A 55,306-nucleotide genomic window follows, 5' to 3' on the forward strand; every position below is an offset into this window, starting at 1 on the left:
ACAGAGCACCGTAACGGGCCGCCAGTTGCGTGCCGCCGAGATGAGACAATTGTTCGGCGTGCAGTTTGACCGGCAGGCCAAGCTCTGCCGCCACGCGGAACACCTGCTCGATCTGTCCCGTGTCAAAGGCGATGTTTTCACAGAACCCGTCCACGGCATCCACCAGCCCTTCGTCAAATGCGGCGCGCAGCGTCGGGATGCAAACCTCGTCAATATAGGTGTCGTCACGGGATTTATATTCGGGCGGCGTCGCATGGGCGCCCAGAAAGCTGGTCTTGACCGTTATCCTACGGTGCTGCTCCAGCGTGCGGGCGGCGCGCAGCATGTTCAACTCGGTCTCACGGTCCAGTCCGTAGCCGGATTTGACCTCGACCGTGGTCACGCCTTCGGCGATCAGCGCATCGAGCCGGGGCAGGGCCTGCGCGATCAGTGTCTCCAGAGTTGCTGCCCTCGTGTCGCTCACGGTTGAGATGATTCCGCCACCGGCGCGCGCGACCTCTTCATAGCTGGCCCCGTTCAGGCGCATCTCAAATTCGCGGGCGCGATTGCCGCCGAAAACGAGATGGGTATGGCAATCGATAAATCCCGGCGTGACCAGCCGCCCGCCCAGATCGTCGCGGGGCCAGTCGCCATAGTCGCCGGTCAACGCGCTTGCTGGTCCGACCCACGCGATCCGGTCGCCCTCAATGGCGATCGCCGCCTGTTCGATCAAGCCATAGGGGACATCGCCCGCACTCATCGTTGCGGCATGTAGGCCAGTCAGGATGCGCTTGTTGGTCACGGGATCTCTCGAGGATGCTTGCACGAGATAAGGTATGCGGTTAAACTTATTATGTCTAGTCATAATTGGAGGCCAAATGCAGGCGATTTTTGCGAAACGCGCCATAGTAGGGTCTGACTGGTGCCGGGATGTGCGGGTCTGTGTCAAGGATATGCGCATCGCGACGATCGATGTTGATGCCACAGCCCAGCCCGCAGATGTGCAGGTAAATACGCTGTTGCCCGCGCTGGCAAACCTGCACTCGCACAGCTTCCAACGCGCTATGGCCGGTATGACCGAGACGCGCGCAGCGGGCCGTGACAGTTTCTGGACCTGGCGCGAGATGATGTACCGTTTCGTCACCCATCTCACGCCCGAGCAGTATGAAGCCATCGCTGCGCTGGTCTTTCTGGAGATGCAGGAGGCAGGCTATGCCTCGGTCGGGGAGTTTCACTATGTCCACCACCAGCCCGACGGCACGCCCTATGACGCGGTCAGCGAACTCAGCCAACGTGTTATTGCCGCCGCTGCGCAAACCGGGATCGGGCTGACCCACCTGCCGGTGCTCTACAGCTATGGCGGTGCAGGGCGGGCCGAATTGGGGCCGGGGCAGAGACGGTTCGGCAATGATGTCGGCGCCTATCTCGATCTGGTGTCCGAGGTGCGGACAGCCTCTCGGGCGCTGCCAGCGGATACCTGTGTGGGCATCGCACCGCATTCACTGCGCGCGACCTGCCCCGAGGATCTGGCCGATCTGCTGGCCTCTCACGATGCCCAGCCGATCCATATCCATATCGCGGAACAACTCAAAGAGGTCGAAGATATCCGGCAATGGCTGGGTGCAAGACCGGTCGACTGGCTGCTGCAAAACGCATCGGTCGGTGACCAGTGGTGCCTGATCCATGCCACCCACATGACCGAAGCAGAAACCGTCGCGATGGCGCGGTCCGGCGCGGTTGCGGGCCTGTGTCCCGTGACCGAGGCCAATCTGGGCGACGGACCGTTCAATGGTCCGACATTCATCCAGGCAGGCGGGCGCTTCGGACTCGGGTCGGATTCGAATGTCTGCATTTCGTTGACCGAAGAGTTGCGGACGCTGGAATATTCCCAGCGCCTGCGGGACCAGAGCCGCAACGTGATGGTGTCTGGCGCAGGGTCGGTCGGGGCAGACCTCTACCTGTCGGCGGCGGAGGGAGGCGCGCAGGCGCTGGGCCGCGACAGCGGTGAACTCGCGACCGGCAAGCTTGCCGATCTGGTGGCCATCGACAGTACCGACCCAACCCTGATGGCGCTGAGTGACGAACAGCTTCTGGATGGCTTGTGTTTTGCAGCCAAGGACCACGTTGTCACCGATCTCTGGTCCGCCGGGCGGCATCAGGTGCAGGGTGGGCGGCATGTCGCGCGCGATGCGGTTCTCAGCAATTACAGGGACGCCATGTTAACTCTGATGGACAGGATCTGAACCATCGATGCTGTTCGGCTCTTTCTAATAAAATATAGTCATAATATCATTATGACCGGATTTATGCGAAGGGGGCGGAATGGCTGATCGCAAAACCATCAGTTACCAGGATGTACGCGACGAGGTCGTTGCGCGCATCCAAAGCAGGCGCTGGCCGCAGGGAACGGTTCTGCCGACCGAGCTTGAACTGGCCGCCGAATTTGGCTGCGCGCGCGCAACCGTCAACCGCGCCCTGCGCGAACTGGCCGAGCGCGGCATCGTCGATCGGAAACGCAAAAGCGGTACGCGGGTCGCCCTCAGCCCGACCAAGCAGGCGAGGCTGGAAATAGCCGTTGTCCGCCAGACCGTCGAAGAGATGAACGCCGCCTATCGTTATTCACTGGTCAGCCGGGACCTGATGGCCTGCCCGCCCTGGCTGCAGGCCAAGATAGGGCTGACCGACCCCGGACAGGTCCTGCACCTGTGCTGTATGCATTTCGCTGACGACCGGCCTTTCCAGTTCGAAGAACGCTGGATCAATGTCCATGCTGTGCCTCATGTGATCGGGGCCGATTTCCTTGCGGTTGGGCCCAATGAATGGCTGTTGGCCGAAGTTCCGTTCTCAGATGCGGAGGTGGCATTTTCGGCGGTGCCTGCAAGCGTCAGCCTGAGTGAATTTCTTGCCGTCCCCTCTGGCACGCCGCTGTTTCAGATGGAACGGACAACCTGGTTCCGGTCCGAGCCGGTGACCTTTGTACGCATGACCTTTCATCAGGGCTATCAGATGCGCACCCGGTACTGACCGTGCTGTCCGACAATGGATCGGTGATCGAAATGGGTGGTATGCCACTTGGTTTTGGTCAACGCAGAAAAACTGCAGGTTCGAACCGCCAAGCGAATCGCCTGATACGGGTATTACTTGATCGGGCGGGATTGCGACGGCTTTTTGGGGCCATTCACGCGCGTTGCACCGAGGATGGCCTTATATCTTCCCGCCCGCCAGCGTGCTCAGGGAAATCGGCGCAAACCGCATTGTGCAAGGGCGTTTCCCGCGCCGCAGGGGCGGCGGATCCCACCAAAACCGCCTTTCGCGCCGAATTTTGCCAGCAACCTACAATTGCGTAGGCGCATTTCCGCTCACCGTGTGATATGATGGGGAAATCAATTCATTTGGACTTGCGACGCAAGTGATTCAGCGTCCAAAGGGGACTTCAAGCTAGCGCTTAACGCGCAAAATGGGGCAGACATGTTCGAGGCAACGGAAAACACGCCGTCAAAGCGGTTCTCTTCGCACCCGCGTTGCGAAGGCGGCTGGCGCGTGACATCCGGTCGGTCGGCCCTAAATACATTGACGAAGGTTCGGGCATCTGCCGTTTGCGGTGGATCTACCTGCGCAACGCGACGCAACAGGCATGAAGCAGTCGCGACAGTCGTTCAATTTGGCAGCGGCGCAAGCTTTGCTGGCGCAGCGCAAAAAAGCTCTGCAATTTTTGCAGGCAATGACATCAGAACGCTTCAAGGCGTCGGGGCATCGGATCTATCCCCCAGATCCCGCCCCATCAGTTTCCGGGATAATATTTCTGTTCCGGGTCACGCCTTGATGCTGCGGCAGGATATGCCGGGCTTCTAGTCCTGCAAATTCCGCTGCGGGCCAGGCACAGCAGCTACACCCGGTCTGGCCTACCCCGTCGGAGAGAACCCCCCTCCTCTCCGGCGGGGACCCCCTACACGATCAGAAACGTCGATTGTATGGCTTAGCCGTTCTCGCGCAGGATTTGTCCGGCAAGATAGAGCGAGCCGCAGATCAGGATACGGGCTTGCGGATCGGTCCTTGTGATCGCCTGCAATGCGGCGGAGACACTGTCTGCAGTGGTCGTGGCCAAGCCCACTGATTGCGCGGCGGCGGCGGTATCAGAGGCGGGCAGTGTATTGGCTTCGCCCGGGATCGACACGGCGGCTAGGCCGTCGGCCTGGCGCGCCAGCGGGCGCAGGTAGCCGGTGACATCCTTGGTGTTGAGCATACCGCAGATCATGTGCGTTGGCCGTTTCGGCAGGCGCGCCAGCAGATCGGCCAGGGCGCTGCCAGCGGCGGCATTGTGGCCGCCATCAAGCCAAAGTTCGGCCTCGGGAGCGCTGTCGACCAGCGGGCCGGTCCTGAGGCGCTGCATGCGCGCCGGCCATTCGGCGCGGGTCACGGCGGCCTCATAGGCGACATCGCCCAGGTTCAGGTGACGCAGAACCGCCAGCGCCGCGCCGGCATTCTGGACCTGGTGCGCGCCCAGCAGGTTCGGCATCGGCAGGTCGCGCAACCCGGTTTCGTCCTGATAAATCAACCGTTCGCGTTCTTCATGTGCATGCCAGTTCTGACCATAGGCAAGCAGCGGCGCGCCCAATCGGGTTGCGGTGGACTCGATGACATCCATCGCCTCATCAGGCTGCGGGCCGACGATAACCGGCACGCCGCGCTTTATGATCCCGGCTTTTTCAGCTGCGATCTTGGCGATCGTGTCGCCCAGGAACTGCTCATGATCGACCGAGACCGGCGTAATCACACAAAGCGCTGGGCGGTCGATCACATTGGTGGCGTCAAGCCGCCCGCCCAGGCCCACTTCGAGCAGGGTGTAATCTGCCGGAACCCGAGAGAAAGCGAGTAGCCCGGCGATGGTAGTGATCTCGAAATAGGTGATCGAGGCGCCATCATTAGCAGCGTAACATTCGTCGAGAACCGCCGTCAGATCGGGTTCGGCGATCAGTTTTCCGGCCAGGCGGATGCGTTCGTGAAACCGCGCCAAATGCGGCGACGTATAGGCATGGGCGCGCAGCCCGGCCCCTTCCAGTCCTGCGCGGATCATCGCAAGGGTTGACCCCTTGCCATTAGTGCCCGCGATATGGATGACCGGCGGCAGCCTGTCCTGCGGGTTGTCAAGTGCCGCAAGCAGGCGCCAGACCCGGTCCAGCGTCAGGTCGATGATCTTAGGGTGCAGCGCCATCATCCGGTCAAGGATGATGTCTGATTGTGCCGCGTTCATTTCTCGGTCGGCGCCTCTTTGTCGGGCTCTTTGGCAGGCTCTGCCTCCGGCTCCGGTGCAGGCAGGTCGCCGCGCACCGCGGGCGGCTGGTTCATCAGCATCCGGGTGATGGAGATCAGTTCATCCCGCATCTCAGTCCGTTTCGTCACCCGGTCCAGCATGCCGTGATCCAGCAGGTATTCGGCGCGCTGAAAGCCCTCAGGCAGTTTCTCGCGGATGGTTTGTTCGATCACGCGCGGTCCGGCAAAGCAGATGAGTGCGTTGGGTTCCGAAATATGTACATCGCCCAGCATCGCATAAGACGCGGTAACGCCGCCGGTGGTCGGATGGGTCAGAACCACGATATAAGGCAGACCCGCTTCTTTCAGCATTTCGACGGCGACGGTGGTGCGGGGCATCTGCATCAGCGACAGGATGCCTTCCTGCATGCGCGCGCCGCCAGCGGCGGAAAACAGAATCAATGGGCGTTTCAGCTTCACCGCTTCCTGCGCGGCGGCGATGATGGCGTTGCCCACATACATGCCCATCGACCCGCCCATGAACGAGAAGTCCTGCGCGGCGGCGATGATCGGCGTGCGGCCGATCTCACCACTGGCGACCAGCATCGCCTCTTTCTCGCCGGTCGCTTTCTGCGCAGCCTTCATGCGGTCGGGGTATTTCTTCTGGTCGCGGAACTGCAGCGGATCGGCTTTGGGCTCGGGCACCGCCACGTCGGTAAAGACGCCGCCGTCGAACAGCGCTGTGAACCGCTCACGCGGGGTAATCGCCATGTGGTGGTCGCAATTGGTGCAGACGTTCAGATTGTCGCTCAGCTCGCGATGGAACAGCATGGTTCCGCATTCTTTGCATTTATGCCAGAGGTTCTCGGGCATCTCCCGGCGCGAAAAGATCGAGTTGATCCGGGGCCGGACATAGTTGGTGATCCAGTTCATTCAGGAACCTCAGGTCGAACATGCACGCGCCCAGATAAGACGCCGTGCCCGAAATTGCAATCAGCGACGCAACCCAATGCGCGCCACGAGCCAGGCGCAGACCATCATGACCAGATCCACAAGCAGCCACAAACGTAGCGCGCCGGTATCCGACATGTCGAACGGTGTGAGATAAAGCGCTAGCCCGCTGAGCATGTCGGGGAAGCCCACGATCAGCAACGCCAAGACATTGTTGGTGAAATGCAGCGCGATGGCGGGGCCCAGCGTACCCGCTCGCGCCGTGATATCGGCCATCAGCAACCCGAAGAGACCGGTCAGCGCGACGACAAGCAAAGTATTCTCGCCCGCCTGTTCAGGCGAGTAATGTCCAAAGGCGAACAGGATCGAGGGCACGAGCATCCAGATCAGCGGGCTGCGGAACCGTGCGGCAAGCGATTGTTGCAGGTACCCGCGGAACAGGATTTCCTCGGCACTGACCTGAATCAGCACCGCAAGCAGTGACAGGGGAAGCAGAAACAGCCAGGCACTAAACGTTAGGTTCGGCGTCAGCGGCGCGCCGAAGCCGTAAGGCGGCAACACAAAGATCGCGAGCATCATCAGAACCAACAGCCTGAACACCTGCCAGAACTGTCTGATCATTAGTCGCCGGTCTCCGGTCACACTCTGCAGGCTGCGGCGCTGCAACTGGCGCACTGCGAGCGTGACCCCAAGGATCATGAAGCCGAAACTGGCGAGCAGCATCAGCAGACCAGGTGCCGAATCGCCGGTGATGAAGGACATGGCAAGCTCGTGCGAACCTGCCGCCAGCGCCCGCCAGACGACGGTGTAACCAGCAAACAGCGTCACCGACACGATCACCAGCCCCAGCAACATCCGCCATAGCGCCTGCCGCGGGCGGCAGGGGGCCACGAGGGCCTCATGCGCGGCGTAGGGCGTGTCAATCATCGCTTGGGTCACCTGCATCTTTGCGCGTCACCTCGGACATGTTCCTCAGATCGGGATCATAACCGCTGTTTATGATGTCCTGAATACGATCTCCGGCCCCCATCAGATAGCCCGAGACGGTTTCCAGCAATTGCAGGGCCACCTCGGCATCGCTTTCGATCACGGCGCGAAACTCTTCGCCGCCGATCCTGAGGAATTTGCTGTCCTCCTGCGCCACCAGATTCATGCTGCGGGTCCGGCGCATGATGATCGACAGGTCGCCGATCAGGCGGCCGGGTTCGATCGTGCTGATTATGCGGGCGTCGTCCTCTTCTCCGGGCCAGCGCAGCAGGGCGCTGCCTTCGACACAGAGATAGGCGGCATCGGCCTGCTGACCGGCGGCAAAGATCGTCTGCCCCGCCCCGACCTCGTACCATTGCGCCGAATAGGCCAGAAGCTTCTGGTTGCGGGCGTTGAGATTGCCGAACAGGTCGGTGCCCGCGATGATGTTGAGCTTGCGGCTCAGGTCTGCCGCGCCGCTTTCGTCCAGCCCGTCCATCTTAACCCCTGCCACACCGTCAATGCGGCCGTTTTCGATCTCGATGAACAGGTCATAGGCCTCGGGATGGGCAAAGCTGTCTTCCATGAAGATCATGATGGATTTCGGCAGCAGCTCGCGCAGGCGCTGCCTTGTGCGCAACCGGCTTTTCGAATCGTGGCTGGCCAGCGCCTTGTCGAGGATCAGTACATCGGGACGCTTAATGCCCGCCCGGGAAAACGCGGTACGTTCCTGGAACACCGTGGGCAGGCTGTTTCCTCCCAGCCCCGAGGGCAGATCGTAGATGATCGCGGCCAGACGGCGGCGCAGCCCGGCCTCGGTCAACACCTCGGCGACTACGTCCTCGATCTCTTCGGCGTGCGCGCCTGCCATTTGCGACACGCGCCCGAACAGGGCGTTTTCGGCAACGCTAAGGCGGGGCAGGTAGCGATCTTCGCTGACAGTTTCGAACATGCCATGTGCCGCCTCGGTCAGCCGGTCGGCATGGGCATGACGCATGGCAAGGATCTTGTCCTTCAACTCCTCGGTGAAACTGGGGCCGATCTGCTCGGCGGTCAGCAGGAATGGAACCGCCACAAGCAGACCTTTTTCATCGTCGCTCAGCGCCTGCGCACCTTCCAGCTCGCGGCGCTCGGCGATGTCGAGCAATTCGCGGTACATGTCTTCGTCCAGTCCGAGGCGCTGGAACAGCGGGTGGTCGGTGCCGTCCCGGCCAAATGTCTGCCTGAGATCGTGGATAACGGCTGTGGCGATCATCCTGGCGTCCTCATCAAGGCCAAGCTCAACCATCGTACCGATGAATTCGTCATTTTTGACCAGCGCGTGGGGCGGCAGATCGCGCGTCGGTGCCGCAAAGAGCAGGTTGCCACCGATGGGTACTGCCGGATTGAATTTCTCGCGGTCGAACCTGTAAACCAGCTCGTCCAGCTTGCGCGCCTTCAGCGCCTCCCAGATGCGGCCCCGCAGGCCCACGATTTCGCCCGCAAGCGCGCGGTGCATCTCTGGGTCGAGCTTGGACCGCAGAGTGCGGCGCAGCATGAACTCGTCGATCCCCATCGCCTCGACCAGCTTGAACCACCAGTCGCGGATGCCCTCGCCATCGGGCAGATCGGCCAGACTGGGATCGAGCCAGTCCTCGTCCAGGGAATCGCCGCTATTGCCTGCGCGCACCGCTTCGAGCTGCTGCCGGTCGGGCTGGCGCGGATGTTCGTGGTCGCGCTGTGGTTTCGTCCGCAGCGGCATCAGAAGGTTGTCGCCCAGCGTGCCGTCAAACAGATAGGGGCGCGAATGGGCATAGCCGACCCGCGCGGCGATCACGCCCTGATGCAGCTCTTTCACATTCCGCCCCGACAGAAACACCTCGCCATGAGTCGGAAGCATTTCGCGCGTCAAAAGTTGCGCGATGGCAGAGCGTTCGGCCTGCCTGCTGGACCGGATCGCCACCCGCGCGCCGGGCGGGATGGTCATGTTTATGTCTTCGAGGATCGTATTGCCGTCCCGATCCCGTACAGTCACATTGCGCAGTTCGATCGCCCCGTTCAGATGCGGGATTTCACTCGGCTCGCCATCGAACAACTCGGACGGAATCATGTCGCGCGGTGCAAACCGCTCCGTTACAATCTCCCAGCGCAGCGACATGTCCTGCACTTGATTGTAATATGTCAGCAGTTCCTTCCACGGGCTGGACAGGTCCTTGTAGGCGGCGAGCGCCGCCACCAACGCGCCCACTGTGATCTCGCCCTTGATCGCCAGATAACCGCCTGCTGAATAAAAGAAGAACGGCGTCATCTGGGTGATCAGGTTGTTCAGGAACTTCATGAAGAATTTCTTCTGATAAATCCTGAACCGGATATCGAACAGCTTGCCCAGCCTGCTGGTGAAAATTGCCAGCCGATAGCGCCAGCCGCCATTGGCACGCAGGTCCGAGATACCGGCCGCGCTTTCGCCAATCTCAGACGACAGGCGACGGACCTGCTGGATGCGGTCCTTGTTCAGCAGGTTTATCTGCCGTTGCAGCATCGGGATCAGCCAGGCTTGCAGCGGGATCAGCGCGATCGAGGCAAGCCCGAACCAGACGCTTTGCATGAACAGGAAAGTCACGATGGTCAGCATCTGGCCCAGCTGGAACACCGGCTGCGCCAGCGCATCGCCCATCAACCCGCCCATCGGCTCGGCCTCGGACGTGATCATCGAGACGAGCTCGCCCTGGCTGGTGGTTGCAAAATACGGCCGGGGAAAGCGCATCATGCGGCTGATCAGCTGATAACGCAGCCGCCGCAGCATCCGCTCCGACAACACGCCCTTCTTCGTGTTGATTCGCATTTTCATGAACCCGCTGGCGATCACAGTGGCCAGAAACGCGAAACACAGCACCAGCAGATACTGCACTTGCGTCAGGTCGAAGCCCCACAGGTTAATCACATTGGTTGTCGCGCCGATGGCGTCATTGATGATGCGCTTGGGCAGTTCCAGCGAGGCATAGAGGAGCGGGAACGAGATCACCGTCAGCATCAGCAAATAGAGCTGCTGCCGTTTCGAATGCTTCCAGATGAATGAAAACAGTGTGGGTTCCATCACCCATTCCTCGTTTCAGGTAAAATCGTCCACGGCATGGCGCGGAAATCCCACTGTCACCGAATGACGGACGGTAAGCACTGGCTCGATGGATTACAAGACGCGGGGATCAGTGCATTTCCATGCCACTTGTGTCGCTCGCGGCAGGGGGCTATTGCCATCTGAACCATTTTTCCGGGAGTCCAGCCATGCTCAAGCGCAAGTTCGACAAGACCAAATTGCCCAGCCGTCACGTAACCGAGGGGCCAGAGCGCGCGCCGCACCGGTCCTACCTTTATGCGATGGGGATCAGCGAAGACGAGATTCATCAGCCGCTGATTGGCGTAGCGACCTGTTGGAACGAGGCTGCGCCCTGCAATATCGCGCTCAGCCGTCAGGCGCAGGCGGTCAAACTGGGCGTCAAAGCCGCCAGCGGCACCCCACGCGAATTCACCACCATCACCGTGACCGACGGGATCGCCATGGGCCACGAAGGCATGCGATCGTCACTGGCCTCGCGCGAGGCGATTGCCGACACGGTCGAGCTGACCATGCGCGGTCATTGCTATGACGCCATCGTTGGTCTGGCGGGTTGCGACAAGTCGCTGCCGGGGATGATGATGGCAATGATCCGACTGAATGTTCCTTCCGTCTTCATCTATGGCGGCTCGATCCTGCCGGGGCGGCTGGAAGGCAAAGACGTCACCGTTCAAGACGTGTTCGAAGCGGTGGGTCAGCATCAGGCGGGCAACATGACCACCTGCGAGCTGGAAAAGCTGGAACAGGTGGCCTGCCCTAGCGCCGGGGCCTGTGGCGGTCAGTTTACCGCCAACACCATGGCCTGCGTGTCCGAGGCGATCGGGCTGGCGCTGTTCAATTCGTCGGGTGCACCCGCGCCCTATGAAAGCCGCGATCAATATGCCGAAGCCTCGGGGGAGGCGGTGATGAACCTGATCGAGAAAAACATCCGCGCCCGCGATATCGTGACGCAGAAATCGCTGGAAAACGCCGCGCGTATCGTGGCCTGTACCGGCGGGTCGACCAATGCCGGGTTGCACCTGCCCGCAATGGCGCATGAGGCCGGGATAGATTTCTACCTGGAAGATGTCTGCGAAATCTTCCGCGACACGCCCTATTTCGTTGATCTGAAACCGGGTGGACAGTTCGTGGCCAAGGACCTCTATGAGGCGGGCGGCGTGCCAGCGGTGATGAAGGAACTCAGCAAGGCGGGACTGCTACACGAGGATTGCATGACCGCCTCGGGCTATTCCATGGGCGAGGAACTGGAAAAGATCGACCGCGCAGCTGATGGCCGGGTCATTCATCCGGTCGAAACCCCGCTCTCGACCACCGGTGGGGTTGTCGGCCTCAAGGGCAATCTGGCCCCCGAAGGCGCCATCGTGAAGATCGCTGGCATGAGCGAGGAGCAACTCAGCTTTACCGGCCCGGCGCGGGTTTTCGAATGCGAGCAGGATGCCTTCGACGCGGTGCAGAAACGCGAATACGCCGAAGGCGACGTGTTTGTCATCCGCAACGAAGGTCCTTCGGGCGGTCCCGGCATGCGCGAGATGCTGGCGACCACGGCAGCGCTCTCCGGTCAGGGAATGGGCAAGAAGGTGGCGCTGATTACCGATGGCCGGTTCTCGGGTGCGACTCGCGGGTTCTGCGTCGGCCATGTCGGCCCCGAAGCGGCCCATTGCGGCCCCATCGCGCTATTGCAGAACGGCGACATGATTACGCTCAACGCTATCGAGGGCGCGATCTCGGTCGATCTCAGCGAGGACGAGCTTGCCGCACGCAAGGCGGCGTGGTCCGGCCCGCGTGAGACGATCTATGCCTCGGGCGCGTTGTGGAAATACGCGCAGTTGGTCGGCGAGACCTACAAGGGCGCGGTGACCCATCCCGGCGGCAAGGCGGAAAAGCATGAATATATGGACCTGTAAGGTCCGTATCGCCGTCCTGACCTTGGTGCTGCTCGCTGGGTGCGACGAGCTTGTCGCGCCGCAGCAGGATCACGTGCTGCCCCGATCTGTCGTGTTGGCGGGTGGCGATGTCGTGATCCGCGCACCGAACGGCTATTGCGTCGAACAGCGCTCAGTCCGGAACGGCAGTAGCAACAGCTTTGCCTTGCTCGCCCGCTGCGACGCGCTGGGTGCAGGAGCGGGCAAGAATGCGCAGGGACTGGCCCTGATCACGGTAACCACCGAAGCGCGCGCCGATGCGGTTCAGCCTGATGCACGGGCCCTCACACGGTCTGCCGCTCCGGCGCAACCCTCCGCCACACGCAGCTATGGCGGCATGCCTGTTATCCGTTTCGACGAGACGAGCCACCGGGTGCGCGGCGCCAGCCCGCAGGTCTGGCGCTCGGGGTTCGTCGCGAACGGCCATGTCGTTGCATTGGCGCTTTACGCCGAGGAGGGCAGCCTGATGCTGGGCGACCGGGGCGCGCGCCTGTTGTCGGAACTGGCCCGGCGCACCCGTGTGGCCAGCGCAAACGCCAAGGCCGATCCGGGCTGATTAGTGCTCAGCCTGGCAAAAAAAACACTGCGCGGGCGTTAATGGGTTTATCTGGCGTGCCTCCTTTCGCTAAACAGATAGGCAACACACGTCACAACGGCGGACGGAAGATGAGCAGGGTTCTGGATCGGTTGTTCCAAAAGCGCGCGCTGCGGCACTGGCGCATGGTGGCGCAGCAATCTGACGACACCGAATTGCCCACCCTGCGCCAGCAGCGCGCTCAGGCACGTGAATTGCGCAGCCAGCTAGACCGGTTGATCCACGCCGCCGACGGGCGGCTTGCGCTGCCCGCGATCGGGTCCTCGTTCTTTCCCAAACCCCATGGCACCGACTGGTCATGGCGGCCAGGGCTGTGGCGCGGGCCGTTGCCGGTGCCCGGAGTGTCCTGGGCCCCGAACCGGACCTCGCTGGGCGATGAGGTGACGCTGTTTCACGACTGCATCCAGTCCGAACTGACGCTCCGGCAATGCCGCAACCTCCGCGAGGCGGATCTTGCTCCTTACGGGTTGCGCATGGATGTCCTGCAGTTCGAAGGCTCGTTCCTGTCACTAGTGGTGGATTTTCCCCCCGAGGGGGCCGAAGGCCTGTCGCGCGGGCATCTGATACGGGTCGATACCGAGATCACCTCGGAAAAGCCGATTGAGATCTTTGCCCGTCTGAACATCCGCCACGGCCCCAATACCGAACAGATCGTGCGCGAACTGCCGCTGGGTGATGAGGATGTGATGGTGGAGTTCGACCTCGCCTATTCCCGTCTGAACGAAAAGCGCATCGAGAAGATCTGGCTCGACCTGATCTTCGAGGCGCCCGATTTCAATCAAGTTGTAATACGCGACCTGACCCTGTGCCGGGTCCGCCGCGCCGTATTGTAAGGGGGCCGCATGAGCGATCTGACACTCACCAAAATTCGGCTGCGCAACGGCGTCTGGGAAGGCCGCCTAACCGGTGCAGCAGCTGAACAGCGCCCAGAGATCGGCGTGACCCACCAAGACGAGCCCGTCGAAGCGGTTGAATTGACCGAGGCAAATGGCGAAGGCTGGGACCTGCGGATCACCATACCGCCGCACGCGATTGCCGACGGAGTTCAGACATTTGTGATCTTCGACCGCGCAACTGCTGGCAAACTTGGTGATTTCGTGCTGATCGCGGGCGAGGCTGCGTCGGATACTCTGCACGCTGAAGTCGAGCTTTTGCGCGCCGAACTGGACATGCTGAAGCGAGCGTTCCGGCGCCATTGCATCGAGACCATGTGACGCTGCCCGGGTCAGGCAGGGACCGCGCCGCCGATCCTGTCCGAAACCGCACGTGCAACCTCCCGCAGGCGCGGGGCATGGGCGACGAAACTGTCAGGGTCGAAACTGGCCGTGAGTGTCCAAAGCGACAGGCAGGCGGCCACCTTGTTCTGATCGTTCCAGATCGGGACCGACATGCCCATGACCTGCAGAAATTCCTCACGGATCGCGGTGGCATAGCCCGCCTCACGCACTTGCGGCAATTCAGCTGCAAGCGCTTCGGGCGAGGTATGCGTGTACTCGGTGTATTTTTCCAGCGACGCTGACTGGATGTAGGTCTGCCACTGTGCCTCTGACATATGTGCCAGAAGCACCTTGCCCGCCGCCGTACAATGCAGCGGCGCACGGTCTCCGGCGTGGGGTGCATAGCGCACGGCATCGAAATTCGACGTTCTCAAATACAGGATTTCGTCGTGATCCAGCACGATCAGCGCTGTGTTCATGCTTGTTTCTTCGCTTAGCGCCGTTATCGGAACCGCCGCCACCTGCTGCAGATCCGAGCGATTCCAGGAGGCGCGAGCCCAGTGATGAAACCGCGGCCCGGTCTTGTAGGTGCGGCTTTCTTTGTCATATTCGACCAGCTCTTCGCTTTGCAGGACGGCCAGAATCCGATGGCATGAGCTTTTGACGAACTGGGTGGCGTCGACGATTTCGGAAAAGGCCATCGGATGCCGGGCATGTGTCAGCACATCCATGATTGTGGCACATTTGGTGACGATCGAGCTTTGGGCGGCTCTGCCCATCCATGGCTCCTTTCTGTCCTCCGCACCACCAGGTCGGTTGACCTCTGCGGGGGTCTTCAAGAAATAAGTTGACGTTTCGTAGCGTCACTGAATACTCTTTTATTTCAGAACTCAAGTTCTGCATAACGATAGATGGGTATTCGATACATGTTCAACCCGCGCGCCCTTGAACGTGAAGCAAGGCCGCCGGTGATGGTGAAATGTGTCGCCATGGAACCCACAAAAAACCCAACCGGAGGAGTAACATGAAGAAATCACTCGTAGGCCTTATGGCTTCCAGCGCATTTGCGCTGTTTGGTCAGGCCGCCATGGCCCAGGAAGAGATCACTGTAGCCTATTTCCTGGAATGGCCGATGCCGTTCCAATATGCCAAAGTCATGGGAACCTATGACGAAGAAATGGGCGTCAAGGTCAACTGGGTCAGCTTTGATACCGGCACCGCGATGAGTGCCGCGATGGCATCCGGCGATGTCCAGATCTCGGTCAGTCAGGGTGTGCCGCCTTTCGTTGTTGCCGCCAGCGCAGGTCAGGACATCCAGATCGTGGATGTTGCGGTCAGCTACTCGGAAAACGACAACTGCGTTGTTGCTGCCGCGCACGAGATCGACAAGAGCAGCGCCGGAGAATTGGCGGGCAAGAAAGTTGCCGTGCCGTTGGGCACGGCGGCGCATTATGGATTCCTGAGCCAGATGGCGCATTTCGGTGTTCCGCTGGACAGCCTTGACGTTGTGGATATGGCCCCCGCCGAAGGTGCGGCCGCCCTGTCGCAAGGCTCGGTTGATATGGCATGTGGCTGGGGCGGTGCCCTGCGCCGTATGAGAGAAAGCGGAAACATCCTGCTGACCGGTGCCGAAAAGGAAGAGCTTGGCATCCTGGTGTTTGACGTCACTGCGGCGCCCGCGTCGTTTGTTGCCGAGAACGGCGACCTGCTGGCAAAATTCCTCAAGGTAACGGCGGACGCCAATGCAATGTGGAACGCCGGAGGCGATAACGCCGCGAAAATGTTGCCGGTGATCGCCAAGGATGCGGGCATGGACGAAGCGGACACGCAGGCAACCATCGCGACCTTCACTTTTCCAAGTGTCGAAGACCAACTGGGTGACAAGTGGCTTGGTGGCGGTGCGCAGGACTTCATGAAAGGCGTGGCAGATGTCTTTGTGACGTCAGGCAGCATCGGCAGTGCGCTTGACTCGTATGACGGCACCGTAAACGCCGGGCCTTTGACGGCGGCAAGCGGCATGTGAGCACCATTCGAGAGCGGCGGTTCCCCGTCGCTCTCGGGCATTCCGTCCGTAAGCGGTTCATGTGAACCGCCGCGACGGCCTCTGGGGATAGGATCAAAATCCTCAAATCATGCAGAAAGGAAAGGCGGAGCATGTCCGGACTTTCAATTGAAAAGATCTCGATGCGGTTTGACCTGCCGAACGGTGGCTCCGTTCAGGCGCTCAAGGACGTGTCGCTGCATCTCAACGAAGGCGAGTTGATGAGCGTGCTGGGGCCGTCGGGTTGCGGCAAGACAACGCTGTTGAACATCGTTGCAGGTTTTCTGGCCCCGACCGAAGGTCAGATCGTGATGAACGGACACACAGTCACCGGACCGGATGCCGAACGGGGTATGGTGTTCCAGCAAGGTGCATTGTTCGAATGGATGAGCGTGCGCGACAATGTCAGCTTTGGTCCCCGCATGAAGGGGCAGCGCGAGGCGGACTATCGCAGCGAGGTCGATCACCTGCTTGAGGTTGTCGGCCTGCAGGAGTTCAAGGAAAAGGCAATTTACGAGTTGTCGGGCGGCATGCAGCAGCGGGTGGCGCTGGCGCGCTGTCTGGCCAATGATCCCGATGTCATCCTGATGGATGAACCGCTGGGCGCGCTGGATGCGCTGACTCGCGAAAAGATGCAGTCGCTGGTGCTCAAGCTCTGGAAAGAGACTGGCAAGACCATCATCCTGATCACTCACTCGGTGGAAGAGGCGCTTCTGCTGGGCGAGCGATTGCTGGTAATGGCGCCGCGACCCGGGCGCATCCACAAGGAATACCAGTTGCCGTTCGCGGATATGGGCGTGGATCAGGACCTGCGCGAGGTCAAGAAACACCCAGAATTCGCAAGGAACCGCGAAGAAATCCTGGGCATGATCTGGGATATGGAAGAAGAAATCATGGGACGCACGGAGGCGGCACAATGATCCCCATTCTCATATATGTCGCAATGTTCGTCGCTGCCTACTTCGTCGTGAAGCTGGTCACGGCGGGCACGCAGCGTCAGGATTTCACCTCGTTGAAAACGGTGACATTCGGGGACGAAAGCGCGGTTGTGTCCGACCGCAAGGCCTCGATCATCTCGATCATCGCCATTATTGTGCTGTGGGGCGCGTTTACCGGATCGGTGTTGTTGCCAGGTTTCCTGCATGCGCCGGGACCGTTCACGGGCGACGCCACCTTCACCTACACGGTCGAAACCGCTGACGGCCAGCGCGATGATGCCACGGTGACACTTCTGGTCCATCCGTCTGGTGAACCTGCCGATGCGCCCGAAGTGGCGCCCGGCGAAGGGTTTGCAAAGGATGACAGCGTGGCCATCGCCGCCTATCGCAGCAAACTGGCCCGGCTCGACCAGAATGATGAGATCGGACGCGACGAAGGCGCCAAAATCGTTGCGGTTAATGGCCAGGCCATCGAACCGGGCGGCGTTGTTTCAACCGATTTCGGGCGAGTGGTGATGTCGCAGCGCGGCACGCTGAATATCGACCCGGACAAGGGCTGGCAGATGGAGCCGATCTGGCTGCCCGCCCCCGAGAACGTCTTTACCCGTATGGGCGAGATCGCCAGCGAGGGCTTTCGCAACTTCACCCTGTGGGAGCATCTGGGCTATTCGTTGATGCGGGTGGTCGTGGGTTTTGCGCTGGGCGCGCTGGTCGGCATTCCGCTGGGCTATGCGATGGGCCTGTCCAATTGGTTCCGTGGCTGGTTCGACCCGATCGTCGAATTCATGCGCCCGGTGCCCCCACTGGCGTTGATCCCACTGGTGATCATCTGGGCAGGAATCGGTGAGGGCGGCAAGATCATCCTGCTGTTTCTTGCCGCGCTTTGGATCATGGCAATCGCCGCCCGCTCAGGCGTGTCGGGTGTCAATATTTCCAAGGTGCACGCGGCCTACTCGCTGGGCGCGTCGAAGGCGCAGCTGATGCGTTATGTCATCATCCCGAACTCGCTGCCGGAAATCTTTACAGGCGCGCGGGTCGCGATGGGGGTGTGTTGGGGCACGGTTGTGGCCGCCGAACTGGTTGCCGCCGAAAAGGGCGCGGGCATGATGATCATGGTCGCCTCGAAATTCCAGAACACCGATATCGTGATCATGGGCATCATCCTGATCGGCGTCATCGGTTTTGGCATCGACATGCTGATGCGCTGGGCGGAACGTGTGCTGGTGCCCTGGAAGGGCAAAAGCTGATCCAACGAAAACCACCGCCGCGATGTGTCGCGGCGGTGGGCATCAGGTTCTTGCGTTATGGCAACGCAGCGCTGGCAGGCTGATCAGCCACCCATCTCCAGCGTCCACCAAATCTTGCCATTGTTCTCCTGAAACCACGAAAACCCCATGTTGCGGGCTTGCGAGTCCATGATAACCGAGCGGGTGCCGGGCTGTTCCATCCAGGCTGACAGGGTTTCCAATTCGGTTTCATAGGATTCCGAGATCGCCTCGCCCAGGAACTGGCCAGAAAACCCGGCCCGCTGCGCGCGATCCAAGGGCGATGACCCGTCCGAGCCGAAATGCCAGGGCCGATTCTGAACCGACATGTCCCGCGAATGGGTCGCGGCGGCGGCGTTGAGCTGCGAATTCAGCTGCACTGTCGACAATCCGGCGGCGGAGCGCAGGGAATTGACCGAATCAAGCATCCGAAACTGGACTTTCGATTTATCACCCCTGATTCGGTATACCTTGCCGGAACCGTTATTCTCATATGAGGGTGTGCAGGCCGCCAAAGCCCCAAGCACCAACCCGACAAGCAAAACTAGACGCAACATCCTGTCACCTTGAGCCGTTTCTTTACCGGCAGATACAGCGCGCGGCGCAAAGGTGCAAATGCGCGTGTGCAACACACCGCCCAAGAGATGCAGTTTGATTTGCGACTGCGGCTTTCCGGCAATATCATGCTGGGCAGGTTCATTTGTTCGGAATTGAGGTCCAAGGCTATGAAGCGGAAGTGCATTACACCCCAGACACGGCGCGGCTTTCTTGTCGGCGCGGCATCGGTTCTCGCCTCGCCCGCGCTGGCGCAGTACATTCCTGGTGACCCCCTGCGGCCCGCACCAGAGGATGAGCCAGCCGTCGATCGCAACATCTCAAGCTTTCGCGCGCTCAGCTGGCAGCCCTATTTCTCGAACACCAGAAACGGTGCGATTCTGGTGGATACGCAGTCGCGCGCCCTGCATTACTGGTCCGACGATAAGGCCACTTACAAGCTTTATCCGTCTTCCGTGCCGCTGACCGAAGAGATGACCCGACGCGGACGTACAAGTGTGATCCGCAAGGTCGTGGGCCCCACCTGGGCGCCGACCCCGTCGATGAAGAGACGGAACCCGGAATGGCCCGATTTCATTCCCGCAGGGCCGGACAACCCGCTGGGCACCCATGCGCTATATCTTGGCTGGAAATACTATCGTATCCACGGCACCCACGACACGCGCAAGATCGGCCGTCGATCATCCAATGGGTGTATCGGGCTTTATAACGAACACATCGCCGAGCTTTTCGCGATGACCAATGTGGGCACGCAAGTGTTGCTTATTTGACGACATATGGCGGCTCAAAGGTGGAGAAAGGGCAACAACCATTTGCAATCCCAGCTTATAGTTGCTTAGAAATCCCCACGAGGTAAGTCTTGGCAGTGCGGTTTGAAAATACCGAATCGCACGCATTCTGGAGGTTAATATGAAGAAACTCGTTCTCGCCGCTGCTCTGACTGCTGCAGCTTCGACCGCATTCGCCGGTAACCTGGAAGAGCCCGTTGTGGAACCGCCGGTCATCGTTGAAGAGACCCAAGGTTCGTCGGGTGGCATCTGGCTGCCGCTGATCCTGCTGGTCATCGCGGGCGCGGCTATCGCAGCCAGCTAAGCTGACGATACAAGATCTGGGAAAAGGCGGTGGCATTTGCCCCGCCTTTTTCTTTTGCGCGATTACTCTAGCCAGCCCTTTAGATTGTCCACGACGACTTTTGACAGCGCCGCGATATGGGCGGCATCATCGTTGAGACAGGGGATGTAGGTGAAGGCCTCGCCACCGGCCTCTTCAAAGCTTTCCTTGATCTCTTCGTTGATCTCTTCAAGCGTCTCGATGCAATCGGCCGAAAATGCCGGCGCGCAGACGGCGATCTTCTTTTTACCTTGCCGTGCCAGATCGGCCACGTGATCCACGGTATAGGGTTTCAGCCAATCTTCGGGTCCGAATCGCGACTGGAAGGTCGAGACGATGTCGGTCTCCTCCCAGCCCAGACGCTCCTTGAGCAGACGCGTGGTTTTCACGCATTGGCAGTGATACGGGTCACCCTGCTGCAAATAGCGCTCTGGCATGCCGTGGTAAGAACACACGAGGATGTCGGGCCGGTCGTCGAGCTTGGCATAGGCCGTCTCAATCGACTGGGCGAGCGCGTCGATATAGGTGGGTTCATCGAAATAGGCGGGCACAGTCCGGCTTGAGGGTTGCCAGGCCTCATCCATCAGCGCGCGAAAGAATTGATCGTTTGCGGTGGCCGAGGTGGCCCCGGCGTAATGCGGGTAAAGCGGGAAGAACAGGATGCGGTCGCATCCGGCCTCGACCATCGCGCGGACTTTCGACTTGGTCGACGGGTTGCCGTAGCGCATGCAGAAATCGACCATCACCCGGTCACCATAGCGCGCGTGCAGCACCTCGGACATCTTTGCGGTCTGGTCCTTGGTGATCGTCATCAGCGGGCTTTCGCTGCGATCATGGTTCCAGATCGACTTATACGCCGCGCCCGAGGTGAAGGGCCGTTTCGTCAGGATGATCAGTTGCAGCAGGGGCTGCCATTTCCACGCCGGATAATCGATCACCCGTTGGTCCGACAGGAACTCGTTCAGGTACCGCCGCATCGGCCAGTAGGTGTAGTTGTCGGGCGTCCCTAGATTGGCCAGCAGAATGCCCACCTTGCCCATGCGGATCGGCGGATGATCTGCCGGGGCGTGTTGCGGGCGGGCAGCGGGCTGGGTGGCGTCTAGCATCTGAGGCGTCCTGAATTTCGAAGGTTGTCTTTGCAGATAAATGGAATGTCGCTGGCGTCAATCGGGCAGTTTTGTTTCACCCGTGCCCAGCGCCTCGGCCAGCCGTGTGGTCGCGGAGCCGGGGCGCAGCGGTTTGGGCTGGCTTTCGTCGGGCGCCCAGCCGGTCAGACACATGATCTCGAACGTGGCGGGAAGCCTCTGGTCGGGTTGGGCGAAATGATCCGAATAGAGTCTGTTTGCCCGGTCAAAAAGCGCGCGCCGGGTGAAATGGTGGTCGCGGGCTGTCAGGATGTTGGTCTCACCCATGGCGCGCAGATCACGCATCAGATGCGGCAGATCGCGGTAGGTTGCGGTCAGGGGAAAGCTATCCGCCACCGGCAACGCCAGCCCGGCACGCTGCAGCAATGCGCCGAGGTCGCGAATTTCCGCCATGGGTGATATCCGCGGGCTGAGCCCGCCGCGTGCCTCGATCTCGGCCTGAGCAAGGACTGCGCGCAACTGGTGCAGTGTCTGTCCACCGAGGCTGACGCACAGAAACAACCCGTCTGGCTTGAGCGCGCGGCGACACTGGATGATCTGGCCCACCGGATCATTGGCCTGATGCAGGGTCATCGCGTGGATCACCAGATCGCTTTCGGACAATGGCAGATCCAGAATGTCAGCATCCTCGACTATCCGCGCATCGGGAAAATGCACCCGCCAGAGATCGGGGCAGGACGTTACGATTGCGACATCCGTAAACACTCTCTTAACCAGCGACAGGCGATCCTTGATTTCGGTCAGGGCCGCGTCGTGCAGGAAAAGCGCGTCCGCACGCATCCGCTTACGGCGCTTGAGCAGGGCGGATCGGTCGAACAGGGCCTGTGTATCGGAAGGTGGCATTCTCATGGCGCGCAGATAACCCATGTGGGCAGGAATTCAAACCGCGGTCGAGATGATCTATCCCCCCCGCTGCGTCGGTTGTGGAGAGCTGGTGACCAGTGATTTCGGGCTTTGTGGTCCGTGTTGGCGCGATACGCCGCTGATCACCGGCACGATCTGCGAGAGCTGCGGATTGCCGCTGCCAGGAGAGGTGGATGGCCACCGCATCGAATGCGACGACTGCATGCAGATGCCGCGCCCCTGGCAGGACGGGCGCGCGGCGCTGACCTATACGGGCCGGGCACGTAAGATGATCTTGGCGTTGAAACACGGCGACCGGCCCGATCTGGCCCGGCCCGCCGCCAGATGGATGGTGCAGGCCGCCGGGCGGATGCTGCAGCCGGGCCGGCTGGTGATCCCGGTACCGCTGCACTGGTCGCGCCTGCTCAGGCGGCGGTACAATCAATCCGCCCTGCTGGCCACGCATGTGGCGGGTCTGAAAGACCTACCCACTTGCCCGGACATGCTGCTGCGCTCGCAGGCCACACCGAAACTGGACGGCAAGTGTCGCGAGGAGCGCACCTCGCTGCTGACAAACGCCATTCGCGTGAACCCGCGCCATGCGGCGGGTCTCGCGGAGCGTGATGTGGTGCTGGTGGATGACGTGATGACCTCGGGCGCAACACTGACCGCCTGCGCCGAGGCCTGTCTGTGCGCCGGTGCAGATCATATTTTCGTGCTGACACTGGCGCGCGTTGCCAAGGATGCCTAGTTCCCCGTAGATTGCCGAGACTCAAGGGAACAGGATATGAAGCCGGTTGAAATCTACACCTCGCCGCTCTGCGGTTTTTGCCACGCGGCCAAGCGACTGCTGAGCCAGAAGGGCGCGCGTTTCGACGAGATCGATGTACTACAGGATCCCGCGCGCAAACCCGAGATGATCAAGCGCGCAGGCGGCGGGCGCACGGTGCCGCAGATCTTTATCGGTGACATTCATGTCGGCGGCTGCGACGAACTTTATGCCCTTGACCGCGCGGGCAAGCTCGACAACCTTCTCGCCGCCTGATGCAGACCGCGCTGCTGCAGATCACGTCTTCGGATGACCCTGCCGCCAATCTCGGCATGGTTCGCGAACAGGTGGCTGATGCGGCGCGGCAGGGGGCGGAGTTCCTCCTGACGCCCGAAGTCACCAATTGCCTGTCGACCAGCACCACCCATCAACGGTCGGTTCTGCACACCGAAGAGGACGACCCCACGCTTGCCGCGCTGCGCCAGCAGGCCGCCGAATTGAAGATCTGGCTGCTGATCGGCTCGCTCGCGCTCAAGACCCGTGACGCGGATGGCCGATTTACCAACCGATCCGTCCTGATCGACCCGAGCGGGTCGATTGTGGCGCGTTATGACAAGATCCACATGTTCGACGTGCAGGTCTCCGAAACCGAGACATACCGCGAATCGGCGACATACCGGCCCGGCACACGCGCGGTCGTGGCCGACATGCCGTTCGGCATGCTGGGGTTAAGCATTTGCTACGACTTGCGTTTTCCCCACCTCTATGCCGCACTGACGCAGGCCGGGGCGCAGGTTCTGACCGTTCCGTCAGCTTTCTCGCCGGTCACGGGACCCGCGCATTGGCAATCATTGTTGCGTGCCCGCGCGATCGAAACCGGCTGCTATGTCCTGGCGCCCGCCCAGACAGGGACGCATCCGGCCAGCCGTGGCAGGCAGCGGACGACACATGGCCACAGCCTGGCCATTTCCCCCTGGGGAGAGGTGCTGATCGACGCAGGTACCAAACCGGGCATTCACATTTTCGATCTGGATGTTAGTTCTGTGACAGAGGCACGTCGAAAAGTGCCCTCGCTTACCCATATGCGCCCTTTCGATGGCCCCTGACCCAGATCCGGAATGACCGACGACAAAAACTCTCTTGCGGCTTCGCTATTCAGCGAAATCTTGACGGCGGACCAGTTGCTGCGCAACCGGCTTAGCAGGGTATTGCCCAAAGGGATGGAAATCTCGCATTTCTCGGTACTCAATCATCTGGTTTTTGTCGGCGGTGAGCGCACGCCAGCACAACTGGCCAGCACCTTTCACGTGACACGTGGTGCCATCACCAACACGCTTGCCAAACTGGAATGGGCTGGATACGTGCATATTCGCCCCGATTGGGACGATGCGCGGCGCAAGATGGTGGCGATCAGCCCTTCGGGTCGGCGGGCGCGAGATCAGGCTATCTCGTCCATTACACCGCTCATCAACGCCTTTGTTGACGATCTGGGCGTCGAGCGGGTGCGAAACGTCCTGCCGGTGCTGCGCGATCTGCGGCTGAAGCTGGAAAACGAATAGGTTTAGCCGAGCTTAACGCTGGCGGTCACATAATTGACGCTCAGATCGCTTGCCGAGATCGACCAGGACCAGAGCAGCGGGTTGAACACGAACCCCTTGCGGTCAACCGGGTCCAGACCGGCCTGCCGCAGCAGGTCAAAAAGCTCATCCGGCGTGATGAACTTGGACCATTCATGGGTGCCGCGCGGCAGCCAGCGCATCACCACCTCGGCCCCGAATATCGCCATCGCGTAGGATTTCGGATTGCGATTGAGGGTCGAGCAGATCTGCAGCCCGCCGGGGCGCAGCAGGTGTTGCGTCGCGGTCAGATAGCTCAGCGGGTCGGCAACATGTTCGACCACCTCCATATTCAGAACCACATCGAACTGTTCACCGGCATCAGCCATCGCTTCGGCGGTGGTGTGGCGGTAGTCGATGTGCAACCCCGATTGTTCGGCATGGACCTGCGCGACGGGAATGTTGCCCTCGGCGGCATCGGCGCCAACCACGTCAGCCCCCAGCCGTGCCATCGGCTCGCTGAGCAACCCGCCGCCGCAACCGATATCGAGCAGTCGCAACCCGGCGAAAGGCGTAGAATCAGTCAGGTCGCGGTCGAATTCTGCGGCGATTTGTCCGGTGATATAGTCCAGACGGCAGGGGTTGAGCATGTGCAAAGGCTTGAATTTTCCCGCAGGATCCCACCATTCCGCTGCCATTGCCTCAAATTTGGCAATTTCTGCCGGGTCAACGGTGGATTGATAGACTTGCATTCCCGTCTCCGTATGCTCTTTTACCGCTTGAGCACTATATAGGGCGGTAATGGACAAGTATCCCGACCAAAAGCGCGCAGTTCAGTATCTTTATCCGCCGATCGATCCCTTCGATCAGCGCATGATAGATGTGGGCCAGGGTCACCGCATCTATGTGGAACAATGCGGAAATCCTGATGGTAAACCAGTGGTGGTTCTGCATGGCGGACCGGGCGGCGGGTGCAGCCCGGCAATGCGGCGCTACTTCGATCCGGCTGTATACCGGGTGATTCTGTTCGACCAGCGCGGCTGTGGCCGTTCGCGCCCGCATGCATCGGTGCAGGATAATACCACCCCGCATCTGGTGGCAGATATCGAGGTGATTCGCCGTCAGCTTGAGATCGACAGTTGGGCCGTTTTTGGGGGCAGCTGGGGCGCGACGCTGGCGCTGATCTATGCGCAGACGCATCCAGACCGGGTCACGCATCTTATCCTGCGCGGCGTGTTCCTGATGACGCGGGCCGAATTGGACTGGTTCTATGCCGGCGGCGCGGGTAAGTTTTGGCCCGAGCCTTGGGCACGGTTCTCAGCACTCATCCCCGAGGGCGAACGCCACGACATGATCGGCGCCTATCACCGCCGTCTGTTTTCCGGCAATCTGCAGGAAGAGACGCGCTTTGGCCGCGCCTGGTCGGCCTGGGAAAACGCGCTGGCCTCAATCCATTCGAACGGCTCGACCGGGGAAAGCCCCGGGGATTATGCCCGCGCCTTTGCGCGTCTGGAAAACCACTATTTCATGAATGAGGGGTTCCTTGAACAGGATGGTCAAATTCTGGCCAACATGGACCGTATCGCACATATTCCCGGCCATATCGTGCAGGGTCGCTATGACATGATCTGCCCGCCGGTCTCGGCCTGGAAACTCAGCGAGCGGTGGCCAAATTGCCAGCTCAAGATGGTGCGTAACGCGGGCCATGCCCTGTCAGAGCCTGGGATCAGCGCTGAACTGGTCCGCATCATGGACCGAATCGCGGAGCAAGACGAATGACGCGCCTGGATCGCCGTGCCCTCTTTGCCTCTGGTGCCGCTGCGGCCCTGCTGGCCGCGACCGGATTGTCGGCACAGGCCGGGCCCCGCACCGGCGGCGCCCTGCGCATTGCGGTTCCGCGTGACGGCGATGCGCTGGGCGTGATCGCGCGACGCGCGGTGTTCGAAACCCTGACAGAGGTAGGCCCGGACGGTGCCTTGCGCGCAGAGCTGGCGACCACATGGGAAAGCGACGCCGAGGCCCGCATCTGGACCTTCGATCTGAAACCCGGAGTATGGTTTCACGACGGTGCCCCGCTGCGGGTCACTGACGTGATCGCCGCACTCGCACATCTGCCGCATCTGGCCACGGCGCAGCCGGTCACTGAGACCCGGCTGCAGCTGGAGATGACTCAGGCCGTGCCGGACCTGCCCTTGATTCTGGCCGGGGACAGCTACCTGATCGCGCCCGAGGGGCATTCGGACCCATCGCTGGCCGGTGCGATCGGGACGGGCTGCTATCGTGTCACATCGGCGCGCGAGGACCGGCATTTCCGCGCCACCCGCGTCGCAGGCCACCACCGGCAGGGCCATGCGGGTTGGGCCGATGCCGTCGAGATCATCGTGATCCCCGATCCCGCCGTGCGCGCCGAAGCGCTGTGCGACGGGTTTGTCGGCATCACCGTACTGCCCCGGGCCGATGCGATCAGGGCACGTGGCGACTATCGTTGCCATCCTTCTGTTGATGACATGCAGATCGCCTTCACACCTCAGATCACCGCTCCCGCCACGATCAGCCCGAGCGCTACGCTGGGGGATTTGCGCATCGCGGAGCGGTGGTGGCTGGCTCAGAGCTGAGCAGGCTGCGTTCATCCGATTGCGCTCGTTAAGTCGGTAAAGCAGGCATAATCCCACAAGTCACCTGAAAATTCCCGCATTTACCCACACGGTTGGTGCCGTTTTTTTGCGTTTCGGGAAATTTATGCAACCGGTTGCAAAATTGAATATTGGCGCTACAGTAAATGGCGCCGGAGGGAGGAGTCGGTCAGCGATGATGCAATTTGGCCTGAACCATATGACAGCGCCGCGCCTGAATGCGCGGGACCTGCTGACCATGGCTGCAGGTCTGGGCTGCACCGGTGTCGAGTTTCGCAACGATCTGGATGGACCGTTGTTTCAGGGCGAAACACCCGAGGATATCGGCGCCGCTGCCCGCGCGGCCAACCTGCGCATCTTTGCGCTGGCCGAGGTCAAGGCGTTCAACTTGGATACGGCGGCCAAACTGACAGACGCCCTTGCTCTGATGCAGATCGCCGTGGCCTGTGGTGCCGACGGCATCGCCCTGATCCCCTTTATGGCAGAGACGCAAACCGCGCGCGCCGAACAGCGCCACAGCCTGCGTGCGGCGCTTGAGGTGCTGCTGCCGCCGCTTCAAGATCACGGCCTGACCGGGTTGATCGAACCGCTGGGATTTATCAACAGCACGCTGCGCTTCAAGGAGGATGTCGTGTCAGTTCTGGACGACATGAACCAGCCCGCCTGCTTCGGACTCGTGCATGACACGTTCCACCATCATTTGGCGGGCGAGGATACTGTCCATGCCGATGTGACTGCGCTGGTGCATGTCTCGGGCGTTACGGACCCGGCTCCGACAGCGGATCAGATGACCGACGCGCATCGTGTCCTCGTGGATGCGGGTGACCGTTTGGACAATCTCGGGCAGCTGCAAGCGCTGCACGTGGCAGGCTATGACGGCGCGGTCTCTTTCGAGGCGTTTGCCCCGGAAATTCACCAAATGACCCGGCCCGCCGATGCGCTGGCCCGTTCAAAGGAGTTCATCACATCACATCTGGCCCGGAGGGCGGCTTGATGGGAGTGGTGGTCACATCGCCTCGAATTGAGGTCCCGGTATCAACGAATTGTGCGCCGGGCACGATCCCAGGGAGAAAATCATGAAAAAAGTACTATTAGCCACCGGCCTCGCCGCATTGATGAGCACATCCGCGATGGCCGAGACCATCGGGGCCAGCATCGCGCGGTTCGACGACAACTTCCTGACCGTCATGCGCAACGGCATGACCGAACACGCGGCGTCGCTGGATGGTGTGGAACTGCAGGTCGAGGATGCCACCGACGACGTGGCCAAGCAGCTGGACCAGATCAACAACTTCATCGCTTCGGGCGTTGACGCGATCATCGTAAACGCTGTCGATACATCAGCGACACAGGCGATGACCCAAGCAGCCGAATCCGCCGGTGTGCCGCTGGTCTATGTCAACCGCGAACCCGCAAATGTCGACACATTGCCTGAAAACCAGGCTTTCGTGGCATCGAACGAGATTGAATCCGGTACGCTGGAATCTTTCCAGATCTGCCGCAACCTGCGTGGGGCTGGCAAAGCGGGTGGTGCCAAGGGCTATGTGCTGATGGGTCAGCTGTCCAACCAGGCCGCCGTTCAGCGGACCAAGGACGTGCATGACGTGGTCGGCATGGACATGTGCAGCTTCATGGAGATCATCGACGAGCAGACCGCCGAATGGTCGCGTGACAAGGCGCAGGATCTCATGACCAACTGGCTGTCCTCGGGTGAGGATTTCGACTTTGTCATCGCCAATAATGACGAAATGGCAATCGGTGCGATCCAGGCGATGAAAGCCTCGGGTATCGACATGGCGGCCGTGCAGGTCGGCGGTGTGGACGCCACCCAGGACGCGCTGGTTGCAATGCAGGCCGGTGATTTGGACGTGACCGTATTCCAGGACGCCCATGGTCAGGGTGCAGGCTCTGTTGATGCCGCACTGGCACTGGCCCGCGGTGAAGACCTGGATCAGAAGGTCTACATTCCGTTCAAGCTGGTGACGCCTGACAACGTTGCCGACTTCCTGGCGCGGAACTGATCCGACAACCACAGACCCTACAGAGCGGCTGCGCGCCGCTCTGTCTTGAAACGACCCAATCGCGGCATCACTAAATCAATCGGGGACACCAGATGGCTGAAGAATCCCACGGCGTAGGCGGACTTAAATATGACAAGTCCAAACGGTCCTGGCCGGGCGAGGTGAATATTTTTTTCGCCCTGATCATTATCATCCTCATCTTCGAGGCGCTTGGTCAGCTACTTCCGTATATGCGCGGTCAAAGCATGCTGTTCGACTTCAACACCAACCGCGACGGGACCATCCTGAACATCGCCCGGATCAAGATCATCATCCTGCAGGTGGCGATCATCGGGATCATCGCGCTGGGGGTCACGCAGGTGATCATCTCGGGTGGGATTGACCTGTCATCAGGCCCGCTTGTGGGTGCGACAGCGATGATCGTGATGTCATTCGCCCAGACCGAACTGGTCAACGGCCAGCTGAACCCCAAGGCGGTGTTCGGAGCTTGGGCTTTTGATCTACCTGTGCTCATACCCGTGATCGTGGGGTTATGTTTCGGTGCGTTCATTGGGGCCATAAACGGCTCACTCATTGCGTTCACCGGCATTCCGCCATTTATAGCCACGCTGGGCATGTTCTTGATCTGCCGCGGTATCGCTCAGTGGTGGACCCGTGGTCAGCCCGTGTCTTTCCCCACCGAAAGCTATGCCTGGCTGGGGTCAGGCATGATGCCGGTGGTGTGGTTTCTGCTGCTGGCATTCCTGTTCCACTTCGTGCTGAAATTCACCGTCTATGGCAAACACACCTATGCCATTGGCTCGAACGAAGCTGCGGCGCGGATGTCCGGCATCAATGTGCGTCGGCACAAGGTCATGGTTTACATGATCGCAAGCATGCTGGCCGCCTTTGCCGCGATCATCCTCAGCTCCAAGAACCTGACCGCACAGACTGGCATGGGGCAGTTTTACGAACTGTTCGCGATTGCCATGGCAGTGATCGGCGGGGTCAGCCTGACGGGCGGGCGCGGATCAATCATCGGCACTGTTCTGGGTGCCATGGTGTTCGGCGTGATCCAGTCCGGGTTTACCTATATCAAGCTCGACGCGTTCTATCAGCTGATGGCCATGGGAGCGATCATCATTAGCGCCGTGGTTCTTGATCAGTGGCGCCAGAAAAGCGCCACGGCCAAGGCATAGGAGGAGGAACTGATGAGTGAAATAAAGCTCCACGACATGGGTGACATCATCCTTGAAACGCGCGGCCTGACCAAGCATTACGGCGGTGTGCACGCTTTGGAAGACGCCAATTTCATCCTCAAGAAGGGGGAACATGTGGCGATCATGGGCGATAACGGCGCGGGCAAATCAACTTTTGTCCGCCAGATCACCGGGGTCGAACAGCGCACACGCGGCACGGTCGTCTTCGACGGTCACGAGGTTGATTTCAAAGGCCCGCTTGAGGCCCGCGAGGCCGGCATCGAAACCGTGTTCCAGACGCTGGCCCTGGCTGACCACCTAGACGTGCCAGACAACCTTTTCCTGGGTCGCGAAAAGACCATGTGGAACTGGCTGGGCCCATTCCGGCGGCTGGATTACAAGGCGATGCGCGCAGATACGATGGCAGCGCTGGAAAAGACCGGCGTCAAAATCCCCAACATCCGCAACACCATCCAGAATATGTCGGGCGGTCAGCGGCAATGTGTGGCGATCGCGCGCACGGCCAGTTTTCATTCCAAGCTGACCATCATGGACGAGCCGACCGCAGCGCTTGGTGTTCAGGAAACGGCTCAGGTTGAAAACATCGTCCGCACCCTCAAGAAGGCGGGTGAGCCGTTGATCCTGGTCAGTCACAACATGCGGCAGGTCTTCGATCTGGTGGACCGCATCATCGTGTTCCGCCGGGGCCGTATCTGCGCCAATCTCGACATCAAGAACGAGAGCTTTACCGGCGAAGACGTGGTCAGCTACATCACCGGCGCCAAGACCGGCGCGGAATATGAAGGAGTGGCATGAAAAAGCTCATCGACCTGCAGGACCCGTTCTTTGAACCGCTCTGGATCCGCATCACGGTGGTTGCAGTGGCGGCGGGATGGGGCCTGGTTGAGCTGAGCGCAGGCGCAATCTTCTGGGCCGCGGTCTTTCTCGGGTTCGCGGCTATATGCGCCTGGCGATTTGCCTCCATTAACTATGGCGACAAACCGGAAGACTAGGGGGTATGGCCGTTACACTCAAAGATGTCGCGGAACTGGCTGGCGTGTCACGCTCGGCGGTGTCGCGCACTTTTACCGAGGGTGCATCGGTTTCGGCCAAGACCCGCAACAAGGTTATGAAGGCGGCGTCGGATCTGGGGTTTAGCCCGAATGCACTGGCTTCATCCCTGACCACGGGCCGGACCAAAATGATCGGCCTGGTTTCGAACAACTTCCACAACCCGATCTTTCTTGAAGTTTTTGACCTGTTCACGCGCGGTCTTCAGGACCGGGGGTTGCGGCCGCTTCTCGTCAATCTGACTGATGAAACTGACCCTGAGGCATCCGTGCGCATGCTGCGCCAGTATTCAGTCGATGGCGTGATCGTCGCTTCGTCGACCCTGCCGCCAGGTTTTGCCACCGCCTTTCGCGAGGCCGGTCTGCCGGTGGTGCATTCCTTTGGCCGCCATACCAGATTACCTTCTGTGGACATTCTGGGGATCGACAATATCGCCGCCGGACGGCTTGCCGCGCGAACCCTGATCGACCGGGGATATACCGAGCTCGGGTTTCTTGGCGGGCCTGCGGATGCAACCTCGACCATCGACCGCGAAAAGGGGTTCCTGCAAGAGATCGAGGCACACCCAGGCGTGTCCGTCACCTCGAGCTTCGCCGAGAATTACTCCTTTGATGCGGGACTCGATGGCATGCGGGACCTTCTGACGGGAGAATTGGCCCAAGCCTATTTCTGTGGTGATGACGTTCTGTCTATCGGTGCGCTGGCAGCATTGCAGGGCGCGGGGTTGCGGGTGCCTCAGGATATCGGGTTGCTGGGTCTGAACGATATGGAAATGGCCGCCTGGGCCAACATCAACCTGACCACGATCCACAACCCCTTCCCCGAGATCATCGCCGCGTCGATCGATCTTGTTGCGACACTGGCCGAAGGAGGAACGCCGCCGCCCGAGGCCCGGTTGTTCGACTGCCACGTGGTTGAACGCGGCACATTGCGTCCCGCGTCCTGATAGCCGCCCAAATTAAACTATGGCGCATAGCTGCGGACCAACGCGGCCGCAATCAGCGACCAGCCATCGGCGACGACGAAGAAGGCCAGCTTGAACGGCAGCGCGACCGAGGCCGGCGGCACCATCATCATCCCCATCGACATCAGCACCGCTGCAACCACCAGATCGATGATCAGAAACGGCATGAAGACCAGAAACCCGATCTGAAAAGCCCGCGCGATTTCAGACAGCATGAAAGAGGGGATCAGCACCGACAGGGCGGCATCCGGCGTCGGGGCGTCGGCCTCGACCTCAGGCCTGAGCGCCGCGAGTGTCTGAAAGGTCTCGGGATCAATCCGTGCCGCCATAAAACCCCGGAACGGGTCGATCGCGCGCTGCAGGGCAGGCTCGACCTCCAACTTTTCGTCGATCAACGGTTGGATGCCGTTTTGCCATGCGTCGGTGAACACCGGCTCCATCACGAAATAGGTCAGGAACAGGGCCAGGCTGACGATCAGCATATTCGGTGGCGATTGCTGCAGCCCGATGCCCTGCCGCAGGATGGCCAGCACGGTGACCAGAAACGGAAAGCAGGTGATCATGATCGCTAGCCCCGGCGCGATGCTGAGCACCGTGATTAGCAGGATCAGTTGGATCGTACGCCCCGAAACCGACCCACCCTCGCCCAATGAGACCGAGATTTCCTGCGCCGCCGCCTGACCTGCCAGCAGGGTTCCGAACATTACGGCCAGCAGGACGAGCTTGCGTGTTGTCATTTCTTGCCGTCCGGGACGGTGACGATCTCTATCACCCTGACAGCCAGCCGCCCGTCCTGATCGCCCTCCAGCTCTTCGAGATGGCCGCGCGCGACCAACTGGTCGCCGACAAACAGCTCGACCGGGTCTTCAACCCGTTTGTCGAGCGTCAGAATGGCGTTCTCGCCCAGTCCGATCAGATCCCGCACCAGCGGGCGGGCGCGCCCGACCGACACGGTGATCTCGACCGGGACCGAGGTGAATGGCCCAGAGAAATCGGGCTTGGTGGCGTGGGTTTCATCCATGTTTCGTCTCCGTCTTTGCATGATGCAGGAAGGCTTCTGTCGCTTCGGAAATGGCGTCCAGTAGGGCGGTGCAGTCCAACTCGCGCTCGTCCCCGCCAATGCGCAGGCTGGCTTGCCCGGGCAGCAGCGACGCGTCTTCGATCATCTTGACCGGAAACGAGAACTCGGCCTCCAGAACGGACGTAAGTGACTCGGCCACGCCGGTGGGAACGGCTATGATCGCGGGCTGCCCGGCCTGATCGCGCGCCATCTCGGTCAATTGCGCGACGATGCGGGGGACGAAACTTCGCTCGACGGTATCGGGCAGGACAGTGTCCATCAGGCTTTGGAACATCGGTTCCAGCGACGCTACCATTTGCTGCAGCGCCTCCTGATAGGTGAAGCCTAGATCCTGCAGCGATTGGACCAGATCGGCGGAAATGCGGCTCTGTTCGGCGGTTTGCGCGGCATCCGCCTCATTAAGGCCGGCGGCATAACCCTGTTCGAAAGCCGCACGGCTGAGATCCTCAAGCTGTTGCGGGGTCAGCAATTGCACCGCCCCTTCAGGGGAAGGGTTCTGGTCGAAATCCTCAAGCAGATGGGCGATGGACATCAGGCGTTCCCCCGGCTTTCCTCCAGCCAGCTACGCAGGATCTCGACCGATTCATCCTGACGGTCGCCCACCAGCTCGCGCAAACGATCAACCGGCTTGTCGGCCTGAGTGGGCAAGGCCGAAACCGCCTGACCCTGTGCCGGTTCAAGCGCTGCCTGGGCTGTTCCCGGTGGCGCGTCTGCGGCATGGACCTCTCCGGACAGTGCGGGCAGATCGGCGGTGTCAGATGCACCCGGCTCGGGGCTCAGCGCCAATTGCGGTAGCGACGATGCGGCACTGCTGGTCAGGATGGGACGGATGACAAAGGCGCCAAGCCCCAACAGCACCAGGGTTAGGAACGCCATCTGGATCAATGGCATCGTCCGCAGCCCTAGGCCTTGCAGGAAGGACGGCGCGACCGCTTCGGTTCCCTCAGGGGCAGGGACGGGTAGTTGCATCGACTTGATCGTTATGACGTCACCACGTTCGGTGTCGAAACCCACCGCCGAGGCCACAAGCTCACGCATGGCCTCAAGTTCATTCTCAGGCCGCGGCGCGCTGGTGAGCGCCCCGTCCGCGCCGGTGGTCACAGTCTCATTGACGAGAACTGCCACGCTGAGCCGCTTGATCGCGCCGGGCAAGCGAAGGATTTCGGTTTCGGTTTCGGAAACTTCGTAATTCACCCGCTCGCGCGTGGAATTAGCCAGCGACTTGGACGAATCCTCGCCACCGGCATCCCCATCAGGCAGGTTCGAGGCAACGGTGACGTCATTTGATTGATTAGAAGCCGAGTCCGAGCGCTCTTCGAGGTCGGTGCTGATGGCGACGCGCCCGCTTGGATCGAAGCGCCGTTCGCGCACCGATTCCTGTTTGGTCACTGTGTCGACGCTGACCTCGACCACCGCGTTGCCACGTCCGACGCGCGCTTCGATCAGCCGCAACACGCGTTCGCGCAACCGGTCGGCGCGGGCATCGGAGGCGTCGGATTGCGAGGCAGTCTCGACCTCTCCGATCAGCCCGCCCGCCGCGTCGATCACTGCGACGTCGTCCACGTTCAGACCGTTGACCGCCGAGGCAACAAGGTAGCGAATTGCATCCGCCTGGCCGAGTTGGACCTTGGCGTTCGCCGAGGTGATGAACACCGATGCCGTCGTCTTGGCATCGCGCCGGAACGGCTCACCCATATTGTTGGCGATATGCACACGGGCCTGCGCGACATGCGGCCCAGCGACAAGGGTGCGGGCCAGTTCACCCTCTTTGGCGCGCCAATACGCGGCGTCGAACATGCGCGACGTCGTGCCGAACCCGTTCAGCGAATCAAGCAGTTCATACCCACGCCCGCCATTGGCAGGCAGTCCCTCGCTGGCCAGTGTCAGGCGCAGCTGGTCGCGCCGGTCAGACGCCACATAGATAGCGCCGGCCTTGACCTCATAAGGCACGCCCTCTTGTTCAAGGGCGCGCACAACCTCACCTGCCGCGCCGGTTTCAAGGTCGGCATAAAGCAGCGCCATCGACGGCGTTATGCTGATTCGGACCAGCCCGAAAATGGTGACGGCCATCGCGACAATGGCCGCGATCGCCAATATTTGCTTTCGTTTGTTGAGACCCGCCCAGACGCTTCCGATCTGCTGCACCTTATCCTCCGTTTGCCGACATCCTGTCTGGCTCGCCCTCCGTTATTACGGGCGGCGCTTAACATTCGGTTAGTCCCTGAGCGGGTATGGATTGTTGCGAACAATTCGGGAACTGACCTATGACCGACGTCACCGCGGAAGACACGGAAGAACCAACGAAGCCCGGAAAGATGGGACTCGTGATGGCCGTCCTGTTGGCCGTTGTTGGCGCGGGCACCGGTTTTTTTCTGGCCAGCTCCGGAAAGGTTCCGTTGCTCGGTGGGAAAAAAACCGAACAGGCCCATGTTGAAGCAGCAGGCCACGTGTCAAAGAGTTATGCGGACGTGAAGGTCGTCTTTGTCGACCTGCCGCCGGTTCTCATTTCGCTCGAAAGCAAGCGCGGCACCCGGCATTTGCGGTTTCACGCGCAGGTCGAGGTCGAAACCAAGTACCAGACCGACGTCGAAGCGATCATTCCGCGCATCGTCAACGTGATGAACAGCTACCTCAGGGCGCTTTCGCTCGCCGAACTGCAGGACCCGCTGGCCTTGCCCCGACTGCGCGCGCAACTGCTGCGCCGCCTGTCGATCGTCAGCGGCGAAGGGCGGGTCCGGGACCTGCTCGTTATGGAATTCATCTTGAATTAGGAGGGACAGTTGCAGGTATTTGCCGATATTCTACTGGCCACCGGTGCATTTGGCGCAGGGTTTTATTGTTTCATTCTGTCGCGACGGCTGAAGCGGTTCAGCGATCTCGAAAAGGGGGTTGGGGGTGCGGTCGCGGTCCTGTCTGCTCAGGTCGAGGATCTGACCAAGACCGTGGATGCGGCCCGCGCCGCTGCCGGGGCCACCGGTGCAAAGCTGCAGGAGTTGACCCGCAAATCCGAATCGGTCGCGCATCGGCTGGAGCTTTTGATCGCATCGTTCCAAGACGTTGCGCCAGCCGAGGACACACCAAAGCCACCGCACGTTCCGTCGCCGTCACCGAATGGCAAACAAGCGCCCGCTCCGGGGCTAATGTTTCAGCGCAATGCGCAGGGTGTTGATGAGGCCGCGCAATGACGGTGCTCGTTGATGCAGGGGTGGACACGCGCCGCACCCGAGTCGGGACGTTGCTTTTGCTCATGCTGTTCCTTTTGGGTTCTGCAGCGATACGAATGGGTCTGCATGCGGGCCCGGCTATCGCGCGCGAGAACATTGCGGAAGAGATGGAAGGTGAGACCTCTGGGTCCAATACAGCTCCTGAACTCGCCGCGCAGGCGCACCTAAAGCCGGTGCTCGCCGCATTTGACGAGCGCGAGGTCCGAATCGAGCGGCGTGAAATGCTGCTGGAGGACCGGTTGAAAGCGCTGGAAATCGCAGAGCGCGCTATCGAGGCAAGGCTTGTCGAACTGACCGCCGCCGAAGCGGCATTGCGCCAGACGCTGGCGCTGGCAGATGGCGCCGCCGAAGGCGATCTAGGCATACTGACCGAGGTCTACCAGAACATGAAACCAAAGGAGACCGCCGCCCTCTTCGAAGAGATGGATCCCGCCTTTGCGGCTGGCTTCTTGGCCCGGATGACGCCCGAAACTGCGGCAAAAGTGATGTCTGGGCTCAGCCCGACGGCGGCCTATACGATCAGTGTCGTCCTTGCCAGCCGTAACACATCCGTCCCCAAAAAATGACACGCAAGATGTACAAGATCGGAGGTTTCGCATGATTGGTATTCTTGGAATCGTCATCATCTTTGCGATGGTTTTTGGCGGGTACCTTGCCGCGGGCGGCAAGATGACCATCATTCTCAAATCGCTCCCGTTCGAGATGATGATGATCGGCGGCGCCGCGACTGGCGCCTTTCTGATAAGCAATGACAAATGGGGAATCAAACACACGCTCAAGGACCTTGCCAAAGTGTTCAAGGGCGTCAAATGGAAGCCCGAGGATTACCGTGAACTGCTCTGTCTGCTATTTGCCCTGATCCGGATCGCAAAGCAGAGCCCGATCGATCTTGAGCAGCATATCGAAGACCCGCAATCATCGGCGTTGTTCTCGAAATACCCGAAGATTCAGGCCGACAGCGAGGCTGTCGCGCTTATCTGCGACACGCTCCGCTCGGCCTCGATGAACTATGACGATCCGCATCAGGTCGAGGAGGTTCTTGAAAAACGGATGGAAGCCAACCTGCACCACGCATTGCATTCAAGCCATGCCTTGCAGACGATGGCTGATGGCCTGCCCGCCCTTGGCATCGTTGCCGCCGTTTTGGGTGTGATCAAAACCATGGGTTCGATCGATCAGCCGCCCGAGGTTCTGGGAAAGCTGATCGGTGGTGCGCTTGTCGGGACGTTTCTGGGTGTTTTCCTGGCCTATGGCCTAGTCGGACCCTTTGCCGCGAAGGTCAAAGCGGTGGTCGAAGAAGACAGCCATTTCTACCAGCTGATCCGCGAGGTTCTGGTCGCAAACCTGCACAACCACGCAGCAAGCATCTGCATCGAAGTTGGTCGCCAGAACACGCCTGCGCATTACCGCCCCGATTTCGCCGATCTTGAGGAAGCCCTCAAATCGATAAAGCAGGAGGCGGCATGATCCGGGCCTTCGCATGTGGTCTGGCTGCGGTTTTCTTGGCTGGAGGCGCGCAGGGCGAACCGCTGGTGGTGAGGTCCGGTAACCACGGCAGCTTCACGCGTCTGACCGTTGGTCTGCCGAAGGGTGCAGAATGGGACCTTGTGCAGATCGGCGACGAGGCCCGGCTACAGTTGGATGGGTCTTCTTTCCTCTTCGATGTCAGCAAGGTGTATTCGCGAATCGGACGAGATCGATTGAAACAGATTGCCCAGGCCGCACCGGGTGAGCCGCTGATCTTTGGGTTGAACTGCGAATGTGTTGTGAATGCATTTGAAGTGGGCGGCACTCTATTGGTGCTCGATATCCGGGTCGGGCGGCCAGTAGTTCAACAGCAGGTCGATCTGCCGGTTGTATTCGAACCGCCGGACAGGGTGGATACCAACGTTGATCTGCCACCTCCGCTTAGATTGGCAGACGCACCCCCAAAAGCCTCTGTCGCGCCTGTTGTCGCAATCGAGGGTGTCGTGATCCAATCCCAGGTGGAACGTGCGATCTCGCAGGGGCTTCTGGCGCCGACCGCCAACCACCGAGTCAAAAACGGCCCGGATCGGTTGCAAGATTTGCAAAGATCGCTGAAAGAGCGGGCGGCTAATATCCGGGCCACCACGGTCATAGACCGTGATCTGGACGGTATCCTCGATGGCATCGCTGAAGAGCTTCGGCGAACCACCTGCATGAACAATGACCGGTTGGATGTCGACAGCTGGGGTGACGCTTCAACCCATGCAAATCTCGGCGAAATGCATCTGAGAATCTACGGTGAATTCGACCGTCTCGATCACGATGCGGCGCGGTTGCTTGCCAAGGCGCAGCTCTATCTCGGCTTCGGAGCGGAAGCGGCCGCAACCCTCGGGCTGGACCCCAGCAGCGCCAATCAGATCCCCGAATTGCTCGCCATCGCCGCCTTGATCGACGAACGATCAACGATCGCTCCAATGGCTATGGCGGGACAGCAAACCTGCGACGGGTTGGTGGCGTTTTGGGCCTTGTTGGTTGACAGAAAACTCTCTGAGGGAGCGAATGTCGAGGCCATCTTGAATGGTTTCTTCGCGCTGCCTGCCCATTTGCGTAGCCATCTCGGCCCCCGCGCGGCAACATATTTGATCGAGGCTGGAATGACCGACATGGCGCAGATCCTGATGCGGCGCTCGATGCCCAGCCCGGATAATGGCGGGGTCGCGGCTCGGATGGTGAAGGCGAAACTGTCTGAGGTATCGGGAAATGCCAAACAGGAAATGGAACAGCTTGAAGAGGTAATCAGCGACCGCTCGGATCCGCCCGAGGCCCCCGCAGCGCTGGTGGAACTGATCGAAACGGCCTGGGAAACTCGCCTTGGAATCGACCCTGAAAATGTGACGCTTGCCGCAGCTTTCGCGCAGGAGTATCGGAGGTCCGCCAAAGGCAAGCAATTGCAACAAACGCATGTTCTGGCGCTCGCTCTGAATGGCAATTTCGACGAGGCTTTCGCGCATCCGGCGATACGGCATGCAACGGACCCGGCGGCGAAGGATTTGCGGCGCAAGTCTCTGATGTTGCTGGTAGAAAATGCAGGAGATATCGGGTTTCTGGCCCATGCGACCGATCAATCCGCAGAGCAAATCTCGACGCTTGAGACACCGTTGCGCATTGCGCTGGCTCGTCGTTTGCAGCGGTTGGGTTTCCCAGAACAGGCCATGAAATACCTGGATCTACCTAAATCGGCAGGGGTTCCGTTGACGGCAAAGCTTCTGCGGGCGCAGTCCGCGCTGGAAATCGGGTTGCCGCGCCGCGCCTTGCTTGAACTGTCAAACGCCGAGGGGGAAGATGCCCGGCGCCTTCGGGCGGAGGCGCTTGCAAAAAGTAACGAGCTTGCCGCTGCCGCCACGCTTTATCAGGCTTTGGGCGAGGAGGAGGCGGCTGCACGATCTCTTTGGATCAGCGAAGAGTGGGCCACAATCCCCGAAGGGGCCAGCCCCAGGTATCAGGAGGCGGGACAACTTGCGACTGGCTTGCCGCTGGAGCCTGCAACAGGGGATGCTCCTTCGTTGGATGCCGCGCGATCAGCGGCCGAGACCGCCCGCGACACTCGAAGCCGGATCGAAAGCCTTCTGGCAGTTATCGAACGCCCCTGACATCACATTGCTTGAACCGGGTTACGATTTGTCAATCCCGCCGCAATAGCGTGGCAGAACAGAATGTTCATACGGTTCCACAGAATGTCCAATGCCTTAAAGCCAGTGGCCACCAGCCTTTTGCTGATATTTGTTTTCGGGTTGATTGCCACCCCGGTGATGGCCCTGCGCCCCGGGCAATCTGCGGCGGCCTGCGACCGGGCGGCGATTGGCGCAGCGCAGAGGTATGGCGTGCCCGAAACTGTCATGCTCGCGATCACCCGGGTCGAAACCGGACGGCACAAGAACGGGGCTCTGAACCCCTGGCCCTGGGCGATCAATATTGCCGGCAAAGGGTACTGGTTCCAGTCGCGGCATGAGGCCCAGAGCTTTGTGTTCAAGCATTTCATGGATGGCGCGCGCAATTTCGACATTGGCTGTTTCCAGATCAATTACCGCTGGCACGGCAACAAGTTCCGCTCGATTGAGGAAATGTTTGACCCGCAAATGAATGCTGACCATGCGGCCCGGTTCCTGTTGGATCTTTACAAGGAGTTTCACGACTGGACTGCCGCCGCCGGCGCCTATCACTCAAGGACGCAATGGCGGGCCCAACAATATGCCGCGAAATTCAGGGATGTGGCCGCCCGACTGCCCAACACTCCGGGAGCGGAACAGCAAATCGACCCGGCACGACGAGCGACCAGCCTAGGGACGACCGCAATGCCGCTGACAAGTGGCACATCAACACAACTCGGTTCGCTTGTGCCAACGGGCGTTGCGACCGGCACGTCTTTTCTTGCGCTGAACTGAGGTCTCAGTCATGCCAAAAATCAGCAGCAGCGCCCTATTCAGCCCGACGGTCTTGCTGGCACTGTCGCTCATGGCGGTCATTGTCATGATGATTCTGCCTATGCCTGCCTGGATCCTGGACATCGGTCTGGCCGCGTCCTTTGCGCTCGCGATCCTGATCTTTACGATCACGTTGTTCATCGAACGGCCGCTGGATTTCTCGTCCTTCCCGACCATCCTGCTGACCTCACTGATGCTGCGCCTGTCGCTCAACGTATCCTCGACCAAGCTGATCATCGGTGAAGGGCACACCGGCACCGCAGCGGCGGGTGGCGTGATCGAGGGGTTTGCCCATTTCGTGATGGGCGGCAGCATCTTTCTAGGTCTTGTTGTGTTTGGCGTTCTGCTGATCGTCAATTTCATGGTGATCACCAAAGGTGCTGCGCGCATGGCAGAGGTTGGCGCACGGTTCGCGCTGGACGGCATGCCCGGAAAGCAGTTGGCGATCGACAGTGACATGTCTGCCGGCGCCATCGATCATACCGAAGCCAAAGAGCGGCGCGAGAGGGAACAGCAGGAAACCACGTTCTTCGGGTCGCTGGATGGCGCGTCGAAATTCGTCAAGGGTGATGCGGTCGCGGGTCTATTGATCACGCTGCTCAATCTGGTCATGGGCCTGATCATGGGCGTTGTCGTGCATGACATGCCCGTCGGATCAGCGTTTGAAAGCTATGCCATCCTGACGGTCGGGGACGGGCTTGTGTCGCAGATTCCGGCTGTGATCATCTCCATCGCATCTGCCCTCCTGCTGGCACGCGGCGGTACCCACGGCGCGGCCGATACCGCGCTTTTTGCCCAGATGAGTCGACATCCCGCGGCCCTGGCAACGGTTGCATTGCTTATGGTGCTGTTCGCCCTGGTTCCGGGCCTGCCGTTTCTGCCGTTCATTCTGGGTGGCGCAGTTCTGGGCCTTGCGGCCCGTACAATGCACCTGCGGACGGCGTTGGCATCCGAACAGGCCGCGACCGAAGAAGAGGTTCAGCAGGATACGCCGCGCATGTCGCTTGGGGATATTCTGGATCTCGATGACGTGCACCTGGAATTCGCACCCGATCTGGTCGCAATGGTGCTGGATCCGGGAACCGGGCTGGACGCGCGGATCGCCAATATGCGCAATCATGTCGCCTCGGTCTACGGGTTGATTCTGCCCGACATCCGGCTGACCGACAAGGCAGAGCTGCCTGCGGGCACTTATATCATCAAGGTACAGGGCGTCGAACAGGTCCGGGGTGTGCTGCATCCCGATCTGGTATTGGCGCTGGTGCCCGACGGGGCCGATGCGCTGCCCAGCGGCTCCGATGTGGCCGAGCCGGTCTATGGCGCTCCAGCCCGCTGGATTGCGCCCAAGGATCAGGATGCCGCAGCAGTGGCCGGGGCCACGCTTGTCACCCCACCCGAAATTCTCGCCACCCATCTGTTGGAGGTGATCAAGCAGAATTTCGCGCGGCTGCTCACCCTGAAATCCCTGCGCCGCCTGCTCTCCGAGATGACGCAACTCAGCGATGCCACCCGTGCTGAGGCGAACCGCAAGATGCTGGACGAGCTGATCCCCGACAAGGTGCCGATCGATTGCCTGCACTCGGTCCTGCGCCTGCTGCTGGAAGAACGGGTTTCGATCAGGAACATGCCGCTGATCCTGGAAACGATCGCAGAGGCGCGGGTATCGACAACGCAGCCGGAAAATATCTGCGAAGTTGTTCGCCAGCGGCTCGGATTCCAGTTGGTTGGCGAAATGAAACGCGAAGACGGGACGATCCCGCTGGTTCAGCTTGCCCCAGAATGGGAGGACACCTTTACCAGCTACCAACTTGAGGGAGTGCCGTCGGGCCATGACATCGCACTGCCGCCCGACCTGTTCAGCCGTCTCGGCGAGGGGGTTTCGGAACAGTTCGACCAAAGCTCGCGGCAGGGCGTATTCCCGGCCCTGGTGACCTCGACCCGGCGGAGGCGGTTTCTGCACACAATAATGCGCGCGCGCGGGCTGGCGAACCCGGTTTTGTCCTTCGAGGAAATCGGGCTCGAGGCGCGACCGTCACTGGTCGGCGTGGTTGCGGGTTGATGGAAATCGCGACCCTTCTCGCAGACCGGCTGGGCGCAGATGCCCACCACCTGCTGATGGTGTTTCTGCGCGTGGGGGCTGCTGTATCACTGTTTCCCGCTTTCGGAGAAAGGTCGCTGCCAGCGCGCATCAAACTGACGATCGCGCTGGTTTTCACACTGATTGTGGCACCGGCCACACCTGGTCCGGGCGTCCTGAGTTTCCCGCAAATTCTGAGCATCGGCGGTGCCGAAATTCTAACCGGCCTTGTGTTCGGCATTGCGTTGCGGCTGCTGGTTCTTGCGCTGCAAACCGCCGGATCCATCGCGGCGCAGGCGACATCACTGTCGCAGATCCTGGGCGGAATGGCGGCAGAGCCGATGCCCGCAATGGGTCATGTGCTGGTCTTGTCCGGGATCACACTGGCAGTGGTGCTTGGCTTGCATGTCCTGGTGGCGGAATACCTGATCCAGTCCTATGCGCTCTTGCCGACCGGCAGCGTCATCGCCGCGCAGGACATAGCCAGCTGGGGCACCGGCCAGGTGGCGCGCATGTTCTCGCTTGCCCTGTCGTTGGCCGCTCCCTTCGTGATCGCATCGCTGGTCTATAACCTCGCCCTTGGGGCCATCAATCGAGCCATGCCGCAGCTGATGGTGGCCTTTGTCGGCGCGCCTTTCATTACCTTCGGCGGGCTTTTCCTGCTTTTCGCAGGCGCGCCCCTGCTGCTGACATTGTGGCATGACGCCTTGCTGCAAACCCTTTCCAATCCGCTGGAGACCCTGCCATGAGCAGCCCCGAGGATGGTGAAGACAAGTCATTCGAGCCAACGCTGCGCAAATTGCAAAAAGCGCGCGAGAAAGGCGAGATCGCCCGATCCGTCGACCTGAACATCGCGGTGGTCTACGGTGGCTTCATAGTGACCCTCTTCCTGTTCGGTGCATCGATGATCGATCAGGCCGGAACCGCGATGAGCGTTCTGGTCGGGCAATCTGATCATTTGTCCGAGTTGATCTTCGATGGCCCGGCCCAGGCCCCCATCGGCGGATTGCTGCGGACAGTGACCCTCGCGATCCTACCGCTGTTTCTGCTACCCGCCGCGGCCGTGTTGATGTCGGTTGTGGCGCAGCAGGCCTTTGTGGTGGCTCCGACCAAGCTAAAACCGAAAATGTCGAAAATATCACCTATTTCGAATGCCAAGAATAAGTATGGGCGCAGTGGATTGTTCGAATTTGTAAAGAGCTTTGTCAAGCTTGTGACCTATGGCCTGTGCTTGGCACTGTTTCTGAAGGCAGATCTGAACGCCATTCTTACTTCGGGGGCGGCTGGAGCGCGCCCGGCCGTAGTCCTGATGATGACAACAGTTCTAAGGTTTCTGACGATCGTGTTTGTGATCGCATTGGCGATCGGGTCCGTCGACTTTCTGTGGCAGCGTGCCGAGCATCTGCGCAAGAACCGCATGACCAGAAAGGAATTCACCGACGAGATGAAGGAATCCGATGGCGATCCGTATATGAAAAACAGCCGCCGTCAGCGGGGTCAGGAAATCGCGATGAACCAGATGATCCGCGAGGTGCCAGAGGCGGATGTGGTGATCGTGAACCCCACCCATTTTGCTGTGGCGCTAAAATGGTCGCGCATGCCGGGGTCCGCACCGGTTTGCGTCGCGAGGGGTGTCGACGAAATCGCGGCAGTCATTCGCGAGACCGCGATATCCTCTGGCGTGCCCATCCACTCCGACCCGCCCACCGCCCGGAGCCTGCATGCCAGCGTCGAGATCGGAGAAGAGATCGACGCCGATCACTACGCAGCTGTCGCGGCCGCGATCCGCTTTGCGGAAGACATGCGCAAGAAAGCCAGGGGGCGGATTAGTTGAAGATCGGGAAACTCGATACATTGGTCCGCGCCAGTGAGGCAAGATACCTCATGGAATATGAAAAGATCAGATTGCTGGTTGAGCGCGAAGCGGCCATCGGTCATCGCCTTGCCGAACTGGCCGCCCATAGCCGTCGTGCCTTTCAGATCGATGCCGGTTATGCCCAGAGCGGAGCCCATGCCCGTTGGGTAGGCTGGGCAGGACAGATGGCGGCGGTCCTGAATACCGAACTGGCCCAGATCCGCGCTCAGCGGCAAAGGTTGGATGCGGAAATGCGCAAGGCCTTCGCCCGCCATGCGGCGCTCAAGTCAGTGAACAAGTCACAAAAGTTGCGTCGGAAGCAGGAACGGGACGCGGTGAAACGCGCCCAGTTGGAGCAGTTGGTGGTGCTTTGCCCGCCGCGGGATCGGCGGGCACCGGGTCAGTAATTGTCCTGCCGGGCGATATCGACGATCAGAACCGAGTGTACCGCGTCATCACCCAACTCGTGTTGCGCGGCATCCAGCAGGGCCTGTCGCAACGGGTCCAGCTTGCCCGACATCGTGAACGCGCCGTCAAACCCGCCGGTATTGGCATGGTCAAAAAGTACCTGCAGGAAAGCATCTCGTAGCTTGGGCTCACGCTCATAAAACGGCTCGCTGATGCCGGGCTCTACCTCAAGGCTCAGCGCAAGATTTGCCAGACCGGCCAGGTGTTCGCCATCCAGAAGTGGCACGACAAATTGCTTGCTCATTCTTAGGAACTCGTGACCGCCCGATTTGGCCCCGTCTTTGGAAATCGATTTCTTCTTTTTTTTCGGAGCGTCCTGTTCAGTTTCAACCTTTGGCTCCTTCTCGCCTCCGGTCAGAGCGGTCCCGGCAAAGACGCCCAGGGCGATCCCAACCGGTGGTAAGATGAACAACAGCAGTTTGCGCATGACCTAAACCCTCAGAACGGCAGAACGGCATCCAGCACTTGCTGGCCATACCGCGCCTGCTGGGCGTCGGTGAGTTGACCTCTGCCGCCGTAAGACACGCGGGCCGAAGCGATCTTGTCATAGGTGATCTGGTTTTGCCGCGAGATGTCTTCGGGCCGCACAAAGCCTGACACCAGCAATTCGCGCAGTTCGAAATTGACCCGCAACTCTTGCGACCCGCTGATCGACAACACGCCGTTCGGCAAAACGTTGACCACAGTGGCCGCAACGCGCAACGTTAACTTTTCCTTGCGTTTGACCGAGCCTTGCCCTGTGTTTTTGCTTTGACTGTCGATTGAGACCGCATCCGCCAGCGATGCCCCCTCCGGGAGTTTGTCCTGCAGCTTCTGCGGAGCCCCAAAGAGTTCCGCCACCTCCAGCGATTCCGATCCGCCGCGTGATCGCCTGGTACCGTTCGAGATCTCGGCTTTTTCGTCGATTTCGATCACCACCGTCAGGATGTCGCCCTTTTTCATCGCCCGCCGGTCGCCAAGAAGCGACCTTTGGCCACCGCTCCAGAGCGAGGCTTGATCGACCGAGCGTTGATCGGGCGCGTGCAGCGGCAATCCTGGCCACAGCATAGCCACCTGTTCGGGGGAATCCTCGTTGTCCGAAAGGCTGGGCGGACGCCCGAGATGGTCGAGCCGACCGCAAGCGATCTGCAACATACCAAAACTCAGAAGAAGAAGCGCGGGTTTGGACAGTTTCATCAGTTTACCTCAATGCGGCCATCGGCCAGGATCCGGCCGGACAGGGTGGTGCGCGATGACAGGTTCATCACGCGGATCGTGTCGCCCACTGCGCCGCGCCCCAAGGCGCGGCCATCGGCGGTGATGGTGAGACCGCTATGGGCAAAAATCAATGACACCAGGTCATTGCGATCCACGATGGCCGGCGGTACGACGTCACCGGCGCGTATGGGACGACCCGGATAGAGCGTTACCCGCGCCTCATAGCCGACCACTTCGGCGGGGTGGCCGTAGACGCCCGGCATCTCGCCCGGCTCCTGAACGAGGTCGGTGGGCGAGATCAGCTCCTTGGCGCGGATCGTGCGGTTGGGCATCACAATATCGCCTTGCGCGGGCAGGGCGGCGAGCAGTCCGACAAGTACGAGAGACCTTTTCATCAGCGCACCTGCGTTGTCGCGCCCATCATCTGGTCGACTGCCGAGATGACTTTGGCATTCATTTCGTAACCACGCTGGGCTTCGATTAATTCAGTAATCTCGCGCACCGCATCGACCGAGCTGTCTTCCAGATACCCCTGCCGCAATGTGCCAAGCCCGTCTTCGCCCGGGGTGGCCACGGTGGGCGCTCCGGATGCTTCGGTTTCGCGGAAGAGGTTGCTTCCGACCGCCTCAAGCCCCTTGGCATTGGTAAAGCTCGACAAGCTGAGCTGACCCAGAAGCTGCCCTTCGGCGGTGTCCTCGAAATAAGCGTAAACCTCACCAGAGCCGTTGATCGAGATCGACCGCGCATCCTCGGGGATCGTGATCTCGGGCGTGACCGGAAAGCCATCCGAGGTCACGATCAACCCATCGGCAGAGCGTTTCAGGCCACCATCACGGGTATAGGCCGCAGCACCCGAGGGAAGCGTCACTTCAAGATAGCCGCGTCCGTCGATGGCCATATCCAGCTCGTTGCCAGTGGCCGAAAGCGCACCTTGCTCCACCTGCATCGACACCGCTGCGGGCCGCACCCCAAGGCCAAGCTGCACCCCGGTCGGCAGCATGGTACCGTCTGAGGCGTTCACACTGCCCGGCCGTACCATCTGCTGGTAGTGCAGATCGGCAAACTCAGCCCGACGGGCATTGTAGCCGGTGGTGTTCATGTTCGCGAGGTTGTTTGAAATTGTCTCGACCCGCATCTGTTGGGCGGTCATGCCGGTGGCGGCAATTTTCAGGGCACGCATCGGTCGCTCCTTGCTTGTGATCTATCGCAGCAACGCCTTGACGGCGTCGCGGATACGTTTGTCTTCGGCATCCAGAAAGCTCTGGCCCAGTTCATAAGCGCGCTGAATCTCGACCATCCGCGCCATTTGTCCGACCGCATTGACGTTCGAACCTTCCACAAACCCTTGCAGGATCGTGGCGGTATCCGCCGGTTCGAACCCGCCATCGGATTGGAACAGCACTCCCCCTTCGCGGACTAGGTCGTTGCGGTCGAGCGGGGCGAATACACCGATCTGTCCCACCAACTGGCCATCGGCACTTATCGTGCCGTCGGCAGAGACGCTGACTGTAGCCGCATCAGGCGGGATGAAGACCGGCGCACCACCGGGGTCGAGCACCCGGTGCCCTTCGGCGCCCACCAGATCTCCCTGCGCATTGGCGCTGAAACTTCCGGCGCGGGTCAGCCGTTCGCCCGAAGGGGTTTCGAGCAGGAAGAACCCGTCGCCCTCGATGGCAAAATCAAAACGCCCGCCGGTCTGGGTCAGCACGCCTTGCGCGAACGAGGTGTTGCGCACCTGTCCGCGGCTCATCGAGACCGATGCGTGGCCGCCGGTATCCTGCACGAATTCGGAAAACACGATGCCTTCCTGCCGGTAGCCTGCGGTGGCGAGATTGGCGATGTTGTTGGCGACGACCCGGATCTCGTTCCTCAGACCCACCTGGCGCGACAGCGCGGCATATCCGGCGGTATCCATCAATTGCCTCCGATAATCAGTGTCAGAACCGTGGCCTGAAAGAACGAGACCAGCGTTTGCGTCATGAAGCCCATCGACATCCAGAATACGACCACAATCGCGGCCAGCTTGGGCACGAAGGTCAGTGTCATTTCCTGGATCGAGGTCAGCGCCTGAAACAGGCCCACGACCAACCCGGTGACCAACGCAACTGTCAGGATGGGCACCGAGGTGATGACCGCGATCCACAGCGATTGGCGCAACACGTCATAAAACTGACCTTCACTCAGCATGGCTCAGACCGGCATCCTCAGGATTTCCTGATAGGCCTCGACCACCTTGTTGCGTACGGTCACTGCCGTTTCGACGGCAAGCTCGGTCTGTGCCAACGCCTGAACCAGCGCGTGCGGGTCGGCCTGCCCGGTCATGGCCGATTCTGATAGCGCCTCGCTTTGGCGCAGAGTGCTTGCGAAGTCCTGGAACGCACCGCCCAAGCCCGCGCCTTCTGGGGCGGGGTTGGGCTTGGTTGCCGGACGGGCAGAAGCATAGCTCTGCGCCGCCGAAAGTGATTGGATATCCATTCTGGCTGTCCTTTATTTCCTGAGAAGATCCATTAGCGACGCGGACATCTGCCGCGCCTGATCGAACATTTTGAGATTGGCCTCATAGCTGCGTTGCGCCTCGCGGGCGTCGGCGATTTCCAGCATCAAATTGACGTTGGACCCTTGATAGTGCCCGTTGGCATCCGCCATCGGGTGCGCCGGGTCGTGAATGCGCGGCAGCCTGCCGCCATCAAGGCGCACGCGCCCGGTCTTGACCAGATCAACCCCGTCCCCCGAACCGGTCATCGATTCGAACGGCACCGTCTTGCGCCGGTAACCCGGCGTATCTGCGTTCGAGATGTTTTCGGCGGTGTGACGCAGCCGCATCGCCTGGGCGCGCAACGCGCTGGCGGTAACCTTCAGCGTATTGGAGAATTCGTTCATGTCTGCCCCCCTCACCCGCGTCCAAGACCGGTTCGCAATACCGTCAGCGCCGATTTATAGATCGCCATCGCCTGGTCATGCTGACGTTTCGCATCGACCGCGTTCAGCATTTGTTCCTCGATCGAGACGCTGTTGCCATTGGGGTCCGCCGGGGCGTCTGCAGTGAATTCGGCGGATTTCCAGTCGAGGCCGTCCTGCCCGTGCATATGTGTGCTGCGGGTCTTGCGGAACAGCGACCCGTCGCTACTTTCGCTCACCAGCGTGCCAAAGGTTTTTACATCCTGGGCTTTGTAGCCGGGCGTGTCAGCATGGGCCATGTTGCGGGCAATGACGGCGTGCCGGTGACCAGCATGTGTGGCCATCGCATGGGCCGTCGCAAATACGTTCAGTTTTGTGAACACCGGGGCTTCTCCCTCGATCCGTTTCAATCAAGGCTTAACCCCGATTCGTTTAGAAACGGTTTGCAACAACCTACCGGAGCGCACGATGACCGCTGCAAACCCAGCAAGCCTGACCGCCACATTCGATGCGTTAAGCCCCATGCGCCATTTAGGGCGGGTGAAGCATGTGGGAGGCGGAACCCTCGGGATCACCTGCTTGTCGGGAAAGGCCCGGATCGGCGACCAGATCAAGGTCAGGCGCAAGGCACTCACACCGCTGGCGGGTGAAGTGTTGCAGATCAATGATGACGAGATTCGGATGCTGCCGGATATGGCACCTGACACCGTGGCGGTGGGAGATGCGGCCGTGTTGATCCCGGTCCCGGCCTTTGCTCCCGGCTCGCACTGGCTGGGCCGCGTCGTCGACCCGCTGGGCCGAGCGCTGGATGGCAGGCCGCTGTTGCGTGGCGAACATACCTGCAACCTGACCGCGTTGCCGCCAAATGCTGTCGAGCGCAAGGCCCTGGGCGAGCGGCTGCCCACCGGGGTAACACTGCTGAATACGATGCTGCCGATTGTGCGCGGGCAGCGGGTGGGGCTGTTCGCGGGGTCTGGTGTGGGCAAATCCTCACTACTGGGCACGTTGGCCAAGTCGATGCAAGCGGATGCGGTTGTTGTGGCGCTGGTCGGCGAGCGCGGGCGCGAAGTGAACGAATTTGTGGAACACACGCTGGGCCCCGAGGCGATGGATCGCGCGATCGTGGTGGCGGCCACCTCGGACATGTCGGCACTGATGCGGCGGCGCTGTGCCTGGTCCGCCATGGCGGTCGCGGAATCGCTGCGCGACAGTGGTTTGAACGTGTTGTTTCTGGTCGATTCGATCACTCGCTTTGCTGAAGCACATCGCGAGATTGCCGTGGCCACCGGAGAGCTGCCCGCCCTGCGCGGCCACCCGCCTTCGGTCACGCCATTGATCACCGGTCTGTGCGAACGGGCCGGCCCCGGAAAGGCAGGACAGGGCGATATCACGGCTGTGTTCAGCGTTCTGGTCGCTGGCTCGGATATGGACGAACCGGTAGCTGATATCCTGCGCGGAGTTCTGGACGGCCATATCGTGCTGTCTCGAGAGATTGCCGAGCGCGGGCGCTTTCCGGCCATCGATGTCAGCCGCTCGGTCTCGCGCAGCCTGCCGGGTGCGGCGAGTGAGGCTGAGAACGCCGCCATCAACGAGGCGCGCCGCCTGCTCAGCACTTATGAGCAATCCGAAGTGATGATCAATGCCGGGCTTTACTCCACAGGTTCGAACCCGCAACTGGATCAGGCGGTTCAGGTCTGGCCGGAACTGGATGCATTTTTTGCGCGCCCTGAGTCGGGCGGGATCACCGACAGCTTCGACAAGCTGAACCTGATCCTGCGGCGCAGCGGGGCGGGGCTGCAGCGCCCCCTGCAAAACGAAACAGGCCCCGGAGGGTCGGGGCCTGTATGAACATCTCTCGCAAAGGTCGGGTTACTCCGCCGGGACCGCCTCGGCCTCGCCAGTCAGCGGTTGCGGCAGCTTGTTAAGCATCTCGGTCGGGCAGACCTGCAGGAACTTGCCGCGCTCGATCTCCCAGTGCTGCAGGATATCGGCGGCCTTCTGGCTGCGGGTTTCCTCCAGATGACGCTCGAGCAGACCTTTGAGCTGATATTCCCAATGGGGCACCGTGACCGGGCAGGTCACCAGTGTTTCCATGTTCATCAGCGATTCTGCCTTGCCGTCGGGATCATAGAGATAGGCCATCCCGCCGGTCATGCCAGCGCCGAAGTTGGCCCCGATCCCGCCCAGAATGACGGCCACGCCTCCGGTCATGTATTCACATCCGTTCGAGCCGCAGCCTTCGATCACCACCTGCGCGCCCGAGTTGCGCACCGCAAAGCGTTCTCCGGCGCGGCCCGCGGCAAAGAGATACCCGTCGGTCGCGCCATAGAGAACGGTGTTGCCGACGATAGTGTTCTCATCCGCTTTCAGCGGGCTGACCTGCGGCGGGCGCACGACGATAGTGCCGCCCGAAAGGCCCTTGCCCACATAGTCATTGGCATCACCCGATACTTCCAGCTTGAGCCCCGGAGCTGCGAAGGCCCCCAGCGACTGTCCGGCAGAGCCCTGCAGCTTGACATGCAAGTGATCGGGCTGGAACGCGTTGCGCATCCCGAAGTTTTGCACGATGTGGCTGGAAATGCGCGTGCCCACCGTCCGGTGTGTGTTCTGCACCGCATAAGACAGCTGCATCTTCTCGCCGTCGCGCAGGAAACGGGCCGCGTCGCGGACAATCTCGGCATCCAGCGTGTCGGGCACCGCGTTGCGCTCCTTGTCGCGGTTATAGACGATGTCGGCGGCGCCATCGACGGTGATCAACAGCGGGTTGAGGTCCAGATCGTCCAGATGCGCCGAGCCACGGCTGACCTGGGCCAGAAGATCGGCGCGCCCGATCACCTCATCGAGGCTGCGCGCACCGAGCGAGGCCAGAATCTCGCGCACTTCCTGGGCGTAGAAGGTGATCAGGTTGACCACCTTGTCGGCATTGCCGGTGAAGCGGTCGCGCAGTGCCGGGTCCTGGGTGCAGACGCCGACGGGGCAAGTGTTGGATTGGCACTGGCGCACCATGATGCAGCCCATGGCGATCAGGGCTGCGGTGCCGATCCCGTATTCCTCGGCCCCCAACATCGCGGCCATGACGATGTCGCGCCCGGTGCGCAGTCCACCATCGGTCCGAAGGGTCACGCGGTCGCGCAAGTTGTTCATCGCAAGCACCTGATGCGCCTCGGTCAGGCCCATCTCCCATGGAAGACCGGCATGTTTGATCGAGGTGGCAGGCGAGGCCCCGGTTCCGCCATTATGGCCCGAAATCAGGATAATATCGGCCTTGGCCTTGGCGACACCTGCGGCAATCGTGCCCACGCCCGAGGAGGCCACCAGTTTCACCGTCACCTTGCAGCGTGGGTTGATCTGCTTGAGATCATAGATCAGCTGCGCCAGATCCTCGATCGAGTAGATGTCGTGATGCGGCGGTGGTGAAATCAGCGTCACGCCCTTGGTCGAATGGCGCAGCCGCGCGATCAGGTCGGTGACCTTCATGCCGGGCAGCTGCCCACCTTCGCCGGGCTTGGCGCCTTGGGCCACCTTGATCTCAAGCTCTTCGCAATGGTTGAGGTATTCGGCGGTCACGCCAAACCGGCCCGAGGCCACCTGCTTGATCTTGGCGGAGGGGTTGTCACCATTGGATTCCGGCACGAAATGTGCCGGATCTTCGCCGCCCTCACCGGAGTCGGACTTGGCGCCGATCCGGTTCATCGCCACGTTCAGGGTCTTGTGTGCCTCAGGGCTGAGCGCGCCCAGGCTCATGCCCGGCGTCACGAAGCGTTTGCGGATCGCAGTGATGCTTTCGACCTCTTCCAGCGCAATCGGCTGGCCCAACGGTTTGAAATCCAGCAGGTCGCGCAGATGGATCGGCGGGTTGGCCTGCATCTTGGACGAATATTGCTTCCACAGCTCATAGGATGCCCGGTTGCACGCCATCTGCATCATATGCATTGAGGTCGCTTCCCAGGCATGGGTTTCACCCGACTGGCGCGCCTTGTAGAAACCGCCGATGGGCAGCACATCCAGACCCGATGTCCAGCCCTTGGCGTGGATCTCTTCGGCCTTGGACTGAATACCGGTCACGCCGATGCCGGAAATACGACTGATCATGCCGGGGAAATATTCCGCCACCATGGCACGGCTGAGGCCAACCGCCTCGAAGTTCAAGCCACCGCGATAAGACGAGATCACCGAGATGCCCATCTTGGACATGATCTTGAGCAGCCCCTGATCAACCGCCTCGCGATAGCGTATCACGTTCTCGGTCAGCGACCCATCTATAAGGCCGCGCGTGACGCGGTCGGCAATGCTGTCCTCGGCCAAATAGGCGTTCACTACGGTGGCACCACAGCCGATCAGCACCGCGAAATAATGCGGATCAAGACATTCCGCCGATCGCACGTTGAGCGAGCAGAAGGTGCGCAGCCCCTTGCGGGTCAGATGCGAATGCACAGCACTGGTCGACAGGATCATCGGCATGCCCACGCGCTCGGCGCTGGCATGCTGATCGGTCAGGATCAGGTGCCCCGAGCCCGAGCGCACGGCCTCTTCCGCCTCTGCGCGAATACGCGCCAGTGCCGCGCTCAACGCTCCGGTGCCCGGCTCAAAGCTGCAGTCGATCTCGGTCACGGTCGAGTTGAAGCTTTCCACCAGCGTGTCCCATTGCGCGTTTCCGACAAACGGGCTGCCCAAAACGATGATCTCGGTCTGGCTGCTATCCTCGTCCAGCACGTTCTTGAGGTTGCCGAACCGCGTCTTGAGCGACATCACCCGGTATTCTCGCAGGCTGTCGATCGGCGGGTTCGTGACCTGGCTGAAATTCTGCCGGAAGAAATGGCTGAGCGGACGGTACTGTTTCGACAGAACCGCCGAGGGCGTGTCATCGCCCATCGAGGCCAGCGCCTCTTTGCCGTCCTCGCACATGGGCACAAGTATCTGTTCCAGTTCCTCGATCGAATAGCCCGCTGCGATCTGCCGCTTACGCAGCTGCTCGCCAGTAAAGAGCGGCTTTTCCTCGATCTCGACCAGCTTGTCATCCAGATCGCTGATTTTCTTGACCCAGTCGCCGAAGGGCAGCGCGCGCGCCAGCTTGTCCTTGATCTGCTTGTCGCGGAACACCTTGCCTTTCTTCATGTCGACGGCCAGCATTTGACCGGGGCCCAGCGCGCCTTTTTCGACCACATTCGCCTCGTCGGTGGGCACCATGCCCGCCTCGGACCCCGCGATGACCAGCCCATCGCCGGTGATCACATAGCGCATCGGGCGCAAGCCGTTGCGGTCAAGCCCGGCGCAGACCCAGCGCCCGTCGGTCATGGCCAACGCCGCCGGACCGTCCCAAGGTTCCATCACCGAATTGCAATAGGAATACATATCGCGCCAGGCCTGCGGCAGTTCCACAGCCTGTTTCGACCAGCTTTCGGGTACCAGCATGGTTTTTGCCATCGGCGCCGAGCGTCCCGCGCGAACCAGAACCTCAAACACCGAATCCAGCGCCGCCGAGTCCGACGATCCGCCCGCAATGATCGGCTTGATATCCTCAGCATAGTCCCCGAAGGCGCTGGAGGCCATGCGGATCTCGTGGCTTTTCATCCAGTTGGTGTTGCCCTTGAGCGTGTTGATCTCGCCGTTATGGGCCAGCATGCGGAACGGCTGCGCTAGCCACCATTGCGGGAAGGTGTTGGTCGAATAGCGCTGGTGATAGATCGCGAACGAACTCTCGAACCGCTCATCCATCAGGTCGGGGTAGAACACGGCCACCTGTTCGGCCAGCATCATGCCCTTGTAGATGATCGACCGGCAGCTGAGCGACGCGACATAAAGCCCGGTCACCGCGGCGCTTGCCACAGCCTTTTCGATCCGGCGGCGGATGACATAAAGCTCGCGCTCGAAGGTTTCTTCGTCGACGCCCTTGGAGTTCGAGATCAGGATTTGTTCGATCTCGGGGCGGGTGGCATTGGCCTTGTCACCCAGGCAGGTCACATCCACAGGCACGTGACGCCAGCCATAGATGTAATAG

Annotated in this window: 58 protein-coding genes (2 of these 58 only partly in view); 34 read left to right on the plus strand and 24 right to left on the minus strand. The window is 60.8% G+C overall.

Annotated features, from left to right (window positions below; genetic code table 11):
• A protein-coding gene (hutI, locus tag AB1E33_RS19705) for an imidazolonepropionase (protein ID WP_372579055.1) crosses the window boundary here: on the minus strand, window positions 1–739 show its 5' portion. Its footprint begins 428 nt before the window's first position; only the first 739 of its 1,167 coding nucleotides appear in the window; the start codon lies at window positions 737–739; its stop codon lies beyond the left edge, outside the window.
• Window positions 740–857: 118 nt separating this feature from the next.
• Between hutI and AB1E33_RS19710 the strand changes: the two genes are divergently transcribed.
• Complete coding sequence (locus tag AB1E33_RS19710; RefSeq protein WP_372578969.1) at window positions 858–2,222, plus strand: formimidoylglutamate deiminase; 1,365 nt, start codon at window positions 858–860, stop codon at window positions 2,220–2,222.
• 79 nt (window positions 2,223–2,301) lie between these two features.
• Entirely contained in the window at window positions 2,302–3,003 is a 702-nt protein-coding gene (hutC, locus tag AB1E33_RS19715; RefSeq protein ID WP_372578970.1) for a histidine utilization transcriptional repressor HutC, read from the plus strand.
• Between the two features lie 952 nt (window positions 3,004–3,955).
• Here the strand turns inward: hutC and AB1E33_RS19720 are convergent.
• From AB1E33_RS19720 to AB1E33_RS19735, 4 genes are read right to left on the minus strand one after another with little or no spacing between them, the layout of a single operon-like run.
• Entirely contained in the window at window positions 3,956–5,230 is a 1,275-nt protein-coding gene (locus AB1E33_RS19720; protein WP_372578971.1) for a bifunctional folylpolyglutamate synthase/dihydrofolate synthase, read from the minus strand.
• Window positions 5,227–6,162, minus strand: coding sequence for an acetyl-CoA carboxylase, carboxyltransferase subunit beta (gene accD, locus AB1E33_RS19725; protein WP_372578972.1), 936 nt, complete (start codon window positions 6,160–6,162; stop codon window positions 5,227–5,229). The genes AB1E33_RS19720 and accD overlap by 4 nt, the downstream gene beginning before the upstream one ends.
• 60 nt (window positions 6,163–6,222) lie before the next feature.
• The gene (locus AB1E33_RS19730; RefSeq protein ID WP_372578973.1) at window positions 6,223–7,125 is read right to left on the minus strand and encodes a CPBP family intramembrane glutamic endopeptidase; all 903 of its coding nucleotides are present in this window, start codon (window positions 7,123–7,125) and stop codon (window positions 6,223–6,225) included.
• Window positions 7,100–10,219: an ABC transporter transmembrane domain-containing protein gene (locus AB1E33_RS19735; RefSeq protein ID WP_372578974.1), complete on the minus strand. Its 3,120-nt coding sequence runs from the start codon at window positions 10,217–10,219 to the stop codon at window positions 7,100–7,102. The genes AB1E33_RS19730 and AB1E33_RS19735 overlap by 26 nt, the downstream gene beginning before the upstream one ends.
• 188 nt (window positions 10,220–10,407) lie before the next feature.
• On the opposite strand from AB1E33_RS19735, the gene ilvD reads away from it, so the two are divergent.
• The 4 genes from ilvD (at window position 10,408) to AB1E33_RS19755 (ending at window position 13,968) form a co-directional block, all read left to right on the plus strand.
• Window positions 10,408–12,141 carry a dihydroxy-acid dehydratase gene (ilvD, locus tag AB1E33_RS19740; RefSeq protein ID WP_372578975.1) on the plus strand — a complete coding sequence of 578 codons (1,734 nt, stop codon included), beginning with the start codon at window positions 10,408–10,410 and terminating at the stop codon, window positions 12,139–12,141.
• On the plus strand, window positions 12,122–12,715 hold the full coding sequence (locus AB1E33_RS19745; RefSeq protein WP_372578976.1) for a hypothetical protein: 594 nt from the start codon (window positions 12,122–12,124) through the stop codon (window positions 12,713–12,715). The genes ilvD and AB1E33_RS19745 overlap by 20 nt, the downstream gene beginning before the upstream one ends.
• Window positions 12,716–12,825: 110 nt before the next feature.
• Entirely contained in the window at window positions 12,826–13,587 is a 762-nt protein-coding gene (locus AB1E33_RS19750; protein ID WP_372578977.1) for a DUF6478 family protein, read from the plus strand.
• A 9-nt stretch (window positions 13,588–13,596) separates the two neighbouring features.
• Complete coding sequence (locus AB1E33_RS19755) at window positions 13,597–13,968, plus strand: hypothetical protein (protein WP_372578978.1); 372 nt, start codon at window positions 13,597–13,599, stop codon at window positions 13,966–13,968.
• Between the two features lie 11 nt (window positions 13,969–13,979).
• On the opposite strand, the gene AB1E33_RS19760 is transcribed toward AB1E33_RS19755, so the two are convergent.
• Window positions 13,980–14,750 (minus strand): IclR family transcriptional regulator, encoded by a 771-nt coding sequence (locus AB1E33_RS19760; protein WP_372578979.1) that lies wholly within the window; start codon window positions 14,748–14,750, stop codon window positions 13,980–13,982.
• A 245-nt stretch (window positions 14,751–14,995) separates the two neighbouring features.
• On the opposite strand from AB1E33_RS19760, the gene AB1E33_RS19765 reads away from it, so the two are divergent.
• From AB1E33_RS19765 to AB1E33_RS19775, 3 genes are all read left to right on the plus strand, one after another.
• The gene (locus tag AB1E33_RS19765) at window positions 14,996–15,994 is read left to right on the plus strand and encodes a taurine ABC transporter substrate-binding protein (protein WP_372578980.1); all 999 of its coding nucleotides are present in this window, start codon (window positions 14,996–14,998) and stop codon (window positions 15,992–15,994) included.
• A gap of 131 nt (window positions 15,995–16,125) precedes the next feature.
• Window positions 16,126–16,932: a taurine ABC transporter ATP-binding protein gene (locus AB1E33_RS19770; RefSeq protein ID WP_372578981.1), complete on the plus strand. Its 807-nt coding sequence runs from the start codon at window positions 16,126–16,128 to the stop codon at window positions 16,930–16,932.
• Window positions 16,929–18,197: an ABC transporter permease gene (locus tag AB1E33_RS19775; RefSeq protein WP_372578982.1), complete on the plus strand. Its 1,269-nt coding sequence runs from the start codon at window positions 16,929–16,931 to the stop codon at window positions 18,195–18,197. Before AB1E33_RS19770 ends, AB1E33_RS19775 begins: the two co-directional genes overlap by 4 nt.
• A gap of 83 nt (window positions 18,198–18,280) precedes the next feature.
• On the opposite strand, the gene dalA is transcribed toward AB1E33_RS19775, so the two are convergent.
• Window positions 18,281–18,772, minus strand: coding sequence for a divisome-associated lipoprotein DalA (dalA, locus tag AB1E33_RS19780; RefSeq protein ID WP_372578983.1), 492 nt, complete (start codon window positions 18,770–18,772; stop codon window positions 18,281–18,283).
• Window positions 18,773–18,940: 168 nt separating this feature from the next.
• On the opposite strand from dalA, the gene AB1E33_RS19785 reads away from it, so the two are divergent.
• Both AB1E33_RS19785 and AB1E33_RS19790 read left to right on the plus strand, forming a co-directional pair.
• A complete protein-coding gene (locus AB1E33_RS19785) occupies window positions 18,941–19,540 on the plus strand; it encodes a L,D-transpeptidase (protein WP_372578984.1) in 600 nt (199 codons plus the stop codon).
• 139 nt (window positions 19,541–19,679) lie between these two features.
• Window positions 19,680–19,862: a hypothetical protein gene (locus AB1E33_RS19790; protein WP_372573490.1), complete on the plus strand. Its 183-nt coding sequence runs from the start codon at window positions 19,680–19,682 to the stop codon at window positions 19,860–19,862.
• 62 nt (window positions 19,863–19,924) lie between these two features.
• Here AB1E33_RS19790 and hemH read toward each other — a convergent pair whose 3' ends face one another.
• Together hemH and AB1E33_RS19800 are read right to left on the minus strand one after the other, a co-directional pair.
• Window positions 19,925–20,986, minus strand: coding sequence for a ferrochelatase (hemH, locus tag AB1E33_RS19795; protein WP_372578985.1), 1,062 nt, complete (start codon window positions 20,984–20,986; stop codon window positions 19,925–19,927).
• A 57-nt stretch (window positions 20,987–21,043) separates the two neighbouring features.
• Window positions 21,044–21,874, minus strand: coding sequence for a class I SAM-dependent methyltransferase (locus AB1E33_RS19800; RefSeq protein ID WP_372578986.1), 831 nt, complete (start codon window positions 21,872–21,874; stop codon window positions 21,044–21,046).
• 16 nt (window positions 21,875–21,890) lie between these two features.
• Here AB1E33_RS19800 and AB1E33_RS19805 point away from each other — a divergent pair, with 16 nt between their 5' ends.
• Genes AB1E33_RS19805 through AB1E33_RS19820 form a run of 4 tightly spaced genes read left to right on the plus strand, consistent with a single transcriptional unit; the run spans window position 21,891 to window position 24,196 of the window.
• A complete protein-coding gene (locus AB1E33_RS19805; protein ID WP_372578987.1) occupies window positions 21,891–22,619 on the plus strand; it encodes a double zinc ribbon domain-containing protein in 729 nt (242 codons plus the stop codon).
• Between the two features lie 36 nt (window positions 22,620–22,655).
• Window positions 22,656–22,913 carry a glutaredoxin 3 gene (grxC, locus tag AB1E33_RS19810; RefSeq protein ID WP_372578988.1) on the plus strand — a complete coding sequence of 86 codons (258 nt, stop codon included), beginning with the start codon at window positions 22,656–22,658 and terminating at the stop codon, window positions 22,911–22,913.
• Window positions 22,913–23,743, plus strand: a complete 831-nt coding sequence (locus tag AB1E33_RS19815; protein ID WP_372578989.1) for a carbon-nitrogen hydrolase family protein — start codon at window positions 22,913–22,915, stop codon at window positions 23,741–23,743. Before grxC ends, AB1E33_RS19815 begins: the two co-directional genes overlap by 1 nt.
• Window positions 23,744–23,755: 12 nt before the next feature.
• The gene (locus AB1E33_RS19820) at window positions 23,756–24,196 is read left to right on the plus strand and encodes a MarR family winged helix-turn-helix transcriptional regulator (protein WP_372578990.1); all 441 of its coding nucleotides are present in this window, start codon (window positions 23,756–23,758) and stop codon (window positions 24,194–24,196) included.
• A gap of 2 nt (window positions 24,197–24,198) precedes the next feature.
• Here the strand turns inward: AB1E33_RS19820 and ubiG are convergent, their stop codons facing one another.
• Complete coding sequence (gene ubiG / locus AB1E33_RS19825; RefSeq protein WP_372578991.1) at window positions 24,199–24,945, minus strand: bifunctional 2-polyprenyl-6-hydroxyphenol methylase/3-demethylubiquinol 3-O-methyltransferase UbiG; 747 nt, start codon at window positions 24,943–24,945, stop codon at window positions 24,199–24,201.
• Window positions 24,946–24,994: 49 nt separating this feature from the next.
• Here ubiG and pip point away from each other — a divergent pair, with 49 nt between their 5' ends.
• From pip to AB1E33_RS19865, 8 genes are all read left to right on the plus strand, one after another.
• Window positions 24,995–25,972: a prolyl aminopeptidase gene (gene pip / locus AB1E33_RS19830; RefSeq protein ID WP_372578992.1), complete on the plus strand. Its 978-nt coding sequence runs from the start codon at window positions 24,995–24,997 to the stop codon at window positions 25,970–25,972.
• Window positions 25,969–26,808 carry an ABC transporter substrate-binding protein gene (locus AB1E33_RS19835; protein WP_372578993.1) on the plus strand — a complete coding sequence of 280 codons (840 nt, stop codon included), beginning with the start codon at window positions 25,969–25,971 and terminating at the stop codon, window positions 26,806–26,808. Before pip ends, AB1E33_RS19835 begins: the two co-directional genes overlap by 4 nt.
• Window positions 26,809–27,001: 193 nt before the next feature.
• Window positions 27,002–27,820, plus strand: coding sequence for a TIM barrel protein (locus AB1E33_RS19840; protein WP_372578994.1), 819 nt, complete (start codon window positions 27,002–27,004; stop codon window positions 27,818–27,820).
• A gap of 82 nt (window positions 27,821–27,902) precedes the next feature.
• Window positions 27,903–28,847 carry a sugar ABC transporter substrate-binding protein gene (locus tag AB1E33_RS19845; protein WP_372578995.1) on the plus strand — a complete coding sequence of 315 codons (945 nt, stop codon included), beginning with the start codon at window positions 27,903–27,905 and terminating at the stop codon, window positions 28,845–28,847.
• Between the two features lie 92 nt (window positions 28,848–28,939).
• Window positions 28,940–30,025, plus strand: a complete 1,086-nt coding sequence (locus tag AB1E33_RS19850; RefSeq protein ID WP_372578996.1) for an ABC transporter permease — start codon at window positions 28,940–28,942, stop codon at window positions 30,023–30,025.
• A gap of 36 nt (window positions 30,026–30,061) precedes the next feature.
• Complete coding sequence (locus tag AB1E33_RS19855; RefSeq protein WP_372579056.1) at window positions 30,062–30,841, plus strand: ATP-binding cassette domain-containing protein; 780 nt, start codon at window positions 30,062–30,064, stop codon at window positions 30,839–30,841.
• Window positions 30,838–31,038 (plus strand): hypothetical protein, encoded by a 201-nt coding sequence (locus AB1E33_RS19860; RefSeq protein ID WP_372578997.1) that lies wholly within the window; start codon window positions 30,838–30,840, stop codon window positions 31,036–31,038. The genes AB1E33_RS19855 and AB1E33_RS19860 overlap by 4 nt, the downstream gene beginning before the upstream one ends.
• A 5-nt stretch (window positions 31,039–31,043) precedes the next feature.
• A complete protein-coding gene (locus tag AB1E33_RS19865) occupies window positions 31,044–32,042 on the plus strand; it encodes a LacI family DNA-binding transcriptional regulator (protein ID WP_372578998.1) in 999 nt (332 codons plus the stop codon).
• Between the two features lie 17 nt (window positions 32,043–32,059).
• Here the strand turns inward: AB1E33_RS19865 and fliP are convergent, their stop codons facing one another.
• Genes fliP through fliF form a run of 4 tightly spaced genes read right to left on the minus strand, consistent with a single transcriptional unit; the run spans window position 32,060 to window position 35,286 of the window.
• On the minus strand, window positions 32,060–32,797 hold the full coding sequence (gene fliP, locus AB1E33_RS19870; protein WP_372578999.1) for a flagellar type III secretion system pore protein FliP: 738 nt from the start codon (window positions 32,795–32,797) through the stop codon (window positions 32,060–32,062).
• Window positions 32,794–33,081, minus strand: coding sequence for a FliM/FliN family flagellar motor switch protein (locus tag AB1E33_RS19875; RefSeq protein ID WP_372579000.1), 288 nt, complete (start codon window positions 33,079–33,081; stop codon window positions 32,794–32,796). Before AB1E33_RS19875 ends, fliP begins: the two co-directional genes overlap by 4 nt.
• Complete coding sequence (locus AB1E33_RS19880; protein WP_372579001.1) at window positions 33,074–33,673, minus strand: FliH/SctL family protein; 600 nt, start codon at window positions 33,671–33,673, stop codon at window positions 33,074–33,076. The genes AB1E33_RS19875 and AB1E33_RS19880 overlap by 8 nt, the downstream gene beginning before the upstream one ends.
• The gene (gene fliF / locus AB1E33_RS19885) at window positions 33,673–35,286 is read right to left on the minus strand and encodes a flagellar basal-body MS-ring/collar protein FliF (RefSeq protein WP_372579002.1); all 1,614 of its coding nucleotides are present in this window, start codon (window positions 35,284–35,286) and stop codon (window positions 33,673–33,675) included. The genes AB1E33_RS19880 and fliF overlap by 1 nt, the downstream gene beginning before the upstream one ends.
• 119 nt (window positions 35,287–35,405) lie before the next feature.
• Here fliF and AB1E33_RS19890 point away from each other — a divergent pair, with 119 nt between their 5' ends.
• From AB1E33_RS19890 to AB1E33_RS19935, 10 genes are all read left to right on the plus strand, one after another.
• Window positions 35,406–35,912 carry a flagellar basal body-associated FliL family protein gene (locus AB1E33_RS19890; RefSeq protein ID WP_372579003.1) on the plus strand — a complete coding sequence of 169 codons (507 nt, stop codon included), beginning with the start codon at window positions 35,406–35,408 and terminating at the stop codon, window positions 35,910–35,912.
• Window positions 35,913–35,921: 9 nt separating this feature from the next.
• Window positions 35,922–36,326 (plus strand): hypothetical protein, encoded by a 405-nt coding sequence (locus AB1E33_RS19895; RefSeq protein ID WP_372579004.1) that lies wholly within the window; start codon window positions 35,922–35,924, stop codon window positions 36,324–36,326.
• Window positions 36,323–36,931 carry a MotE family protein gene (locus AB1E33_RS19900; protein ID WP_372579005.1) on the plus strand — a complete coding sequence of 203 codons (609 nt, stop codon included), beginning with the start codon at window positions 36,323–36,325 and terminating at the stop codon, window positions 36,929–36,931. The genes AB1E33_RS19895 and AB1E33_RS19900 overlap by 4 nt, the downstream gene beginning before the upstream one ends.
• A gap of 31 nt (window positions 36,932–36,962) precedes the next feature.
• Window positions 36,963–37,832 (plus strand): flagellar motor stator protein MotA, encoded by an 870-nt coding sequence (motA, locus tag AB1E33_RS19905; RefSeq protein ID WP_372579006.1) that lies wholly within the window; start codon window positions 36,963–36,965, stop codon window positions 37,830–37,832.
• On the plus strand, window positions 37,829–39,982 hold the full coding sequence (locus AB1E33_RS19910; protein WP_372579007.1) for a hypothetical protein: 2,154 nt from the start codon (window positions 37,829–37,831) through the stop codon (window positions 39,980–39,982). Before motA ends, AB1E33_RS19910 begins: the two co-directional genes overlap by 4 nt.
• Before the next feature lie 84 nt (window positions 39,983–40,066).
• Entirely contained in the window at window positions 40,067–40,774 is a 708-nt protein-coding gene (locus AB1E33_RS19915) for a transglycosylase SLT domain-containing protein (RefSeq protein WP_372579008.1), read from the plus strand.
• A 10-nt stretch (window positions 40,775–40,784) separates the two neighbouring features.
• Complete coding sequence (gene flhA / locus AB1E33_RS19920; RefSeq protein WP_372579009.1) at window positions 40,785–42,872, plus strand: flagellar biosynthesis protein FlhA; 2,088 nt, start codon at window positions 40,785–40,787, stop codon at window positions 42,870–42,872.
• Entirely contained in the window at window positions 42,872–43,639 is a 768-nt protein-coding gene (locus AB1E33_RS19925) for a flagellar biosynthetic protein FliR (RefSeq protein ID WP_372579010.1), read from the plus strand. The genes flhA and AB1E33_RS19925 overlap by 1 nt, the downstream gene beginning before the upstream one ends.
• Entirely contained in the window at window positions 43,636–44,724 is a 1,089-nt protein-coding gene (flhB, locus tag AB1E33_RS19930) for a flagellar type III secretion system protein FlhB (RefSeq protein WP_372579011.1), read from the plus strand. Before AB1E33_RS19925 ends, flhB begins: the two co-directional genes overlap by 4 nt.
• A 50-nt stretch (window positions 44,725–44,774) precedes the next feature.
• The gene (locus tag AB1E33_RS19935) at window positions 44,775–45,152 is read left to right on the plus strand and encodes a hypothetical protein (protein ID WP_372579012.1); all 378 of its coding nucleotides are present in this window, start codon (window positions 44,775–44,777) and stop codon (window positions 45,150–45,152) included.
• Here the strand turns inward: AB1E33_RS19935 and AB1E33_RS19940 are convergent.
• Genes AB1E33_RS19940 through AB1E33_RS19980 form a run of 9 tightly spaced genes read right to left on the minus strand, consistent with a single transcriptional unit; the run spans window position 45,146 to window position 49,691 of the window.
• Window positions 45,146–45,640 (minus strand): flagellar basal body-associated FliL family protein, encoded by a 495-nt coding sequence (locus AB1E33_RS19940; protein ID WP_372579013.1) that lies wholly within the window; start codon window positions 45,638–45,640, stop codon window positions 45,146–45,148. The genes AB1E33_RS19935 and AB1E33_RS19940 overlap by 7 nt on opposite strands.
• Before the next feature lie 11 nt (window positions 45,641–45,651).
• Window positions 45,652–46,389 carry a flagellar basal body L-ring protein FlgH gene (gene flgH / locus AB1E33_RS19945; protein ID WP_372579014.1) on the minus strand — a complete coding sequence of 246 codons (738 nt, stop codon included), beginning with the start codon at window positions 46,387–46,389 and terminating at the stop codon, window positions 45,652–45,654.
• The gene (gene flgA, locus AB1E33_RS19950; protein WP_372579015.1) at window positions 46,389–46,805 is read right to left on the minus strand and encodes a flagellar basal body P-ring formation chaperone FlgA; all 417 of its coding nucleotides are present in this window, start codon (window positions 46,803–46,805) and stop codon (window positions 46,389–46,391) included. Before flgA ends, flgH begins: the two co-directional genes overlap by 1 nt.
• Entirely contained in the window at window positions 46,805–47,590 is a 786-nt protein-coding gene (gene flgG, locus AB1E33_RS19955) for a flagellar basal-body rod protein FlgG (RefSeq protein ID WP_372579016.1), read from the minus strand. The genes flgA and flgG overlap by 1 nt, the downstream gene beginning before the upstream one ends.
• Before the next feature lie 21 nt (window positions 47,591–47,611).
• Window positions 47,612–48,325 (minus strand): flagellar hook-basal body complex protein, encoded by a 714-nt coding sequence (locus AB1E33_RS19960; RefSeq protein ID WP_372579017.1) that lies wholly within the window; start codon window positions 48,323–48,325, stop codon window positions 47,612–47,614.
• Window positions 48,325–48,597, minus strand: coding sequence for a flagellar biosynthetic protein FliQ (locus tag AB1E33_RS19965; RefSeq protein WP_372579018.1), 273 nt, complete (start codon window positions 48,595–48,597; stop codon window positions 48,325–48,327). The genes AB1E33_RS19960 and AB1E33_RS19965 overlap by 1 nt, the downstream gene beginning before the upstream one ends.
• 3 nt (window positions 48,598–48,600) lie before the next feature.
• Entirely contained in the window at window positions 48,601–48,885 is a 285-nt protein-coding gene (gene fliE / locus AB1E33_RS19970; protein ID WP_372579019.1) for a flagellar hook-basal body complex protein FliE, read from the minus strand.
• Between the two features lie 12 nt (window positions 48,886–48,897).
• On the minus strand, window positions 48,898–49,290 hold the full coding sequence (flgC, locus tag AB1E33_RS19975; protein ID WP_372579020.1) for a flagellar basal body rod protein FlgC: 393 nt from the start codon (window positions 49,288–49,290) through the stop codon (window positions 48,898–48,900).
• A gap of 11 nt (window positions 49,291–49,301) precedes the next feature.
• A complete protein-coding gene (locus AB1E33_RS19980) occupies window positions 49,302–49,691 on the minus strand; it encodes a FlgB family protein (protein ID WP_372579021.1) in 390 nt (129 codons plus the stop codon).
• A gap of 85 nt (window positions 49,692–49,776) precedes the next feature.
• Here AB1E33_RS19980 and AB1E33_RS19985 point away from each other — a divergent pair, with 85 nt between their 5' ends.
• Complete coding sequence (locus tag AB1E33_RS19985; protein ID WP_372579022.1) at window positions 49,777–51,156, plus strand: FliI/YscN family ATPase; 1,380 nt, start codon at window positions 49,777–49,779, stop codon at window positions 51,154–51,156.
• 21 nt (window positions 51,157–51,177) lie between these two features.
• Here AB1E33_RS19985 and gltB read toward each other — a convergent pair whose 3' ends face one another.
• Window positions 51,178–55,306 carry the 3' portion of a glutamate synthase large subunit gene (gene gltB / locus AB1E33_RS19990; RefSeq protein WP_372579023.1) on the minus strand. It continues 404 nt past the right edge of the window, so the window shows 4,129 of its 4,533 coding nt (coding positions 405–4,533); the start codon falls outside the window, past its right edge — the gene reads right to left on this strand; its stop codon occupies window positions 51,178–51,180.

Origin of the sequence: Ruegeria hyattellae (genome assembly GCF_041537925.1) — a bacterium.
Taxonomy (GTDB): domain Bacteria; phylum Pseudomonadota; class Alphaproteobacteria; order Rhodobacterales; family Rhodobacteraceae; genus Ruegeria_C.

Bases quoted from the DNA above. Each gene is read 5' to 3' on its own strand.
- AB1E33_RS19710 (WP_372578969.1), top strand. From the start codon at position 858: ATGCAGGCGATTTTTGCGAAACGCGCCATAGTAGGGTCTGACTGGTGC.
- hutC (WP_372578970.1), top strand. From the start codon at position 2,302: ATGGCTGATCGCAAAACCATCAGTTACCAGGATGTACGCGACGAGGTC.
- AB1E33_RS19720 (WP_372578971.1), bottom strand. From the start codon at position 5,230: ATGAACGCGGCACAATCAGACATCATCCTTGACCGGATGATGGCGCTG.
- accD (WP_372578972.1), bottom strand. From the start codon at position 6,162: ATGAACTGGATCACCAACTATGTCCGGCCCCGGATCAACTCGATCTTT.
- AB1E33_RS19730 (WP_372578973.1), bottom strand. From the start codon at position 7,125: ATGCAGGTGACCCAAGCGATGATTGACACGCCCTACGCCGCGCATGAG.
- AB1E33_RS19735 (WP_372578974.1), bottom strand. From the start codon at position 10,219: ATGGAACCCACACTGTTTTCATTCATCTGGAAGCATTCGAAACGGCAG.
- ilvD (WP_372578975.1), top strand. From the start codon at position 10,408: ATGCTCAAGCGCAAGTTCGACAAGACCAAATTGCCCAGCCGTCACGTA.
- AB1E33_RS19745 (WP_372578976.1), top strand. From the start codon at position 12,122: ATGAATATATGGACCTGTAAGGTCCGTATCGCCGTCCTGACCTTGGTG.
- AB1E33_RS19750 (WP_372578977.1), top strand. From the start codon at position 12,826: ATGAGCAGGGTTCTGGATCGGTTGTTCCAAAAGCGCGCGCTGCGGCAC.
- AB1E33_RS19755 (WP_372578978.1), top strand. From the start codon at position 13,597: ATGAGCGATCTGACACTCACCAAAATTCGGCTGCGCAACGGCGTCTGG.
- AB1E33_RS19760 (WP_372578979.1), bottom strand. From the start codon at position 14,750: ATGGGCAGAGCCGCCCAAAGCTCGATCGTCACCAAATGTGCCACAATC.
- AB1E33_RS19765 (WP_372578980.1), top strand. From the start codon at position 14,996: ATGAAGAAATCACTCGTAGGCCTTATGGCTTCCAGCGCATTTGCGCTG.
- AB1E33_RS19770 (WP_372578981.1), top strand. From the start codon at position 16,126: ATGTCCGGACTTTCAATTGAAAAGATCTCGATGCGGTTTGACCTGCCG.
- AB1E33_RS19775 (WP_372578982.1), top strand. From the start codon at position 16,929: ATGATCCCCATTCTCATATATGTCGCAATGTTCGTCGCTGCCTACTTC.
- dalA (WP_372578983.1), bottom strand. From the start codon at position 18,772: ATGTTGCGTCTAGTTTTGCTTGTCGGGTTGGTGCTTGGGGCTTTGGCG.
- AB1E33_RS19785 (WP_372578984.1), top strand. From the start codon at position 18,941: ATGAAGCGGAAGTGCATTACACCCCAGACACGGCGCGGCTTTCTTGTC.
- AB1E33_RS19790 (WP_372573490.1), top strand. From the start codon at position 19,680: ATGAAGAAACTCGTTCTCGCCGCTGCTCTGACTGCTGCAGCTTCGACC.
- hemH (WP_372578985.1), bottom strand. From the start codon at position 20,986: ATGCTAGACGCCACCCAGCCCGCTGCCCGCCCGCAACACGCCCCGGCA.
- AB1E33_RS19800 (WP_372578986.1), bottom strand. From the start codon at position 21,874: ATGAGAATGCCACCTTCCGATACACAGGCCCTGTTCGACCGATCCGCC.
- AB1E33_RS19805 (WP_372578987.1), top strand. From the start codon at position 21,891: ATGTGGGCAGGAATTCAAACCGCGGTCGAGATGATCTATCCCCCCCGC.
- grxC (WP_372578988.1), top strand. From the start codon at position 22,656: ATGAAGCCGGTTGAAATCTACACCTCGCCGCTCTGCGGTTTTTGCCAC.
- AB1E33_RS19815 (WP_372578989.1), top strand. From the start codon at position 22,913: ATGCAGACCGCGCTGCTGCAGATCACGTCTTCGGATGACCCTGCCGCC.
- AB1E33_RS19820 (WP_372578990.1), top strand. From the start codon at position 23,756: ATGACCGACGACAAAAACTCTCTTGCGGCTTCGCTATTCAGCGAAATC.
- ubiG (WP_372578991.1), bottom strand. From the start codon at position 24,945: ATGCAAGTCTATCAATCCACCGTTGACCCGGCAGAAATTGCCAAATTT.
- pip (WP_372578992.1), top strand. From the start codon at position 24,995: ATGGACAAGTATCCCGACCAAAAGCGCGCAGTTCAGTATCTTTATCCG.
- AB1E33_RS19835 (WP_372578993.1), top strand. From the start codon at position 25,969: ATGACGCGCCTGGATCGCCGTGCCCTCTTTGCCTCTGGTGCCGCTGCG.
- AB1E33_RS19840 (WP_372578994.1), top strand. From the start codon at position 27,002: ATGATGCAATTTGGCCTGAACCATATGACAGCGCCGCGCCTGAATGCG.
- AB1E33_RS19845 (WP_372578995.1), top strand. From the start codon at position 27,903: ATGAAAAAAGTACTATTAGCCACCGGCCTCGCCGCATTGATGAGCACA.
- AB1E33_RS19850 (WP_372578996.1), top strand. From the start codon at position 28,940: ATGGCTGAAGAATCCCACGGCGTAGGCGGACTTAAATATGACAAGTCC.
- AB1E33_RS19855 (WP_372579056.1), top strand. From the start codon at position 30,062: ATGGGTGACATCATCCTTGAAACGCGCGGCCTGACCAAGCATTACGGC.
- AB1E33_RS19860 (WP_372578997.1), top strand. From the start codon at position 30,838: ATGAAAAAGCTCATCGACCTGCAGGACCCGTTCTTTGAACCGCTCTGG.
- AB1E33_RS19865 (WP_372578998.1), top strand. From the start codon at position 31,044: ATGGCCGTTACACTCAAAGATGTCGCGGAACTGGCTGGCGTGTCACGC.
- fliP (WP_372578999.1), bottom strand. From the start codon at position 32,797: ATGACAACACGCAAGCTCGTCCTGCTGGCCGTAATGTTCGGAACCCTG.
- AB1E33_RS19875 (WP_372579000.1), bottom strand. From the start codon at position 33,081: ATGGATGAAACCCACGCCACCAAGCCCGATTTCTCTGGGCCATTCACC.
- AB1E33_RS19880 (WP_372579001.1), bottom strand. From the start codon at position 33,673: ATGTCCATCGCCCATCTGCTTGAGGATTTCGACCAGAACCCTTCCCCT.
- AB1E33_RS19890 (WP_372579003.1), top strand. From the start codon at position 35,406: ATGACCGACGTCACCGCGGAAGACACGGAAGAACCAACGAAGCCCGGA.
- AB1E33_RS19900 (WP_372579005.1), top strand. From the start codon at position 36,323: ATGACGGTGCTCGTTGATGCAGGGGTGGACACGCGCCGCACCCGAGTC.
- motA (WP_372579006.1), top strand. From the start codon at position 36,963: ATGATTGGTATTCTTGGAATCGTCATCATCTTTGCGATGGTTTTTGGC.
- AB1E33_RS19910 (WP_372579007.1), top strand. From the start codon at position 37,829: ATGATCCGGGCCTTCGCATGTGGTCTGGCTGCGGTTTTCTTGGCTGGA.
- AB1E33_RS19915 (WP_372579008.1), top strand. From the start codon at position 40,067: ATGTCCAATGCCTTAAAGCCAGTGGCCACCAGCCTTTTGCTGATATTT.
- flhA (WP_372579009.1), top strand. From the start codon at position 40,785: ATGCCAAAAATCAGCAGCAGCGCCCTATTCAGCCCGACGGTCTTGCTG.
- AB1E33_RS19925 (WP_372579010.1), top strand. From the start codon at position 42,872: ATGGAAATCGCGACCCTTCTCGCAGACCGGCTGGGCGCAGATGCCCAC.
- flhB (WP_372579011.1), top strand. From the start codon at position 43,636: ATGAGCAGCCCCGAGGATGGTGAAGACAAGTCATTCGAGCCAACGCTG.
- AB1E33_RS19935 (WP_372579012.1), top strand. From the start codon at position 44,775: ATGGAATATGAAAAGATCAGATTGCTGGTTGAGCGCGAAGCGGCCATC.
- AB1E33_RS19940 (WP_372579013.1), bottom strand. From the start codon at position 45,640: ATGCGCAAACTGCTGTTGTTCATCTTACCACCGGTTGGGATCGCCCTG.
- flgH (WP_372579014.1), bottom strand. From the start codon at position 46,389: ATGAAACTGTCCAAACCCGCGCTTCTTCTTCTGAGTTTTGGTATGTTG.
- flgA (WP_372579015.1), bottom strand. From the start codon at position 46,805: ATGAAAAGGTCTCTCGTACTTGTCGGACTGCTCGCCGCCCTGCCCGCG.
- flgG (WP_372579016.1), bottom strand. From the start codon at position 47,590: ATGCGTGCCCTGAAAATTGCCGCCACCGGCATGACCGCCCAACAGATG.
- AB1E33_RS19960 (WP_372579017.1), bottom strand. From the start codon at position 48,325: ATGGATACCGCCGGATATGCCGCGCTGTCGCGCCAGGTGGGTCTGAGG.
- AB1E33_RS19965 (WP_372579018.1), bottom strand. From the start codon at position 48,597: ATGCTGAGTGAAGGTCAGTTTTATGACGTGTTGCGCCAATCGCTGTGG.
- fliE (WP_372579019.1), bottom strand. From the start codon at position 48,885: ATGGATATCCAATCACTTTCGGCGGCGCAGAGCTATGCTTCTGCCCGT.
- flgC (WP_372579020.1), bottom strand. From the start codon at position 49,290: ATGAACGAATTCTCCAATACGCTGAAGGTTACCGCCAGCGCGTTGCGC.
- AB1E33_RS19985 (WP_372579022.1), top strand. From the start codon at position 49,777: ATGACCGCTGCAAACCCAGCAAGCCTGACCGCCACATTCGATGCGTTA.